Raw genomic sequence first — 55,980 nt, forward strand, 5'->3', positions numbered from 1 at the left:
TGTCCTGAGCCTGGAGCGAACCGAAGGAAATCAGTCCGGCAGCTAACAGGATTTGGTAAGTAGCTTTTTTCATGTGGTTTTTTTTGATCAGGTTGGAATATAACCAATCCTTTCAAAAGTGAATAAGGTGCTTTTGGGACTGGTCAAATGTGGTGTCAAAAAGACAAAAAAAATCCACGATCCTGAAACCGTGGATTTATGAATTGAGGAAATTGAAATTTAACCGATCAAGTTGCCTTCGTCGTCCCATTCGGCGACTTTGCCGCGGTCTTCAGGCTTTAGGAAAATAGACAAATACTTTTCAGGATTGGAAAGTCCATGCTTGTCCAAGACATTCTGGGGAACACCATCCCAGACATTTGGCGTATTTCCTACGTAGCCCATATATTTCCACCCCGCTTCGGTGGAGAAATATCCAGAGCAAGTCATGTTTCTCAGCATGTTGAACCAGCGGACAGCTCCTGAAAATTCCGGAATGGCTTTATCAGGCCAAGCAACCAAGTCCACAATTTTTATCACCTCCTCGTTGGAGAGTTCATTGAAAGGCTTGCCAAATTGCTCGTCAGCTTCAAAATCCAGCCACATCAATCCACCCCGCATCGGAGTCTGCATGCTTGGCTGATCTTTCATCATGAATTCCATGAAATCTGGAACTTTCAATTCAGTAGCGGAAGGGGAATCCGGCCCGGCAGGCATGATGATATCCACCAGAATATTGAGTTTTTTCTTTTCTTCTTCAGTAAAGAAATTCTCGGAAAGCAACTGGGCATCGCGAAGTTTTTCCTCCTCAGTCCGACCTCCTGGCGTACCACCTGTCAGGATCTGGTTTTGCACGGCCACCTGCTCGGGTTCACAACCGGTCAGCAACAAACCTGCCCCTACGGAGCCGGTAAAGAGCAGTTTTAGATTTTCTCTTCTGTTCATGGCTTAGATGTTTTTTTGTTTCAGCTGGTCCACAATGTATTCCGAGGTTCTCCAAGAAAGGGCCAAAATGGTCCAGGTTGGATTTTTGTCTGCTTGAGATACAAACGGTCCGGCATCGACCACAAACAGGTTTTTGCAGTCGTGTGCCTGGCAATTGGAGTTCACAACTGAAGTTTTGGCATTGTTTCCCATACGGGTGGTGCCCACTTCATGGATGATTCGACCCGGCGCATGGAGACCATATTCAGACTCTGGACCGGGCTTATTTCCCAAAAGGGTCGCGCCGGCATTAGTCAAGATTTCCTCAAAAGTCTCATGCATGTGCTTAGCCTGCTTGAGTTCTTCATCAGACCACTTGTAGTGGAATCTCAAAACAGGGATCCCGTATTTATCCACCACGTTCGGGTCAATTTCGCAGTAATTGCTGTGGCGCGGGATACTTTCCCCACGTCCGGACATTCCCAAAGTGGAGCCGTAGATTCTGCGGACGTCCTTTTTCAGACCTTCTCCATAGCCGCCGTTTGGACTTGGGTTGCCAAATTCATCCTTGAGGTATTTTCTCATCGTGTCCATGCTTCCGCCTGCACCATAAGCGGGTTGGCCCATGCCACCCCAATATTCGATGTGGTAGCCACGGGCAAAGCCCAGTTTTTTGTTGTCACCCCACCAAGGTGTGTACATGTGCATGCCCCCAACTCCGTCTTCGTTGTATCGCTCACGGTCCATCAAGTCAGGTAAAATCCCCATTCGGTCAGCACCGGTCGAGTCATGCAAATACCTTCCCAAAGCGTCCGAATCGCCACCTATCCCATTGGGATGGGATTTGGATTTGGAGTTCATCATGATTCGGGAAGATTCACAGGCTGAGGCTCCGAGTACCACCACTCTGGAATTAAGCTTGTATTCTTTCATGTCCACTTTGCTCACAAAAGAAACCCCGGTAGCTTTTCCACTGTCATCGGTGGTTACTTTTCTAACCATGGAATGGGTGTAAAGATCCACCTTCCCTTTTTTCATTGCCGGATGCAACAGGCAGGTTCCAGCAGAGAAATCTGCATAAACTTGGCAAGCCCGGTTACATTGCGCGCAGAAAAAGCAGACGCCCCGCTCATTGTTGATCGGGCGGGTAAGCATGGAAAGACGACCCGGGATCATTGGGATATTGACTTTGTCTGCTCCTTTTTTCAAGAAAAGTTCATGCAGCCTCGGCTTTGGAGGAGGAAGGAAAAACCCATCCGGTTCGTTGTAGATTCCTTCTTTGGAGCCAAAAACTCCAATCAGTTTATCTACTTTGTCATAATAGGGCTTGATGTCGTCATAGCCAATTGGCCAGTCGTCACCCATTCCGTCAATACTTGCTCTTTTGAAGTCATTTGGCCCAAATCGCAGAGAAATTCTTCCCCAGTGATTGGTTCGGCCTCCTACCATTCGGGAACGAAACCAGTCGAATTTGGTGCCATCTTTTCGGGTATAGGGTTCGCCCTCAATATCCCATCCACCTATGGCCTGGTCAAAATCGCCAAATGGCCGGATTCGGGTACCTGAACCTCTTCTTGGGGATTCCCAAGGTGGCCTGAGCTGGGTTCTGTCCTCGTCTTTTGCCGGGTCAAAATCCCCCCCTGCTTCCACTACAGCAACCGATAAACCGGCTTCGGAAAGGATCTTGGAGGCCATGCCACCCCCTGCTCCGGAACCCACGATGATCACATCATAGGCTTCCCCTGATTGTTTGATTTGAAAACTCATTTTCAAAAATTTTTAATGAAGTTGAAAATATAGCGCTAAAAATTTCAGGAGAGAAATGATTTAATTCGGAATATTATGTGAGGTTTTTAGTTATGGAAAATTGAAAAAAAGCATTAAAAAACCTGAGCTTTTGGGACTCAGGTTTAGGGTTTTTAAATAAGTTTTTTGATGAAAGGCCATACCGTTTCCATGACGATTTTGTGCCCTTCTTCAGTCGGGTGGATCCCGTCAGGAAGATTCAATTCAGGATTTCCAGCCACCCCTTCCAGAAGAAAAGGAATCAAGGTAACATTCTTCTCAGCTGCGACATCAGGGTAGATCGCCTTAAACTCATCGGTATATTCAAGTCCCATATTTGGGGGAATCTGCATTCCGGCCAGAATGATTTTTGTGTCAGGATATTTTGAGCGGACCTTGTCAATGATTGCTAATAAGTTGCTTTTAGTCTCACTCAATTGAATGCCTCTCAAGCCGTCATTTCCTCCCAGTTCCAGAATGAAAATGTAAGGCTCATCCTCCAGAAACCAATCCAACCGGCTCAATCCTCCTGCAGTAGTTTCACCACTCAGTCCTCCGTTGATTACGCGAAAATCCATTCCCAAACTGTCAATTCTATCCTGAGTCAATCCGGCAAAAGCATCATCCTGATCTATTCCATAGCCAGCGGTAAGGCTGTTTCCAAAGAAAAGAATGGTTTTCTCGTTGGAAGCAACCTGTACAGTATCGCTTCCGGCGACTTCAGTTTGTTTTTGATCAGATGAAGATCCGCAGGAACTAACTAGGACTAGGAAGGTGAACAAACTTAGTATCAGACTTAAGGAAATTCTTTGGAAATACATTTTTTAACGTTTTTCTTACTAATGGATAATTGGCAAAAAGGTTCGGAATTAACTGCAAATCTGTCAAGTTTCAACGCAAAAATAGCTTTTTCTGCGTTGGTCGAGCAAATATGCCCGTCTGTCGATCCCTCTTGGCATCCAAAGTTTAAATTTCTTTTATTTACTTGAATTACCTGAGGTCCAATTTCATTGCCCAACAAAGGAATGACTTATGCGTTTGACCTTTCAACTCTAAAATCAAGGCTTTTCATGAGCATTTTATCCATTAGGAACCTAAGTAAAACATACCAAAGCGGTAGCCGAAAGCTGACTGTTTTAGACGAAGTAAATTTTGATATTCAGGCAGGTGAAACCCTTGCAATCGTAGGCCCATCCGGAAGCGGGAAGACCACGCTTTTGGGACTTTGTGCCGGACTCGATTCCGGTTCTACAGGCAGTGTGGTGCTAAACGGCCAAGCTCTCGAGAAAATGAACGAAGACCAACGCGCCTCTGTCCGAAATAAGGACGTGGGATTCATTTTTCAAAATTTCCAATTGCTACCGACTTTGACTGCTTTGGAAAATGTGATGGTTCCTCTAGAGCTGAAAAAGCGAAAAGATGCCCGCCAAAAAGCGCAAGAATTGCTTGAAAAAGTAGGTTTGGGAGACCGCTTTACACACTATCCTACCCAGCTTTCAGGTGGAGAGCAGCAGCGGGTTTCCATTGCCAGAGCTTTTGCCAATGAACCTAAAATACTTTTTGCGGACGAACCTACCGGAAACCTGGACACAGAAACCGGTGAAATGATCGAGAAACTCATTTTTGACTTGAATAAAGAACAGGGTACAACTTTGGTCCTGGTCACTCACGATCTGGAGCTTGCTGCCAAAACCCAGCGCATCATTCATATCAAAGGCGGAAAAATACAGGAGGATGCAGATGCCTGATTTTGGTTGGATTTTAAAAATGGCGCTCCGGGATTTCCGGAAGAACCTCTCGCGGCTGTTGCTTTTTGTTTCCTCTATCGTGGTCGGGATTGCCGCTTTGGTGGCGATCAGCAGTTTTGGAGAAAACCTGACCAAGGATATCGACAACCAGGCTAAGGAGCTTTTGGGGGCTGATTTGGTATTGGAAAACAACAAACCGATCGGCGATCAGAAAGTCGATTCACTTGCCACGGAGATGGCATCCGAGGTGAATTTTGCCTCCATGGTGGCTTTTCCAAGTACTGGAGCAAGTAGGCTGACTCAGGTCAGAGCTTTGGAAGGAAATTTTCCTTTTTACGGAAAACTGGAAACAATTCCTGCGGAAGGTGATGCAGATTTCAGAAATGGAGGCAAAAAGGCTTTGGTTGAAAAGACCTTGATGGCGCAGTTCAATGCAAAAGTAGGGGATTTGATCAAAGTCGGGGCAGTCACTTTTCAGATAGCCGGAGAGCTTCAAAAAGTGCCTGGACAGACCGGGATCACAGCCACGGTGGCACCGGCAGTTTACATCCCTATGGCATTCCTTCAGGAAACCGGCCTAGTCCAATACGGTAGCCGGGTGGAGTACAACCGCTATTTGCAGTTTGCAACCGGCACGAATGTCGATGAACTTATCAAACCCTATGAAGAACAATGGGAGCTGGATCGGGTAGACGCGGATACGGTCGAAGACAGAAAGGAATCCACAGGCCGTTCCTTTGCCAATCTTTCCAATTTTCTTAGTCTTGTTGCCTTCATTGCATTGCTCCTCGGATGTGTGGGAGTAGCTTCTGCGGTCAATGTTTTTGTGAAAGAAAAGCTGGCTTCGGTGGCCGTATTGAGATGCCTTGGGGTTTCATCCCGAGATGTTTTGTTGATTTATTTGGCAGAGATTATGGTTATGGGCCTTGTCGGAGCATTTTTAGGTTCAGGATTGGGGACAGCATTGCAATATGTTTTGCCGGCGGTTTTTTCGGATTTTCTACCTGTTGAGGTCAATGTCGGGGTTTCATGGATTTCAGTAGGATTTGGAATCATCACCGGATTGTTTGTTTCAATTCTTTTTGCGCTTCTGCCTTTGCTCAAAGTGCGGAATGTATCGCCGATGGCCACACTTCGACCCGAAACAGCCGATACCACTTTGATGAAGGATCCTCTTCGATGGTTGGTTATTTTGGGGATTTTGTTGTTCATCTGGGGTTTTAGCTTTTTCCTGCTGAAGGACTGGAAGCTTGCTTTAGGCTTTACAGGATTTGTACTTGTAGCATTCGGAGCACTTTGGGGTGTCGGCCAATTCATAATGTGGGCAGTGAGAAAATTCCTGCCGATTTCTCTGGAATACACTTGGAGACAGGCTTTGGCCAATTTGTATCGGCCAAATAACCAGACGATCTCCTTGATTGCGACCATCGGATTGGGTACAGCTATGATTGCCACGCTTTTTTTTCTGCAAAATCAACTGCTTGAGGAAGCCAAGTTTGCTGACAAAGAAGATCAACCCAATATGTTGATGTTTGATATCCAAAGCGCCCAATTGGATGAGGTAAGGTCAAAAGTGCAAAACCGAAACCTGCCGATTATGCAGGAAGTGGCGATTGTGACCATGCAGCTGAATGAAATCAACGGTGTGGACAAAAAGGAAAATGAGGATTTGCCGGATGATAAAGATTACTCCCGCTGGCTTTACAACCGAGAATTTCGGGTAACCTACCGCGATACTTTGATTTCTTCCGAGACGATTACGGCTGGGGAATTGGTTCCTTTGGGAGCAAGAGGTGACAGTATTTTTGTCTCTTTGGAAAAAGGATTCGGAGAAGGTAACGGGCTGAAAATCGGTGATGAAATCGAATTCAATGTTCAGGGTAGACCAATCAAAACTTACATCGGAAGTTTCAGAGATGTGAAATTCAATCAGGTTTCGACCAATTTTCTGGTGTTGTTTCCAAGCGGGGTTTTAGAACAGGCACCGAAATTTCACGTGCTGATTACCAAAACAAAAACCGACCGGGAAGCAGCCGATGTGCAGGCAGAGATAGTGCGAGCCTATCCCAATATCTCGATTATCAATCTGGGTACAATCGTCGCAACGCTGGAGGAGATTTTAGGTAAAATCAGCTTTGTGATTCAGTTTATGGCCTTTTTCTCCATTGCAACAGGGATTTTGGTGCTGATCAGTTCCTTGATTATCAGTAAATATCAGCGAATGCGGGAAAGCATATTGCTAAGGACACTAGGCGCAAGTTCTGCTATCGTAACCAAGATCAATACCCTGGAGTATTTCTTCTTAGGGAGTTTGGCTTCGCTTTCGGGGATTCTTTTATCTTTTCTGGCGACGTTTATGCTGGGTGAATTTGTCTTTGAGATGAACTTCAGTGTGGCTTGGAAAGAGGGTTTGGTGATGTATTTGGCAATTACCGGACTGACGATTGTTTTGGGATGGCTGAATGGCCGAAAAATCATCAATCAACCTCCGATGGAGATTTTGAGGGGGAATGGCTGATGTAATGTAGAATTAGAAATGAAGAATTAGCCTCCGGAGACGGGGGCTTTTCTCGTTTATTAATAATGATGCCTGCACTGAGCGATTTCCAAAGAACCATCTTTGACCCTATAGACGAGCCGATGCTCTCGATCGATTCTGCGAGACCAAGTTCCGGCTAATTCGTGTTTTAGTGGCTCAGGCTTTCCTGTTCCAGAAAAAGGAGTGCGTTGACATTCCTTGATTAAGGCATTAATCTTTTTGAAAATCTTCCTATCAGTAGCGTTCCAATAAAGGTAATCTTCCCAGGCTTGAGTTGAAAAAGTAATATCCATCAGTTCAAAAATTATTCTTCGATCAGGTCTCTTTTGACTCCTTTTCCTTCATCCAATTCTTTGAGAGCTTCCAACAATCGCTCCGCATTTTTTGGGCTGCTCATCAAATAGTAGGTCTCCTGTAGGCCTTCGTAGTCAGATTTGGACAGGACAACGACATCTTCTCCATTTGTTCGGGTGACATATAATGGTCTTGAATCATTGACCACACCATCCAAATAGGATTTCATATTCTCGCGGAATTTTGAGTAGGTAGTGACTTCCATGGTGCTTGAATTTTCCTGAATTTGAAAATTTCTTTTTACTTGTACAAAATCCTGTACGAATTTGTTCCAAGAGATTTTGATTCTTCCAAAAATTGAGAAATGGATTTTTCATTTTTGTCTTTATATTTCATTTCTGTTCAACTCCAAGCCCATGAAAACCAAGCTCTCAGAATCTGAAATCGCTCCGCTTCATTCCATCGAAGATTGGGAAGATGATCTCCTGACCCGCTATCCCGAACCTAAGGACAAACAAGCCAAAGCAAAGGATGACTACCGTAATTACCATGATTCCGAGCGAGTGGATACGGTCAGGGAGTTTTACAAGCTGAATCATACCTACCAGACCTACGACTTTGTGGTGGATAAGGAAAAGGAGTTTTTGAAGTTTGAAAAGAAGGAAATGCCTTTTTGGGATGCGGTAAGTTTTCTCAACACCCTGATCGATGACTCCGACCCGGACACCAATCTCGACCAATTACAGCATTTGCTTCAGACCTCAGAGGCTATCCGGGCAGATGGACATCCTGATTGGTTTGTGTTGACCGGATTTATCCATGATCTGGGAAAGGTACTTTGCCTCTTTGGGGAACCTCAATGGGCCGTGGTGGGTGATACATTTCCGGTAGGGTGCGGGCATTCTGACAAGATCGTATATCCGGAGTTTTTTGACCGAAACCCAGACTCCAAGGACGAGCGATTCAATACAAAATATGGCGTTTACTCTCATCAGTGCGGTTTGGATCAGGTGAAAATGTCCTGGGGACATGACGAATACCTGTATCAGATGGTGAAAAATCATATGCCTGAGCCTGCGCTTTACATGATTCGTTACCACTCTTTTTATGCACAGCATAGAGAAAATGCCTACGATCATTTATTGAATGACCATGACCGGGAGATGTTCAAGTGGGTGGATAAATTCAACCCCTACGATCTATATTCGAAAGTGCCTGTGCCACCGGATTCCAAGGCATTGAGGCCGTATTATGAAGATTTGGTTGCCAAATATCTTCCTGCGACTTTGAAATTTTAAAAGAAGATTTGACTGAGGAAGGGGATTTGAAGGTCCCCTTTCTTTTTTTCATTTTCCGAAACAATTAACCCAAAATCCATTTCATGCTTACCGCCATTTCCTTTGTAGGATTCACGCTGTTTGTTGCTTTTTTTTCCTGGTACAAATTGAGAAAGGAGAATCTCAGCTCTAGGGATGGTTACTTTTTGGGAGGCCGGAGTCTCACAGGAGGCGTGATTGCTGGGTCAATGCTTTTGACCAATATCTCCACAGAGCACTTGATCGGGATGAACGGATCGGCCTACAAAAACGGCATGATCATCATCGCATGGGAAGTGACCTCAGCCATAGCTTTGGTGATCGCAGCTTTGTATTTTTTACCCATTTATCTGAGAATGGGTTTGGCTACGATTCCGCAATATCTGGCGGTTCGATTTGACGACACGACCAAGACCATTGTTTCGGTGCTGCTGATGCTTTCATTTGTTTTCACACTTTTGCCGATTGTGCTTTATACGGGAGCGATTAATCTGGAGAGTATTTTCAATGTCTCCGAGGTTTTTCAGATCAGCAAGTCAGAAGGAATCTGGCTGACAGTGATTACCATCGGAGTAATCGGATCTGTATATGCCATTTTTGGAGGATTGAAGGCTGTGGCCTATTCGGATATGATCAATGCCATCGGACTGATGATCGGGGGATTAATGGTTCCGGTTTTTGCGCTTTGGGATATCGGAGGCGGAAATGTTGCCGCAGGACTCAGCAAGGTGTACGAGACTATTCCGGAGAAATTCAAAGTGATCGGAGCAGAGGATTCTGTCATGCCGTTCAGTACGCTTTTCACAGGATTGATGATCAATCAGCTGTACTTCTGGGGAATGAACCAGACCATCATTCAGCGGGCTTTGGGGGCCAAAAACATGGCAGAAGCCCAGAAAGGCCTGCTATACACCGGGATTTTCAAGATCCTGATTCCCTTAATCATTGTGTTGCCGGGAGTGATTGCCTTTTATTATTACGGGGAACAATACTATGGCGATCAGGATTTTATTTATCCAGTTTTGGTTAAAAAAGTCCTTCCACTAAGTCTAATTGGCTTTTTTGCTGCAGTGGTTTTGGGCGCTGTGCTTAGTACTTTCAATTCGGTGTTAAACTCAGCAGCCACGATTTTCAGCCTTGATATTTATAAAAAAATCATCCAACCGGGAGCTTCAGACTCTAAGTTGGTTAAAGTCGGGAAGCTTAGTTCACTGATTCTGGCGGTGATTTCCATCCTGATTGCACCAATGGTAGCCAATGCACCCGAAGGCTTGTATCAATTGATGCAGCAGCTGAATGGGATCTTCTTTATCCCTATAGCTTCGATTCTTTTGGCCGGATTCTTTATTCCCAAAATCTCAGCTATGGGTGCCAAAGTGGGTTTGGTGACTGGATTGTCATTTTATCTGCTGACCACTTTTGCGATGGATGTTAAGCTCCATTTCATCCACATCTGGGGGATCGAATTTTTGCTCAATCTGGGGGTGATGTATCTGGTGAGCTTAAAATTCCCAGCCAAGACTCATATCGAGAGTCCCCGAGGACCGCTAAATCTTCAGGAATGGAAATACGCAAAACCACTTTCAATAGTGCTTTGTCTGGTGACTTTGCTGATTTATTGGTTTTTGGGGAGGTAGGAAAGTGTAAAATGAGGAATTAAGAGTTAGAAATTAGTTTATAGTTGAGTAACTTAATGTCTGCAACTGAAAAACTTTATAATAATGCACCCTTACACAATCCACCTTTTAGAGGACATTGAAAAGGCATTTAGGCCAAAAGATTTTTTTTTAAACCAAAAGAAGGTTTCCTCAGGTGATGAATTAGAGGATCATTTTGCAGAAATCGAAAGATGGCTCAATAAGGATAAGGAACCTACTTTTGGGAACTATTGTGGATTGAAATCAGGAGATTTTCCTCCGGTTGATTTCTATTCTTCGAGGGAGCTAAAAGCATTGGTTAAACTTTTCGAAAGAATGATGTTTTCATGGAATCTCAGTATGGATGTCCCGAAAACATTGCCAATAGACAGAAAATATAAGCTAATGATTGCAACTCTTGACGAACCCACTTTAATCGTTGAGGGTGGTTTTGTCGGGTTTGACTATTGTACTGGTAATCCTGAAGGCTGCGAATTAGAGGAATATTGTCCCTGCCTAAAATACTGGGAGGAAAAGTGAGATTTCTAATGAAGTAGATTTTACAGCTATTCTGTACTTCTTACCATCTTCAGAAATTCCACCAACCCTATCACCTCAACTTCCCCTTTCATGGGAAAGCGATCCTTTCCCGAGTAAACGACAATTTTTTTCGTTGCTCCAATGTCTTCACAAGCGCTGTGAAATCCAGCTGAGAGCGAAGGGGCAATTGATCTTTTAACCTCCACAGCCCAGACTTCCTGATTGCTTTTTTCCAGCACCAAATCAATTTCGGCCTGATTGCTGGATCGATAATAGCTCGCTGTCCATGAAGAAGGAAGACTGTTTAGGATATTTTCAACCAAAAAACCTTCCCAACTTGCTCCCACCACTGGGTGTCCGAGCAAATGGTCAAACGTGTGGATATTCATCAGATTATGAAGCAATCCTGAATCTCTCAAGTAGATTTTCGGGGTTTTTACTAGTCGCTTTTTTGTGTTTCCTGACCAAGGTTGAACCTGCCTCACCATAAAGAAATCCTGGAGAATATCCAGATACGTTTTGATCGTGGTGTGACTTACATCCAGGCTTTTGGCAATGTTGCTCAAGTTGGCCTGCTGTCCGTGGAAATGTGCTAGCATTGTCCAAAACCGCTTCATGCGGGTAGCAGGGACTTGGGGGCCAAATAAAGGAATGTCCTTTTCCACATAAGTAGAAATAAAATCATGCCTCCAATTCCAACTTTCTTCTTCCGAATCAGCCAAATAACTGTCCGGAAATCCCCCTCTAAACCAGAGTTTTTCGACACTGAATCCGAGTGGATCATTTTGATGCAGTTCTGTGACTGAAAAGGGTGGCAATTCCAGATAGCGTATTCTTCCCGCCAAAGTTTCGGAAGACTGTTGAAGCAGTTCTTTGGAAGCAGAGCCCAAAAGCAAGAAATGACCTACCCTTTCTCCGGCTCTTTTTCGGATATCCACCAATCCCCTAATGATCGGAAACAAATCAGGCTTTCGCTGCACTTCATCAATCACCAAGAGCTGATTTTCAAATCTTCGGAGGTAGCTTTCTGCATCATCCAACTTGGCCAAATCGGAATCCAGCTCCAAATCCAGGTAGTGGACAGGCTTATCCAAAAGGGGCTTGGCAATCTCCAATGCCAAGGTCGTCTTTCCTACTTGGCGTGGACCTAAAATAACCACCACTGGCATGGACTTCAGACCTTGGATTAGCTTGTCTTCAAGTGCTCGGTGAATCATAACAGTCTAAATTAACTTTCAATTTGCATGAAAATTAATTAAAAACCATGTAATTTGAAAGTTTAACTTTCAAATTACATGGTTTTATGGGTATATATCATGTAATCTGAAAGTAGAAGGGTGAACATTTCTAAAGTTTCAAACTTTGGAAAAGTCAAAATCTGAATTCCTCGAAACAAAAAAAGCCCGCATTGCTGCGAGCTTTTAAGCGTACCCAGAGCCGGAGTCGAACCGGCACGAGTGTAACCTCATTGGTGTTTGAGACCAACGCGTCTACCAATTCCGCCATCTGGGCATGGTACGCACCTGCCTACCGCAGGCAGGTCTGATCAAATCAGACTTGTGTTTTCCCGTTCCTTGCTGAACGGGCTGCAAATATGAAAACAAAAAAGATTTCCTACAAACTCATTTCCCGACTTCCTGCAATTTTTTTGAACTGAATGCTATCGGTTTTTCCGAAAAAAGGGCCTTGGTAAAGCTCCAGACAGATTTAAACAGCTCAGAATCACGGTACTGATTTAGCGCCTCTTCGTTTTCCCAATGGCTGTAGGTTGTGAAAATATTTTTCTCAGAATGATCCTGCCAGAGTTCCAAATGGCTGCATCCCGGAAAATTTCGGATCAAATTCTTGTTGGCTTCGAAGTTTTCCAGAAAAGCTTCCACTTCATCCGGCCTAAAAGTCATGCGTACGATCCGGACCAACATCAGCCTCCAAAGTGAATATAGACCACACTATCCTGCTTCAGACCTAGGAGTTTTCCCGCATCCCCGTGGTTAATCCCGATCTCCAGGATGTCGAGACTGTTGAAGAATGCAAATGGGTCACCTGCCTCTACCTGGTCATAACCCATCTGAATCTTGTTAACCGATTCCCTTCCAAACTGAATGGTGAATTTCCCGGGATTCAATTTTTCAAAAACATCTCTCCTAATATTAGTCAGCATATTGCCATACCGGTCGATTCGGATCACATGGCCAATGATATGTTCCCGAGTCGCTTTTGCCTGTCGGGACATCAACTTGCGGAAATTGGTCAATGGTCCGCCAAAATCATGGATTGCCGCTCCGCTTGCAACCTTTGCGGCTATGGGAGCCAAAATATCTCGGGTCGGAAAAGTGGAGTCCTTCAAGTGAATATCCGCAAACTGAACCAAAATTCCGGGGTCGCTATCAGCCAAAAGGCTCAAAATTCCGTTGTTTGGTCCGACAAAAATATGCTCCTCCAATTTCACTCCGATGTAGCCTTGGGTCATTGGGCCGGTGGTGTTGATTCCGACCAGATGTACGGTGCCTTTGGGAAATTCCCTAAAAGTGGATCGAAGCACAAAAGCCGCATGCTCAATATCATAAGGCTCAATGCTGTGAGTAATATCGATGATATTCAGCTGTGGATTGATCGAAAGTATTTTGGCCTTTACGGCCGGAACGTAGTAGTCTTTATCCCCAAAATCTGAGAGGAATGTCACCAATGCCATACAAGCAAGTCTATTAAAATTGTGTAATTTTGTTTGAGGGGGAGTGAACAAAAATAGAAATTTTATTCTTTAGCCTTCAAGGTAAACCTAAATCAAAAAACAAGTTTGGTCGAAAAAGTAATCACCTTAGAAAACGTACCCTTGGCTGAGTTTTTGGGCACAGCCAATGAAAATATACGGCAAATTGCCCAGGCTTTCCCACAGAGCAAAATCGTTTCCCGAGGCAACGAAATCCGGATCCAGGGTGGCGCTCCCGAGATTTTGCGTATCAATGACCTGATCAATCTCCTGCTGGAGCACTTCGATCGCTTTGGTCACCTTACTCCCGAAAACGTCAAAGATTACCTCGATATCGAAGGGATTCCTTTTGAGGAAGCCAACAGAGATCAGGTGATTGTCTTTGGTAACAAAGGTTTGGTCATCAAACCCAAATCTGCAAACCAACGCAAACTGGTCGAGGCAGCCATGAGCAATGACCTGGTTTTTGCTCTTGGTCCCGCCGGCACAGGGAAAACCTACATTGCAGTCGCTTTGGCAGTCCGAGCTTTGAAAAACCGGGAGGTTAAGCGGATTATCATTACCCGACCGGCGGTAGAAGCCGGAGAAAATCTGGGCTTTCTTCCAGGAGATCTTCAGGAAAAGCTGGATCCTTATTTGAGGCCGATCTACGATGCACTTCAGGATATGGTGCCACCGGAAAAGCTGAAATACTATCAGGAAACGCGAGTAATCGAAATCGCACCTTTAGCTTACATGAGAGGTCGAACGCTTCATGATGCTTTTGTGCTTTTGGATGAAGCTCAAAATACCACTAGTGAGCAGATTAAGATGTTTTTGACCCGAATGGGGCCCAACTCCAAAGTCATTATCACCGGTGACCAAACCCAGGTCGACTTACCCGTAAGGCAAAAATCAGGATTGGCAGAGGCACTCAGAATTCTAAAGGATGTCAAAGGAATTGGGGTGGTGAGTCTAAGCGGAAAAGATGTCATCCGTCACAAACTCGTAAAGGCAATCATTGAAGCCTACGAGATCAATCAGGAGAATGAAGAACAAAGACGCCATGATGCCAACAGTCGAAAAAATAACTGATAAAAAATCTCTGGACGAAGCATTCAAAATCCGTGAACTCGTCTTTGTCATCGAGCAGGAGGTAGATCCGGCAGAGGAATACGATGAGTTTGAGGATTCTTCCACCCATTTTTTGGCAAAATTGGAAGGGAAACCTGTAGGTACGGCACGTTGGAGATTTACCAAAAACGGTGTGAAAATGGAGCGGTTTGCTGTCTTGGAGGTAGCCAGGGGAAAAGGAGTGGGACAAGCACTGGTTGCAGCTGTTTTGGCCGACGTGGATTCCACTTCGGAAGCCACAGGAAAAACCAAATATCTTCATGCGCAGCTCACCGCAGTCCCGCTTTACGCCAAATTCGGCTTTGAAAAGGTCGGAGATATGTTTGAAGAATGTAATATCCAACACTTCAAAATGGAGTTGGCCTAATCCTTGTCCTCAATCCGAAAACCAACTAATAAAGTCAATGAGAAAGCTCATCTTCCTTTCCCTATTTGCAATAGGAATCTCAGTTTCTGCTTTTTCCCAGCAAGTCATTTCCTCCTCGGGGACTTCCAATCCAAACGTGGGAACCTTTGATAATGAGATCAAGCTCAACTTTCTTAATCTAATCCTTCTGGGATCTTTTGAAGTAGGATACGAGCGATTCCTGAGTGAAAGCCATTCTTTGGATTTGCAGCTTCACATCAATGACCGCTTTGGCTACAATTCCCAAAACGACGGAAAAACTTACAAAACCAATTCCATTCAGTCCGGAATGAATTTCTATTTCGGCAACAAACCGAACGGAAGATTTCATGTCTATCCTTTTCTGAAGTTTAGATTTGGTGATTATGAAGAACCCGGCGATGGGGGAGTGACCACCACTGACATGACTGCTTTCATCATCGGCGCAGGATTCGGCTACAAATGGGAGGTTTCCGAGCATTTTGCTTTCGGACCTTATGCCAGCATTGCCCGAAACTTTAGCGAAGCAGTTTCGGATAAATTCGCCTCGGTAGAACCCAATGCAGGTTTTAGCCTGGGCTACCGATTTTAAATTGTATTCTCAAAAAAAGGGCCTTTCGGGGCTCTTTTTTTTGCCCTGTTTTTTTTAACTTAAGTCTTTAATTTTTTCATCAATGAGATTTGCCGACTTCCCATTTTTGAGGTATTTGCCTATTTTAATTTCCGGAGTCCTGCTTTCGCAAAAAGGATGGGAGATTCACTTTTTAATTCCAGTTGTTTTGATTATTGTTTTCTGGACATTGTATGGATATTTCATTTTTCAGCGAAAGAGTTTCACCAAGTTGATTCCAGCCTTTTTTGCTTTTGGGATTCTCCTTTGCCTTGGTTTTTTGCTTTCTGAATTCCAAAAAAAGAGAGCTCTGGAATTGGTGGATGAAAACCTTGGAAGTGCCGATTTTTACTTGGCTAGGGTGGAAAAACACGATGTCGGAAAACCAAATTCCTCCGAGAATCTCCTCAATGTCATCGCAATTCGGGACAGTGTGGACTGGAAAGCTTCACAGGGAAAAATCTTGATTTATCATAAGAAAAGAGAACCTCTCATTCCTGGTCAGTTGATTTTGGTAAACGGCTCACCTGAGAAAATACCTCCTCCGATTTTTCCCGATGAGTTTGATTACCGCGGTTATTTAGCAAGAAAAGACATCCATTTTCGTCAGTTTATCGGAGAGAAATTCAGGATTATCGATTCCTCGGCTGTGGAATCTTCCAAGTATTGGCTGGAGAATTTCCGGAGAAAATTGGTGTCAATTATTGAGGAGAAAGTTCCCAATTATGAATCCCAGCAAATTGCAGCAGCTTTGCTTTTGGGTGAAAAGGGAAACCTGGATAAAGAAATTCAAAACGCTTACGCGGAAACGGGGACTATGCATATTCTGGCTGTCTCAGGACTTCATGTCGGGATCATCTACGCCATTTTGGTTTTTCCGCTCAAGGGAATTCGACTTCGGTCGAGTCAAAGGAAAATTTACCTGCTCATAGTGATTTTTTTGATCTGGATTTATGCTGTTCTGACAGGTTTTTCACCGTCGGTGATTAGAGCGGCAACGATGTTTTCACTTTTCACATTGGGCCAATTGAGAGAAAGGAAACCATCTTCCTTTAATATTTTGGCCTTTTCGGCAATGCTCATGATTGTATTGGATCCCGGTGTCATCTTCGAAGTTGGGTTTCAGCTTTCTTATTTGGCAGTCGCAGGAATCCTACTTTTACAACCCTTGATACTTCGATGGTGGTTGCCACCAAATCAGCTTTTTGAGTACTTCTGGCAAATGACAGCGGTAAGCTTGGCCGCTCAATTGGCCACATTTCCACTGTCGATTCTCTATTTTCATATTTTTCCGACTTACTTCCTGATAGCCAACCTGATCATTATTCCGCTTTCTTTTTTGGTCATGCAAGTGGGGATTCCGCTTTTAGCCTTGAGCTGGGTTCCGATTTTGGGAGACGGACTTGGGTGGCTGGTGAGCGGGTTGATTTGGCTTCAAAACTGGATCACACTTGCTATACAGCTTTTTCCGGGAGGAAATCTGGAACGACTTACGATCAGCTTTTCGGGGATGCTGTTGATTTGGGGCCTGTTGATTATCTGGGCAAATTGGGAATGGGGTGACAGGAGGAAGCTAACTTACTTTTCCCTATGCCTTTTATTGATCTGGTCAGCTGATCATTTGATTAGAGAGATCCGACGTCCAGCTGCGGGGCTAATGATTTATTCTGGGGAGAAAGGAATTTTGATGGACTTTCAGGTTGGGGGAAAGTCCTTTTCCTGGAATGAAAATTTCCCATCAGAGCAGATCAGCTTTTCCATAGATCCAAATCGGATTGCTCAAAATCGTCCTCAGCTTCCTATTTCTGCCAAAGCCAAGGAAAATGGCTCAATGCTTTGGTTTCCAGCTTGGGACTTTAAGTTTGATCCCAGCACAAAATTGTTTCTTTGGGGAGCGGGAAAGCCAGTCCGAATTGACCAACTTTCCAGATATGATTCAAAGGAATTGCCGGTTTCCGATTCCCTTTTTGCAAATAATGGTGCATTTCGGGTAGTTTTCTGAGCTCCCGCTTGGCAGTCGGATTTGCAGCCTGTAATTTATCCTTTCAAAGCCCAAATGAATTCCATGAATCCAGTACTGACCCATATTGAAAATCGGATTGGTTTTATCACCCTCAATCGTCCGGAGAAAAGAAATGCGCTCAGTGCTGAATTGATCGGTGATTTGGATGCTGCATTTTCGGAAATGGAGCAAAATCCAGAAGTGAAAACCGTAATACTAAGAGCCGAAGGAAAGAGTTTTTGTGCAGGTGCTGACCTGGATTTCATCCAGCAGATGCAACATTTTTCTTTTGAAGAAAACCTGGCCGATAGTCACCGACTCAAATCGATTTTTTCAAAAATCTATGAATTTCCAAAGGTGGTCATTGCACAAGTGCAAGGTCATGCTCTTGCCGGAGGCTGTGGACTGGTAACGGTTTGTGACTTTGCTTTTGCTGCGTCAAATGCACTTTTCGGCTATACCGAAGTGAAGATTGGATTTGTTCCGGCCTTGGTTTCGGTCTTTCTTTCAGAGAAGTTAGGACAGGCATTGACGACTGAACTTCTCCTTTCGGCCGAATTGATTTCTTCTTCCAAAGCCGCAAAATTGAGTCTGATCACAGAGGTAGTGGAGCTTGAGTTTTTGGAAAGAAGGACAATCGAATTTGCCAAAATGCTTGTTTCAGAGAACTCAGCTTTTTCGATGTCAGAAACTAAGCGTTTGCTCAGAAGTCTTGGAGCAAAAGCCCGTCATGAAGCCTTGGATTTGGCGGCAGAAGCCAATGCCAAGGCACGGGGTCACCAGGATTGCGTGAAAGGGATTTCTGCTTTTTTGAGCAAAACCAAACCCAGCTGGTAATTGGAAAATACCTTACATCAGATTCTCAGGCAGGTATTTGGGCTGGAAGATTTTCGTCCTGTCCAAAAGCAAGTCATCGATTCGGTGATGGAGGGAATGGACACGCTTGCGCTTTTGCCGACAGGCGGTGGGAAAAGTCTCTGCTATCAGATTCCAGGATTGGCCAAAGAGGGCATTTGTTTGGTCATTTCACCTTTGATTGCGCTGATGAAAGATCAGGTTGATAACCTGAAGGCAAAAGGAATCAAAGCTGCTGCGATTTATTCCGGAATGAGTTATCGGGAAATCGACACCACGCTGGACAATTGCATTTACGGGGATTTTAAGTTCCTTTATGTCTCTCCGGAACGACTCAAGCAGGAATTGTTCATCGAACGCTTTCGGCAGATGAATGTGAATCTGATCGCTGTGGATGAGGCGCACTCCATTTCCCAATGGGGCTATGATTTCCGGCCTCCCTACCTTGAAATCGCAGCAATTCGGGCATTCCATCCCAAAATCAATGTACTGGCATTGACAGCTTCGGCTACTCCGCAGGTCTGTGCGGACATAATCGAAAAACTGGAAATGAAATCCCACTGGGAATTTCACCAGAGTTTTTCCCGTGAAAATCTCAGCTACAGCGTCCGGTTGGTAGAAAATAAGTTGGAAAAAGGTACCGAAATCCTGAACAGGATACCGGGGACAGCCATTTGGTACGTCAGAAACCGACAGGCTACCCAACAAATAGCCAAAGCACTCAAGCAGCTTGGGATTTCCGCCTCAGCATACCATGCCGGACTTTCCAATTCCGACCGGTCAGACAGGCAAGAAGCCTGGAAAGCTGATAAAATCAGAGTCATGGTCAGTACCAATGCCTTTGGGATGGGGATCGACAAACCGGATGTGCGTGTGGTGATTCACAGCGATCTTCCCGAAAACCTGGAAAATTATTATCAGGAAGCAGGGCGTGCAGGGCGAGATGGGAAGAAAGCTTTTGCGGTTCTTTTGGCAAATGAACAGGATTTTGAGCAGGTATTAACCCGGTCAGCCTTGGTGTATCCTCCCATAGATTTTTTGAAGCGGGTCTACCAGTGTCTCGCCAATTATTTCCAACTGGCTGTGGGAAGCAATATGCTCAGCAGCTTTGATTTTGATCTGTCAGATTTTTGTCACACGTATGAGTTGCCGGTTTTGGAGACCTTTTATGCCCTCAAAGTTTTGGCGGAAGAAGGATTTGTGGAGGTAAACGAGAGTTTTTTCGCGCCATCCAGAGTTCATTTCCGGGTAGATCCTAGTCGTCTTTATGAAGTGCAGATTGCGTATGCAAAGCTTGATCCGATCGTCAAAATGCTGTTGCGGACCTATGGGGGCAATCTTTTTTCAGAATACATCAAAATCCAGGAAAGCAAACTTGCCAAATCGCTTGAGATCAAAGAGTCAGATCTCGTGAAGTTTCTTTTGGATTTGGAAAAACTGGAAGTGATGGATTACGACCAGCGCAAGGACAAACCTCAACTGACTTTTCTTACCCATCGATATGATGCTGGCAAACTTCCTTTTAACCATTCCAGGATTGCAGCCAGAAAGGAACTGACTCTAGACAAAGCCAAAAGTATGGTGGAGTACGCTCGACAGAAGCGGATTTGCCGGACACAGTTTATCCAAGAATATTTTGGGGAAAAGACCGATTCAGAATGTGGGGTTTGTGATGTTTGTATTGAGAATAGAAAAAGCAAAAGTCCCGATGCCCGGGATGAACGACTCAAGCTGAAAATACTTGAAACTTTGGAAGAATGCGGAGGGTTATCAGAGCAGGATTTGTTTGCCAAGCTCCGAAAGCCCAGTTCAAACATGAACCTCCGTTTGCTCCGAGAGTTGATTGACCAAGGGCAGGTGAATAAATCCTCAGATGACAGCCTTTCCCTAAAATCTCATGGGTAGTTTCTTTGATGAGCTTTTCAATAAAGTCTTTAAACCTTCGGAAAAGTCTCCGATGAAGGTAAAGGAGAATTTTGTAATCAGTGAAATCGACCAGTCTGATCTTGATTTATGGGTTGTATCCGAGGAAGCTGAACGATTTTTTGCTTTGGTTTACAAAAACTACCACTTCAAACGGACCGGAATAAATGATCATCCGCAAGTTCATATATTGGATTCACCCTATGCCAATGGGTTTGCGGTGACCTTTGAAGATCCTTTTGATCTGAAATCATTTTCCCGGCTTTTCTTGGCTTTTGGCCAAAGGATTTTAGCTTTGGGTTATGAGCAAGTCAGCCTTGATCGGAAGTTTGAAGAAATCCACGATCAGGTGAAGGTGACCGAGAAATTTTACTTCAAACCTCCTCTTCAAGTTCCAACTGAGGGAGAGTTGATTTCTCAGCTGTATGGAAATGTGGCGTTGGAGAAAGTGAGTATTGACAATAAGCCCAGTTTTATCAAATTACTGGCGACGGTATATTCCGATCGTCTTTATCAAGATGCCAAACCATTCGATCAATTGATGGATCGGATATTCGAAAAACGTTCAGATGGATAGAATTACGCTTAGAAACCAACTCGAAATTTACCGCACTCCTTACGAGGAAGAGTCAGAATTTATTGCAGATTTTGCAGAACTGACCCATGATCCGCTAGCCTACAAACGGGAGCGTTTGGAGGGGCACTTCACCGCTTCGGCCTGGATAGTCAACCAACGACGCACCCATACGCTACTCACGCTGCACCGCAAGTTGGGCCGCTGGCTGCAGCTGGGTGGTCATGCTGATGGCAATGAAGACTTGTTAGAAGTAGCTTTGAACGAAGCCTCCGAAGAAAGCGGACTTACCTCCCTGAAACTAGTGGACCTCACGATTTTTGACCTGGACAAGCATATCATCCCACAACGTCCACACGTGCAGGAGCATTTTCATTACGACGTCCGGTACCTCTTCGAGGCGGACATCAATGAGCCTTTGGTAATGAGCGACGAAAGCATTTCTTTGGCCTGGATTACTTTTGATTCGGTCGTGGATATGATTGGATACAATCCTTCCATCCTGCGAATGCTTGAAAAAACCAGCAAATCAGAAATCGTGCTTTGATGGAAGTGCTAGACGCTGCCGAATTAAAATCCCAAATCTCTTTTTCCACCCCGGTTCAGATCCGTTTTTCGGATATTGATGGCTACCTGCATGTCAACAACGGCGTTTATTTCAGCTATTTTGAGCATGCCAGGGCAGTTTTTTTGTATGAAGTCTGTGGTTGGAATGTGATGACTATCGGAACCGTCGTCGGCAGAATTGAGATAGATTACCTTCGCCCGATTCATTTGGAAGACAAAGTAGAAGCTTTGGTAAAATGTACCCGAATCGGCAACTCCTCCTTTGACTTGGAGCAATATCTCATCGGAACCGACAGCAAGGGTGAATCCCATGTTTTTGCCAAATGCAAATGCATCATGGTCTCCGTCGATATGAAAACGATGCGGCCGGTTTCGGTCCCGGAAGAATACAGATTGAAGTTAGCAAGTTCCTAGTATTGCCACTGTGAGTGCCTGCCTGATGGCAGTCAGGTCCCACTCACAAGAAAGCAAGTTTGGACAATTGAAGGTTTTACCATTCCGGGAAATCACTTTTGAAATTTATATCACCCCTTGCGGGGTTTAAATGAATGCTTAGCCAATCGATCCTATAATAATTCCAGCCATACTGGCTTTTAAATCCCGAAGGGATAACAGGATTATAGCTTTAAATGTGTTTCTTATGTAGGATAACCCCAAAGGGGTGACATCATTTTTATCAAAAATGGTAAAAGCGATTTCCCTGTTTTGCCAATGAACTTGGCAGCCTCCTCAAGTCATTTTCCCTATCTTTGCCGAAAAATTACCCTGTGATGAAACTTTGGATTTTGGGTTTACTCTGCGTAAGCCTTTTCGCCTGCAGCCCAAGTGAGGAAGAATTGCTCAAAGCTGGAATGGAAAAAATGGATGCCCAGTCCTGGCCTGAAGCCGTGGAGGCATTTGATCTGCTTTTGGAAAAAAATCCTACCAACGCCCAGGCTTTGAATGCCAAAGGTGTCGCTCTTTTTCAACAGGGGAAAATTGAAGAAGCAATTCCGGTATTCAATTCTGCCATCCAGGCGGATTCGACCAGTTACAAGGCTTGGTTTAACCGTGGAAATGCCAAAATGGAACTCGAAAATTATAAGGAAGCACTCGCAGATTTTAACATTGCAAGTGCTTTGGACGCATCCCAAACAGACATTTACTTCAATCGGGGAACGGCACTTCTAAATATGGAAGAGTATGAAGACGCCCTTTTGGATTTTCAAACTGTCCTGCAGTCTAACCCGAATCAGGCAGAAGCTCAATTCCGAAAAGCGAAAGCTGAATTGGGTATGAACGATCCCATTCACGGCATGGAATCCCTGACCAATGCAGTGAACCTTGATCCGAAAAATGCCGAAGCCTATTATCTTCTTGGAGTGACGCGAATGAGTGCTTTAGGGCAAAAAAATGAAGGTTGCGCTGATCTGAAAATGGCACTTTCTCTGGGTTATGCAGAAGCAGAAACCTGGATTAAAGATTTTTGCGAGTAATGGCTCAGATCGGCAAAGACATAGCCTTGGCCAAAGCCTTTTTGGAAAAAGGTGAGCTCGTGGGAATTCCCACTGAGACCGTCTATGGATTGGCCGGAAATGCGTTGGATCCGGAGTCTGTTGCCTTGATTTTTGAAACCAAAAATCGGCCGGGATTTGATCCATTGATTTTGCATACTTCCTCTATGGAGCGTGTTGGAGATTTTGTGACGACTTTTCCCGAAAAACTCAAAGTGCTTGCTGAAGCCTTTTGGCCGGGACCATTGACTTTGCTATTGCCGAGAAAGCAGATTGTGCCCGATTTGGTGACTTCAGGTTTGAATCGGGTAGCGGTTAGGGTGCCTAAGCATCCATTGACTTTGGCTTTGTTGGATATTCTGGATTTTCCTTTGGCAGCTCCAAGCGCCAATCCGTTCGGATACATCAGTCCGACTACTCCATCCCATGTGGAGGCTCAGTTGGGACAAAAAATCCCATACATCCTCGATGGCGGATCCTGTGATGTCGGACTGGAGAGTACAATCGTAGGAATGGAAGAGAAGGAAATCGTGGTTTATCGCCTTGGAGGATTGGAGATTTCTGAAATCGAAAAACTCGTTGGTCCGATAAAAATAAAAGACCACAGCAGCAGTAATCCTCAGGCACCGGGACTTTTGGAAAGTCACTATGCACCGAGAAAGCCTTTTATTCTCGGGAATTTGAAGGAGTTAATTGTAAAAAATCGAGAAGAAAAGGTCGATTTCGCCGTGTTGAGTTTTTCGGATTTTTTCCCAGAGATCCAACCTGAAAGCCAAATAGCATTAAGCGCAGACAAAAATCTGCACGAAGCAGCCAAGAACCTTTTTGCTGCCATGCGAACGCTGGATGAAGGAAATGCAGCCGTGATTTTGGCGGAATTAATGCCAGAAACCGGACTGGGAAGAGCGATCAACGACCGATTGAAGCGGGCTGCTGTCAAATAGTTTGCAGTGATCAGTTTGCAGAAAACAGGCGCAGAAGTCTTAAAGGCTAAGATTTTGGTTTTCCAATATTTTTTCAATTTTTCAATCTTGAAATTTTCCAATCCAAACAATCGATTACGGGCCACTGATTTTAGGAATTCACAAATTGATCATGGGATTTGGTCAACAATTGCAGGAATCTTTGATAAATTCAGGCTCTTTTTAAGAAAACCAATCAAAATCTATTAAACCAATCCTATGAGTTCAACTGTAAAAAATGTCGATAGCCTGAATTTTGCAGGCAAAAAGGCCCTAATCCGGGTAGATTTCAACGTGCCTTTGAATGAAGATTTTTCCGTTTCAGACGATACCCGCATCCAAGCTGCAGTCCCAACAATCAAGAAAATCCTGAAAGACGGAGGTTCCGCCATTTTGATGTCGCACTTGGGCCGTCCAAAAGGTGGGCCTGAGGATAAATATTCCTTGAAACATATCCTGACTGCAGTTGAAGCTGCTTTGGGGACTTCGGTTCAGTTTGCTTCGGATTGCATTGGAGCTGAAGCAGAGAGCAAAGCTGCTGCTTTGAAGGCAGGAGAGGTGCTTTTGCTGGAAAATCTCCGTTTTTACAAAGAAGAAGAAAAAGGTGACAAGGACTTCGCCGGCAAACTTGCTAAATTGGGTGATGTCTATGTCAACGATGCCTTTGGTACTGCTCACAGAGCGCATGCTTCTACGGCTGTAATCGCTGAATTTTTCAAGGATAAAGTGGCTGGCTACCTGATGGAATCTGAATTGGTCAATGCGGATAAAGTTTTGGGAAACCCTGAGCGACCTTACACAGCCATCATGGGGGGAGCCAAAATCGCCGATAAAATTCTGATTATCGAGCGTTTGCTGGATGTAGTAGACAACCTCATTATCGGTGGCGGTATGTCTTACACTTTTGCAAAAGCCCAAGGCGGAACAATCGGCACCTCTTTGCTGGAAGCAGATAAACTTGATTTCGTATTGGAATTGATGGAAAAGGCCAAGGCAAAAGGTGTCAACCTAATCCTTCCGGTGGATACCGTCATTGCGGATGCATTTTCCAATACCGCCAACCAAGGAGTAGCCACCAGCGGTGAAATTCCAGACAACTGGATGGGACTTGACATCGGACCAAAAACCCGTGAGCTTTTCGGAAAAACAATTTTGGAATCAAAAACTGTCCTTTGGAATGGCCCAATGGGTGTTTTCGAAATGGAATCATTTGACAAAGGAACCAAAGCAATCGCTGAATATGTAGCTGAAGCAACCCGAAATGGAGCCTTCTCGCTGATCGGTGGAGGGGACTCTGCTGCTGCAGTAAACAAGTTTGGATACACGGATCAGGTATCCTATGTGTCCACTGGTGGAGGAGCCTTGCTGGAGCACATGGAAGGTAAAGTACTTCCAGGAGTTGCTGCTTTGGCGGAATAATTTTAATAAAAAGACCTGCCAGGTTTTCAATACATGGCAGGTCTTTGAAAACTGGCCACCTGAAAAGCTGGCCAGTTTTTTTATGCTCCCCTTGAAAGGGTCAACGCAATTTGTCCTGCATGGTGAGCATTGTGAAAGAGAATATGGGAAAACAGTCGGATTTCTGGGACAGTCCCAAAAAATGGTGTGTCCACCTGTCGATGCCAATCCGATTCGGTTTTTGTCTTTACGAGGTTTTCGAGCATTTCAAATCCTTGAGATACGTATCGCTTGCTTTCCGACAGATCAAAGTTTTGTCCTTGATCTTCCTGACCCATCGTCGTGTTTGGAACTGTCGGCATGACGCCAAAGAAGTACCCAAACAAATTCATAGTTTCTCCGATATGCTGGTAAATAAAACCTATGCTCGCGGTTTTAGAATTCAGCCTCCAGGTTGAATTATCCTGAGAGATACGGTCGAGCGCAAAGGAGCATGTGAGCTTGTTTTGCTCAATCATGTTCAGCAGTAAATCCTGGAATGTACCCATGGCGATTTGAAGAATAAGTTAGAACTCAATTTCTGCCAACACAGGAAAGTGATCCGAAGGATATTTTTTCCCATAGTTGTCAGTCAAAATTCCATGCCGGATTACATTGATTTTACCCTGAACAAAGATGTGATCGATGATTCCGTCAGGCATTCGGTCCCAGTCAAATGCTGAGAAAGTTCCTTTCGGCCCATAAGCAGGGATTTTTGAGATCAGCCGGGAATCCTTCCACCTAGGATCGGCAATGATTGTGGAATAAGCGGCATTGTCCGGTTTGACATTGAAGTCGCCCATCAGGATCGCAGGAAGATTTTGGGTGTTGATTTCTTTCACTTTTGCCATGACCAGTTTGCTGCTCTCTTCTCTAGCTTGCTGCCCAATGTGGTCGTAATGGACATTGAAAACATAGAATTTCTTTCCTTTTTGATCTTTGAATCTTCCCCAAGAGCAAATCCGGTTTAAGGATGCGTCCCAACCTTTGCTTGGTTTTTCGGGAGTTGGAGAAAGCCAGAAGGTTCCTGAAGCTTCCAATTTGTACAGTTTTGGGTCAAAAAGAATGGCAGTATATTCGCCTTTTTCTGCACCGTCATCTCTGCCGACTCCCAGATATTCATAGCCCAATCCTTCGCTCATTTGTTTGACCTGATGGGAAAGCCCTTCCTGAGTTCCAAAAAGGCCGATTTTGTGAAATTGGATCAAACTGACAACATGAGGCAAACGGTCCTTCCAGAGATTGCCTTCATCTCCGGGATTGTCCCAGCGGACATTGAATGTGGCCAGGTTGTGACTTTGTGCCTTCAGATTTTGTGAAAAACAAAAAATAAAGGCAATGGCTAAAAACAGGGTGGAAATTGTTTTTTGGAACATAAATCGTGAACTATTTCGTGGGAAAACGCTTGAGTCACTAAAATTGCATGCTATTTTGATCAGATGAAATGCCCTTAAGAAAAACTTCTCACACAGGGGAATGATTATTTTGGGCATTCCATGTGGTTTTGAAAAAGAAATGAAACATATGAAAACCTTTTATCCCAAAGACTTGAGTACTGTTGAAGTTCAGAATCTGCTCCAGGGTGCTGTGACACCTCGGCCCATTGCCTTTGCAAGTACAGTGGACAAAGCAGGAAATGTGAACCTGAGCCCATTTAGTTTTTTCAACATGTTCAGCGCCAATCCTCCGATCCTGATTTTTTCCCCTTCCCGCAGGGTGAGGGATAAGACGGTCAAACATACTTTGGAAAATGTGCTGGAAGTACCCGAAGTGGTGATTCATATTGTGGGTTACGACCGTGTGGAACAGATGTCTTTGGCCAGCACAGAATATCCCAAAGGCGTCAATGAGTTTGTAAAAGCGGGCCTGACACCTGTCAAGTCGGATTTAATCTCACCTCCCCGGGTGAAAGAAGCTGCTGTGGCCTTGGAGTGCAAGGTCAATGAAGTAAAGGCCTTAGGCACTGAAGGAGGAGCTGGCAATCTGGTCATCTGCGAAGTGGTTGCCATGCATATCAGCGAATCAATTCTCGATGAAAAAGGGGCAATCGATCCTCACAAACTCAGTCCTGTCGCCAGATTGGGAGGAAGTTGGTATTCCAAAATCACCCCGGATTCTCTATTCCAGATTCCAAAGCCGCTCACCAATCTTGGAATCGGTGTGGATCAGATTCCGGATGAAATCAAAAACAGTCCGATTTTATCTGGAAATAATCTGGGAAGACTTGGAAATGTAATGGTATTGCCAACAGTTGAAGAAATATCTGAATTTTCGAATTCTGAAGAAATCCGGGAAATGCGGGTTCGGTTTAAAAACGATCCAGACTCTTGGGTTGACCACCTTCATCTCCGCGCAAAAGAGGAATTGGAGAAAGGAAATGTGGAAACTGCTTGGAAGTTTTTGCTCCAAAAACAATAAAAGCAAAACTCTCCAAGATTTTGAAATCTCTTGGAGAGTTGGAGCTAATTTTAATCAGCTAGTGGGGAGTTTTTAAGTTTACTTAATCACAATATCCTGAGGCATTCTTACCTGGATTCCGTGGTAGTATTGAAGGCTTTTGATTTTCTCGATCAGGAAATAATTTTCACCCAATTGAGCCTGAAGGATTTTGAGCTGAACTTTGTCTCCAAAGGTGCTGAAGATATCCTCAAACCAGGTTTTCTGCTCAGGGTAGTAAACAACGCGGTAATCGTCCCCAGCATCGATTTTGCCAGCGGCGATTTCTATCGCAGTATTCAAGCCTCCAAGAACATCCACCAAACCTCTTTCTTTGGCCTGAGTTCCAGTCCAAACCCTGCCGGAAGCCACTTTTTTCACAGAATCAGGATGCATTCCGCGTCCTTCCGCCACTCTTGAAATAAAGGTTTCATAACCTTCTTCAATGTTTGATTGGATGATGGTTCTTTCTACCTCAGTCAGTTCTCGGGTAGGATTCATAAAGTCAGACAACTGTCCTGTGGAAACGACGTCTGTGGTCACTCCCAGCTTGTCATTCAATAATTCCTGGACATTAAACCACAAACCGAAAATCCCGATGGAACCTGTAATCGTGTTTGGCTGGGCGACAATGGTATCGGCAGGAGCAGAGATGTAATAACCTCCGGAAGCAGCCACTCCACCCATGGACACAATCAGTGGCTTAGCTTTTTTGGCCTCGGTCATTTCTCTCCAAATTACTTCGGATGCGACAATAGAGCCTCCCGGAGAATTCACTCTCAGGACAATGGCTTTGATATTTTCGTCTTTTCTTGCTTTGCGGATTTCTCTGGCAAATTTGTCAGAACTCAACGCCCCATCTACATCACCTCCCACAATATCCCCCTCAGCCACAATGACTGCAATGCGGTTTTTGGAGGTGATATTTTTCGATTTTGCCAAAGAACCTAGATCAGTTGCATTGATAGTAGGGATCTCATCGTCCTCAGTCAGGCCAAGTTTTTCCCGAAGTTTGGAATGAACCTCATCCTCGTAGGCCAAAGCCGTGGCGAGCTTGTAGGTAACCGCGTCTTTTGCCTTCCGAACAAGCATTTCGGAATTGACTTTTTTCAGGCTATCCAATGGAATGCCACGAGATTCGGCAATTTTAGCGACTGCCAGATTGTTGATGTCATCCAGGAAATACTGAGTTTGAAGTCTGTTTTCATCACTCATTTTGTCGAGAATGAACGGCTCTACTGCACTTTTGAATTCACCTACACGGAAAACTTCCGGCTTGATGCCTACTTTTTCGAAAAGTCCCTTGAAGAAAATACCTTCTGAGGAAAATCCGTTGAAATCAATTGCTCCCAATGGATTAAGGTAAATTTCATCGGCAACAGATGCCAGAAAATACCCGCCTTCACTGTACGCTTCGTCATAGGTGATGAGGAATTTTCCCGATTCTTTGAAGTCGATCAGAGCTTCTCTCAGTTCCAATAGATTGGCCTGTCCGGCCATGATCAGTCCGGTATTGAGGTAGATTCCTTTGATGTTTTCGTTGGTTTTCGCTTCCTGGATGGCTTTTTTCAAATTGACCAAGCCGGCGTTCATGTCACCTCCAAAAGGATTTCCGAATGCGCCCAAATCAAGTTCATCTTCCGCGGTTCTTTCCACCAGCATCCTTCCGTTGAGATTCAGATGGAGAATGGAGTTTTCTTTGACCGACACTTCTTTTTCTGAGGAAGCAGCTATCATACCGATGATGCCAAAAAAGATAAGTGTGCTGAGAATCGTAAAAATGAACAAGCCAACAATCACGGCCAGTACATTGCCTAGAAATTTCATCTGTTTATGATTTGATTTTTAATGGTCAGATGGAATCTCGCCTGGTTGATAATCACCCAAATCAGTGATGCTTATCCTCATGCTCGATTTCATAAGATTAGATTTTGAACTCGAAATTACCCTTTTTTGGATGACCTTTACAATCGAAAAGTGACAAGCGATGCAAACTGAGGTTGTATTAAGTTTAGGCGGAAATAAGGGCAATCGGGAAAAATTGCTTTTTCATGCCGTTGAGGCACTGAATGATCAATTTCAATTGCTTAAAGTTTCGAAGATCTACGAAACGGCAGCCTGGGGAGGTGTGGCCAAAGGAGATTTCCTGAATCAAATTGCCGTGATTTCCACGGAAAAGGAGCCGGAGGAAGTGCTGGAAATCATACATGAAATCGAGTCTGATTTGGGGCGAACCCGTGAAGAACCTTGGGGCGACCGGACCATGGATATCGATATCCTTTATTTTGGGGAAAAAGTGATCGACTCAGATCTTTTGAAAATTCCCCATCGTTTTATTCCGGAGCGAAAATTTGTACTTGTTCCATTGAATGAACTTTTTCCTGAAAGGAAACACCCGGTATTAAAAAAGACTTCGACTCAGTTGCTTGAAGAATGTCAGGATCCAAGTGAGGTGAAGGCTTGGATGAAATAATTTTTGGGTTTATTTATAGGTCTAAGCCAATTCGTTTCAGAAGAGTTTGAATCATTTCCATGCTCAAATTTTCTAGTTCACTTTTGTCGTAGATAGATATCAAATAAACTTTTTCATTGACGACTTTCACAAAAGTTATTATTCTTGCTCCACCTGATTTCCCTTTTCCTTTTGAGGAAATCCTGAGGCGGACTTTAAAAATTTGATTCCCAAGCGAAGTTCCTAATTTTGGGTTTTGTGACAATTCTTCCTCTAATAGAAGAAGGTCACTCTTGATAGAGGGGTATTTTTTAAGAAGTTTTTTGGCCTCTTTTTCAAAATTTGGAGTTGCAATTACATCAAAGTTCATTCAAAAAATCATGAAGTGCTCGTCCTTTTATTTTGCCTTCTTCAATATCTTTTACCTCTTTAAGTCCAGCTTCAATTCCTGCTAAAACATCTACTTCTGAGCCTTCAGATACTTCTTTCACTTTTTCCAAACCAAGTTTCTGGATGAGTTCATTGAAAAATGAATACATATTTTCCGGGATATTGAGTGTGATCTGTTTCATGGTTACTTTTTCTTTTTCCAAATACACGGGAAATCAAGATTGTCAGATAAATATAAGGTGGAATTGTTTTGGATGCCAATGATGTTTTTTGAAAATCAATATATCAGAAAAGCATAAATCCCGCCTTATGAGCGGGATTTGAACTTTACAATCCGGAAACCTCGGCTTCTGAATGGATCTTTTTCACCAAGCCCTGAAGGACTTTTCCCGGGCCGCATTCCACAAATTGGATGGCTCCGTCCTTGACCATGTTTTGAACTGATTGCGTCCATTTGACCGGAGCGGTCAGTTGGGCAATCAGATTTTTCTTTATCTCTGCCACATCACTTACCGCTGTGGTGCTTACGTTTTGATAGACAGGGCAAATTGGATTGGAGAAATGTGTGGCTTCGATGGCTTTTTGAAGCTTTTCACGGGCAGGCTCCATCAATGGAGAGTGGAATGCCCCACCCACAGGCAAAGGCAACGCACGTTTCGCACCGGCAGCTTTCATTTTTTCACAGGCAATTTCAATTCCCTTGTTTGAGCCTGAAATCACCAGTTGACCAGGACAGTTGTAATTGGCCGGCACGACGATTTCATCGGTGAATTCGGCGCAGATTTCCTCTACTTTTTCATCGGCCAATCCAAGGATGGCGGCCATTGTGGAGGGATTGATTTCGCAGGCTTCCTGCATGGCCAAGGCGCGTTGGTAGACGAGTTTGAGTCCGTCTTCAAAGGCAAGCGTTCCATTTGCCACCAAAGCCGAAAATTCTCCCAAAGAATGACCTGCCACCATATCTGGGGCAAAATCAGGAGTTGTTTTTGCCAAGACTACTGAGTGAAGAAAAATGGCTGGCTGGGTGACTTTGGTTTGCTTCAACTCCTCTTCTGTTCCATCGAACATGATGTCGGTGATGCGGAATCCAAGGATCTCGTTGGCTTTTTCGAAAAGGGCTTTAGCTTCAGGATTTGACTCATAAAGTGACTTTCCCATTCCGGGGAATTGGGCTCCCTGGCCCGGAAAAACAAATGCTTTCATTCGTTAATTTTTGGTTTGTGTGCAAATATAAGGCTTTTCTAATTGCTCACTTTTAGCAGCGGATGACCTGCAGGGAAATCGCTTTTTTCATTTTCGATAAAAATGATGTCACCCCTTTGGGGTTACCCTACATAAGAAACACATTTAAAGCTATAATCCTGTTATCCCCTCGGGATTTAAAAGCCAGTATGGCTGGAATTATTATAGGAACGATTGGCTAAGCATTCATTTAAACCCCGCAAGGGGTGATATAAATTTCAAAAGCGATATCCCTGGGAGGAGGTGCTTTGAGTCTAAATTTTTTTGGAAGCCGCTAGAGGAATTTGGCCCGCTCCTCAGGAGTGGGAATTCTGCAGGTGTTTTTCTTTCCAAACCAGCGGTATCGGTTTTTGCCGATCCAGTCATATATCCCGTCTCTGAGAAATGGCGGTAAAATGATAAATCCGTAAAAAAGTGGCCAAAGTCCCGGTAGTTTTTTGGCTATTCTCAGTGCCGCTGTGCTCCTGAAATAGATTTTATCTTCCTCAATCAGGACCAGTGAATCGAGGTATTCCGGATTGACTTCAAAATTGGAGAGTAGCTTTTTACCTGCCGCCTCCTGCAATGCTCCCACTCGAAACTGGTCGGTTATATCCCGCTTGATCACGAAATCAACGGAAGCATTGCAGAGGTTACAGACTCCGTCAAAAAGGATGACAGATTTGCCTTGGCTCATCGAAGGAGTTGAATGGTTCCTTTCAGTTCGCGTTCTTTTTGACTTGGATCGAGGACATCGAAGGTGACTTTACCGGAGTAGAAATAGGTACCGGCAGGTAAGTCGTTGCCGTTTTTGTCACGCCCATCCCAACGGATGAAAACATCATTTTCGTTGGATTCAAGACTATTGTATCGGAATACTTCTGCGCCCCAACGGTTGACAATGAAAATTTCCACTCCGTTGACAAACCGAGGACAGGCTGAGAAAGGATTGTCAAATGCGATAAATGTGTCGTTGTTTCCGTCCCCGTTTGGAGTGAAGGCATTTGGAAGGTTGTATACTGGACAGTTGTCCACGCAGACCACATTGCTAGGCTCACTTTCGTTTCCTGATCGGTCTACTGCTGTGATGTAATAGCAGCCACGGTAGTTTGGAAGATTGGTGACAGTTGCAGCCATATCTATGGATGCGTATTCGGCTACCAGATTGAAAACCCCCTCTTCCCCATCAGGGGTGAAGTACAATCGGTATCCACTTAGTTCATCATCGCAATCTCCAGTGAAATTTGGCATCCAGCTTAATTCATGTTCAAATGTATTGCTGTTGCAAGGTTGCTCTGCAACGTAGGCTGAGCATTCCGGACCTTCAAAAGTCAAAACAGGCGGGCAAGGCAGCCGGTTATCATCTGGCTTAGCGCAGGTAATTTGGGATTTGTTTTCCAAGGGATAGACCAGCCCCGCAACATTGTAGGATCCTTTGGTAATGACGTAATAGCAATACTCCAACTCTTTGACCAATGGTTTCCCGTTGAAACTGCCGTCATCTAAATATTTGAAGCCATTTTGGGTGACATCCACTTCCGCGATTTTGACAAATGTCTCTGCATCAGCCGCATTTGCATCTGTTCTGTTTCTATATACTTCGTGTTTGTATTCACCAACCTGATTATTCCAAGGGACATTAAAAGTCCAATTCAATTCGATGGCTTCATTGATAATGGTTGGCTCAAGTCTCACCGAAGAAGCAGAAGAAGAGGTGTCAATTTTTGTGGTGTTGTCCAAGAGGACTACTCGGTAATTGTAAACCAGATTTTCTGTATTCAGTCCAGTATCCGTGAAAAGGGTATCAGTAGTGATTCCCAATGAAGTCCTGTTGGAATTACCTGTGAAGCCCTCACTTCTAAGTAGTTCATAGCTATATGGACCAGGAAACTGAGTCTTATCGATATCATAAGGTGGAGTCCATTTCACAAAGATTTCACCCGTAGCAGGATCAGTTTCTTCAATACTGACATTGGTGATTATCGGCACGTCGACATCAATCGTGATACAGATTTCATCCGAAACTATGCTCTCTCCGAGTCTTGGTTCTGGGAATGCTGCCACCAATCGGTAGCAATAGGTATTTCCTGGCGCTAGACCTTCTCCGCCATTCAGATCATTGAAGGAGAAAGTCTCCATGTTGGTCGTTCCGATCAGTTCAAATCCTGCCCGAATCCCCGTTTCGCAGCTGTCAGGTTGATAAGGATCCGAATTGATCCTTCTCCAAATCTGCATTTCACTGGCCGAGTTGGCACAGACATAAGGGTCCCAGTTGAGTTCGACAGTTCTGCCGGATTGTTGTACCAATTCATCCCAAACCGGAGGCGGACCTACGACTTTGATTTTCCAGGTTTTGATGTCAACTAGTTTTGGTCCGGAGCGAGGTTCATCAGTTATCCGAACCCGAACTTCGTACTCTCTGGCGCGGACATGCTGGCATACCGTCTGCCAGTTGAAATTGACAATGGCCGGCTGCGGCTGGAATTCACTTTTAGGATCATAAGTGGCAGGAGAGGTGGTGATTTCAATTGGTTCACCAAAGACTTCGATTTTGACAGGGTCACCATCCGGGTCAGATCCCTGGATGATTTCTTCGATCAAAGTTCCGGCTTCAACGCAAATATCATCAGGCAAAATCAGTACAGGTCTCCTGTTGTTGGAGTTTTCGATAATGATCTGCATGTCTCGAACCACATAGCCAATCTGTTCAAATTTCCCGTTGATTTTTCGCCATTCAATGATTCGGAAAGCCACGTTAAACTGTCCCGCCGTACCTGGAGCATCCCAGATTAAGTCACCGAAAACAGGATCAATGGACAAAAAAGCCGGTGTTGAACCGTCTTCCTGACTTTGGCTAAATTCAGCATTTGCCGGGCTTCTGTAGTTGTTAACCGGTCTTTCGAATGCTTGCTTTGGGATATCCATCGCATAAGAAAGGCTGTCTCCATCAGGATCAAAAGCACCAGGATTGTGGATGTATCGGACATTGACAGCGCCGTTATCCACAGGGGGAATGGTCAATACCGGGGAATTATTTACCCCGAAAAATGGATCTATGTTAATTTCAGTCTCCACATAAAAAGGCGTGTCCACCGAATTGTCCATGTTGAGAGTCAGGTCATTTCGGTTGAATTCCTGAAAACGGATCTTATATCTGCCGGGACCCTGAAAGGTATGTGTGATGACAAAAGTGTTTTTCTCAATTTGATCTCCCAGATCCTCAACCAAACCGAAGTCACTTTGAGTGTTGAGCTGCTCTTCACGGCCGTCTCCAAAATTTATCGTTCCGGGTCCAAAAATCACGCTGGATCGGGTATCTGTATATCCTACTACCGTGATTCGATAGGTAAGGGTCTGCACTGAAATTCGTTCTGCGATGATTTCTCCAGCCCGGATGTGTGTGGCCCAAGCGGATGAAAGGCCTGCGAATAAGTAAATTAAAAAGATTCCAAGGGAAAGTTTAAGCTTCATGTTTGGTCGACTTTGGTGATTCTCTACCTGAAAACGATCAGGAATTCCAAAAGTTAATTCCATAGACATTTGTTCAGGGTTTTTACCTATTACGAAATAAATGGAAGTAAGTAGAAATTCCCCGGAAATTCAAACAATAAAAATAAACGATCAGTTGGAACTGATTAAAAAACTAAGTCACGAGGATTTAAAAACCTATTTAGAACCTTTTAAAATAAAAAAATGGCTAACTATTGCATTGTTTGCTATTCGATCCCCATGTAAATTTGGCGGAATAATAAACAAAGACTTTCGTTCTAAACTAATCGCAAATTTGTATGAGTTGGGTTACAAAAACCTTGAAAAGCACCCTCGGTAGAAAGTTGATCATGGCCCTTACCGGTCTTTTTCTGATTCTGTTTTTGACCGGCCATCTAGCCGGAAACATTCAGTTGTTTTTCAACGACGGTGGGCAAGCATTTAATATCTATGCCAAGTTCATGACTTCCAATCCTATCGTAAAACTTTTGTCCTATTTGACATACATTTCGGTAATGGGCCACGTGGCTTATTCCATCATGCTAGGCCAGCTTAACAAAGCTGCCCGTCCGATTGGTTATGCGCAATCTGGCGCTTCCACAAACAGCACCTGGGCTTCCAGAAACATGGGCATTTTGGGAACAGTTATTCTGGTGTTTTTGGCTGGTCACATGTATAGTTTTTGGTACCAAATGCACTGGGGAGGTATTCCAACAGTCATGTATGGTACTGAGGAATACAAGGACCTTTACACGGTGGTTCAACTTGCCTTTCAACAAACCTGGATGGTAGCGCTGTACGTGATTGCAATGGGATTTCTTGGCTTTCACCTTTCCCATGGGTTTTCTTCGGCTTTCCAGTCACTGGGATTGAATCACGTAAAATACTCCCCAGCCATCAAAGCAATCGGAAACCTTTATTGCATTGTAGTGCCGGCACTTTTTGCAGCGATGCCACTTTATATCTATTTCACCAGCTAATTAACAGTCCCGTATGATACTAGATTCCAAAATACCCGCTGGTCCTTTGGCAGAAAAATGGACTAAGCACAAGTTTAACAGTAAGCTGGTCAATCCGGCAAATAAGAGAAAGTACGACATCATCGTAGTGGGTACAGGTTTGGCAGGAGCATCGGCAGCTGCCTCATTAGCCGAGTTGGGATACAATGTCAAAGCTTTTACTTTTCACGATAGCCCAAGAAGGGCTCACTCCATCGCGGCTCAAGGCGGGATTAATGCTGCAAAAAACTATCAGAATGACGGTGATTCCGTTTTCAGACTTTTCTACGATACGATCAAAGGTGGTGACTACCGCGCACGTGAAGGAAACGTGTACCGCTTGGCAGAGGTATCTGTAAAAATCATCGATCAATGCGTGGCTCAAGGGGTCCCTTTTGCCCGTGAATATGGAGGATTGCTGGCCAACCGTTCCTTCGGTGGTGCTCAGGTTTCCCGGACTTTCTACGCACGTGGCCAAACCGGACAGCAATTGCTTTTGGGTGCTTATTCGGCTCTTAGCCGTCAGGTTGCCAATGGAAAAGTGAAACTTTATCCTCGATCCGAAATGATGGACGTGGTGATGATCGATGGGCACGCCAGAGGTATTGTGACACGAAATCTGATTACCGGTGCAGTCGAAACTCATGCCGCGCATGCGGTTTTACTTTGCACAGGCGGATATGGTAACGTGTTTTTCCTTTCAACAAATGCAATGGGTTGCAACGTAACGGCAGCTTGGAGAGCTCACAAGCGTGGCGCTTACTTTGCCAACCCTTGCTTTACTCAGATTCACCCGACCTGTATTCCGGTTTCCGGAGATCATCAGTCCAAGCTGACGCTGATGTCCGAGTCCCTCAGAAATGACGGCCGGGTATGGGTGCCTGCTTCGAAGGAAAATTCGGAAAAGCTGAGAAAAGGATTGATCAAAGTCAGTGACCTCAAAGAAGAGGATCGAGATTACTTCCTGGAGAGAAAATATCCATCCTTTGGAAACTTAGTGCCGCGTGACGTGGCTTCAAGAAATGCAAAAGAGGTTTGCGATGATGGCAGAGGGGTAAATGAAACCGGTGAGGCCGTTTTCCTTGACTTCCGCGACGCGATCAAGCGAGACAGCAAAGCGGTCATCGAGTCGAAATACGGAAACCTTTTTGATATGTATAAGCAGATCACCGGAGAAGATCCCTATGAGGGCCCGATGATGATCTATCCTGCGGTTCACTACACAATGGGCGGACTTTGGGTCGATTATAACCTTATGACCACTATCCCTGGCTTGTATTGTCTAGGCGAAGCTAATTTCTCAGACCACGGTGCAAACCGCCTTGGTGCTTCGGCTTTGATGCAAGGATTGGCTGACGGGTATTTTGTGATTCCGTACACTATCGGTGATTATCTGGCTCAGACTCCGCCTAAAAAAGTGGACGAAAACCACCCTGAATTTGCAAAAGTCGCTCAGGAAGTCAAAAACAGAGTTAGCCAGTTGCTCAATATCAACGGTAAAAAAACGGTTGACTTTTTCCATAAAAAGCTGGGCAAAATCATGTGGAATCAGTGTGGAATGGCCCGTACTGCTGAAGGACTGAAACAAGCCAAAGCCGAAATCAAAGCTTTGAAGAAGGACTTTTGGGCGGATGTGAAAGTGCTGGGAACAAATGAAGAACTTAATCTTTCTCTGGAAAAAGCCCACAGAGTCGCAGATTTCATTGAGCTTGGCGAATTGATGATCGATGACGCACTCAACAGAAATGAGTCATGCGGAGGTCACTTCCGAGTGGAATATCAAACTCCGGAAGGCGAAGCACTACGTGATGACGAAAACTACGCCTACGTGGCAGCTTGGAAATATGTGGGTGAAGACCAAGAGGAAGAGCTCTACAAAGAGCCACTGGAATTCGAAAATGTGAAGCTGACCCAGCGTTCTTACAAATAATCCTAAGACAAAAATTCATAGCTATATGCAATTGACTTTAAAAATCTGGAGACAAAAAAACGCATCCGATAAGGGTGGTTTTGCTACCTATCCTGTGAATCATGTTTCCAAAGACATGTCGTTTCTGGAAATGCTCGACGTGTTGAATGAGGAATTGACTGAGAAAGGAGAAGATCCCGTTCACTTTGATCACGATTGTCGTGAAGGAATCTGTGGCACCTGCTCTTTGTATATCAATGGCAAACCTCACGGACCGCTTCAGACGACCACTTGCCAACTGCACATGAGATCATTCAACGATGGTGAAACAATCACTATCGAGCCATGGCGAGCAAAAGCTTTCCCAGTGCTGAAAGACCTTGTGGTGGATCGTGGTGCATTGGATCGCATCATCCAAGCCGGAGGATACGTCAATGTCAATACTGGTGGGGTACCGGATGCCAATGAGATTCCGATTCCCAAAACAATCGCCGAACTTGCCATGGATGCGGCACAGTGTATCGGGTGTGGTGCTTGCGTTGCAGCATGTAAAAATGCCTCAGCAATGCTGTTTACCTCTGCAAAGGTTTCCCAATTAGCATTGCTTCCTCAGGGCCGGGTAGAAAGAAAAACCAGAGCTGAAAAAATGGTCGCTCAAATGGATAGCGAAGGTTTCGGTGCATGTACCAACACAGGTGCCTGCGAAGCCGAATGTCCAAAAGGCATATCCATCACTAATATTGCAAGGATGAACAGGGAATATTTCTCTGCGGTAATCAGCAGTGACAACCTTTAATTCATTCCATTTTGATTGAAAAAGGGCCGGGTTTTCCCGGCTTTTTTCATTTTATTCAAATCCAAAATCATCGACTATGCTAGGTTTCAAGACTTTTTCACCAGCAGATCCACTTTCAGTAAATCAGAAAAACTGGCTTGCAGATTTTTTAGTCATGGAGCTGGGGGAATTTGGTGACCCAAAGCAAGACGTATTAAAATGCTTGGACTATGCCATGCGAAGCAAAACTGGCCCGGGAGGCTTGGTGATTTTGGCAGGGGAATTTCCTGAACTTGAAGCCGCTTTGGTCCTCAATCACACTGGGATGTCGGGGTATATTCCGGAACATATCCTGGTTTATTTTGCGGTTTCAGAAAAACTCAGGGGAAAAGGACTGGGAAAAAATATGCTTGAATTTCTCCTGACAAAAATTGATGGCGGGATTGCGCTTCATGTCGAACCCAGCAATCCCGCCATCAGACTATACGAAAAGCTGGGTTTTTCTAACAAATACCTCGAAATGAGACTTCTCAGGTGAATCACTTTTTAGATTCCAGACTGTTGATCCATTGGCGAATCAATTCCACTCCTTCTTGATGTACAGTGGTTCTCCCGATTTCCGGCATAGCGACGCCCACTTCGGTAGAATTCATCCGATAGGTTAAAATGGACTTATCAGCTTGACCCGGTACCACATCAAATTGAAAACTTCCTGATCCTTTACCGGCTGCAACAGGAGCTTTGTTAATTCCCAGCTTCATCGGATCCCTCTGATCGTAAGTCAAAAATAGCCCCGAGGTGCTAGCCGGCCCTTCTGAACTGTGGCAATGCGAACAGTTAATGTCCAAATAGGCCATGGCCCTATCTTCCAAAGTCTGGGCCATATCTTCGTAATTAATCATAGCAGGATGGGAGGATTCGCCCAGAAAGCCTTCCAGTTTCTCCAATCCAGCCAAATGCGCCAACTGATTTTCCTTTACAGTCCCGTAGTCCAAAACATGGTTTAAATGCTGGATTTTGACTCCGATTGGAGCCAGTTGTTCGGATTTGTTATGACAGCTTTTGCATTGATTTTTGTTGGGTACCAGGTAATTGATGATTTGCTCTTTGCCGGAGAAATCAATGAATTTTACTTCGGTTTCGGCACCGACCACTTTCAAAATTGCATCTGACTGTTCCTCATTCCACAGATAGGGATAGGCTTGCCAGCCTTTTTCTTCGTGGATCAAAAGCCGGGTTTCGATTATCCTTCTTTCACCCTCGGGATTTCTGAAATCTATAGGATAGAAAAAGTTTTTGATCAGAACTGACCCAATCGGTAACTCCAATTCTGCTCCTTTTATTTGCGCTTTTTGACCTTCAGGAATTAAAAGAAATCGGCTTTTTAAAGCATAATCTGTAAAAAGAGAGGAGGCGGGTTTGTAAAATACCAAAGAATCTGACGGTGTCAGGTTTTTTAATTCCCCTTTGAAAAAAGCGTAGGTAGAAAGTCTCCGGTAAGGAAAAATCCCGTTTGCGACTTCCTCAGCCAAAGCCCGGGATTCAGGGATTGCCTTTTCTTCATTCTTTTGGCAAGAGGTAAAAAGTGCCACTATCAAAGCAATTGAACCTACTCCCAGTTTCAAACTCGTCTTTACCATCTCCACTATCTTTTTTTGATTTTGAACCTGATCACAATCCGGCAAGACTCGTGATGTCCGTTGTTACGGCTACTTTACAGTTTTGGAAAAGCTGATAATCCTTAAATGATTCAATGTTTTCCTCCCCATCCATCAGGTAGAATCGGGTGAAGTGCAGGTCTTCAATTCCCTGTTCCTGGATGCAAATCCGCATTGGATTTGAGTCAATTTTTTCACTTATCTCTTTGTCCCAGATTCCGTCGTAGATGATGTCCTGGGTCTTGCCGGGACCATAGGCATTGTGAACACTGACCAGCTGTCCCAATTCCCGACTGAGGTCTGGAGTGGACAGTTTGTTTCTCTCATAGGTATTGTCATGCACATACACACCTACTGTGTAAGGCGACCAATTCGGTGCTTCCGCAGGAAATCCGGTGATTTGGTAGCTTGCGATCGCTACACCTGAAGTTTTGTTCCGGAAAATACGGTTGTTGTAGATCTCAACTTCTTTGGCGGCCAACAGAACAATGCCCGAACCCGGAGGAATCATGGTCACTGTATTTCCATTGGGCCCTTCGCCTAGGGGGGTGGCGAAGTTTTCGTGGTTATTGTCAATGATGTCGTTGTCGTAGATTTTGGTGCCTTTTCCATCGGATTTAGGAAGTCCCGGCAGGTTGAATACCAAAATTCCGCCTGAGTTGTCTCTGGCTGTGTTGCCGTAAACCTCGGCATTATCGGAGTTTTCGATCTCAATTCCGGCCACATTGCCAAAAGCCAGGGAGTTTTTGACCACGATATTTTCCGATTGGCCCACATAGATTCCAGCATCTTTGGAATGAGAGGCGATGCACTCGTCAATCATCACATTTTTGCACTGGACTGGATAAATGGCATAAGTTCCGTTTTTGGATTTGTCTCCGTTGGTCCAGGTGACATTGATCCTTCGAAAGGTAATCCCATCGGTATGCTGGGCTTTAATTCCATCTCCCGGAGCATCCTCAATGCTCAAATCTTCCACGGTGATGTTTTTTCCCACGATTTTGACACCTTCTCCACCTGACTTCAGATTTCGGAAGGAAAGGACTGTTTGATCCATTCCGGCACCCTTGATTTTTATCGCAGTTTTGTTGTCCAAAATCAATTGGGTATTCAATTCGTAGAATCCCGCAGGAATTTCGATGGTACTCGAATCCTCAGCCATAATGAAGGCCTCAATAACTTTTTCCACTTCTTCCTGACCAATACGGGTAAGCTTGGAAGAATCAAATGTCTGCTCGGTGGTGCTCGTGCCACACGAGAATAATCCAAAAAAGGAAACAGGAACCAGCAGAACCTGAAATAATATTCTCATGGCTTTTGGGATTGGGATAAACTATTTCTCCAAAAGTACCTTTTCCCCAAAGAAAAGTTTGTTGAGAAAAGTCAAATAATCAGATTTTGCCCCGGATTCGGCTGAGCGTTTCGATGCTCATATCCAAATAGGATGCGATCTGACCCACCGATGCTTTATGGATGATTTTTGGACGATACTCCATCAGGTCAAGGTATCTGTCACGGGCCGATTTGAATTTTGCGAAAATCAGCTGCTCCTCCAGCGTGATGTAGTATTGCTCCAGGATCATGCGATAGGTTCTCTCAAGATCATGGTGTTTTTCAAAAAGTTTCAAAAGCGCCTCGTAACTGATCCTGGCCACGGTGGTTTTTTCCATGACTTCAATGTTTTCATAAGAAGGCTTTCTGGAAATAAAAGAATGCATCGCAGTCACAAACTCCCCCTCAAGTGAAAATGACACCGTGATATCTTTGCTTTCCCGTGTGTAAAAGCTTCTAGCAGAACCCTCATTTATGAAATAGAGGTAGCTACAAACCTTTCCCTCCTGCTCCAACAATCCCCCTTTTTCGACAAAAAGTAATTCCAGTTCCTTTGAAAATGCATTTTTGGCTTCATCTCCCAAATCAGGGAACTGGTCAAACATCCCTATATTTTTTTCCATTGTAGTAATTTAAAAAGTAGGCATCAATCCGAAAATACCAATCTTGTGCTATTTTTAGGAAAATTATAAATATTTGACCCATGAGAAAAATTTTGTTGTTATTCTTTCTGCTTGGCTTTGTTGCCACAGCTCAGGCGCAATTGGGAGTAAGGGCGGGTTATAATTCTTCCAATTTCTCCAACACAGATTTTGATTCAAAATCAGGAGTCCATGTCGGAGCTTATTACAACATCGGTACAGGATTTATTTCGGTAGAACCTGGAATTCAGTTTTCCCAAAAAGGCTACAATGGTACTGAGGCCGGAACTGGAAATGAGGTAAAAGAACAACTGGGCTACATTGATATTCCGATTCTTGTCCGTTTAACATTGATACCGGCTATCAACATCTTCGCCGGACCACAACCTTCTTTTTTTGTTTCAAGCAATTATGAAAAGGACGGTCAATCCTCAGACAGTTCAGAAGCGATAAAAGGATACGAAGTAGGTGGAGTAGTGGGTGCACAAGTGAGGCTCCCCTTGGGATTAAATTTCCAAGCCAGCTACGATATGGGATTCACTTCGCTGAATTATTTCAATACGGATGTGAAAAATCAGGTCTTCAAATTATCCCTGGGCTTCACATTTGGAGGAAATTGAAATTATTGATTTCAAAAATCATAATCCCGGTCCGACAAGGCCGGGATTTATTTTTTGACCCGATTGGGATTTTCTTCGATAAAGGACTTCCAACCCTCATTTCGGCCTCTGGTCTGGAGCCTTCCATCGTGAAAATGGTGGCAAAGCGCTACTGCCAATGCATCTGTTGCGTCCAGAAGTTTGGGCAATTCGGTAATGCCAAGCAGAGTCTGCAACATGGCAGCAACCTGCTCTTTAGAAGCATTTCCATTTCCTGTCACGGATTGCTTGACTTTTTTCGGAGAATATTCGGTGATCGGAATTTCTTTGGAAAGAGCAGCAGCCATGGCTACCCCCTGTGCCCGGCCAAGCTTTAGCATGGATTGCACATTTTCACCGTAAAATGGGGCTTCCAGCGCCACAGAATCCGGGGCAAATTCATCCAATATTCCTGAAATCCGCTCAAAAATCTTTTTGAGTTTCAATTCGTGGGTCGCATATTTTTTCAAGTGAATGACCCCGTATTGCAGGATTTTGTATTTCTTCCCTTCGGTCAAAATCAATCCGTAGCCCATTACCGTGGTGCCTGGATCGATGCCCAGGATGATTTTTTCCTTTGGATCTTTTTTCTCTTCTTTACTCACCTGCGCAAGATAGCCGAAAAGATGATCTGTTTTTACCTCATTTGGACTCTGTGCTATATTGTTTTGCTGGCTTGGTTTGCTAAAAAGTGGCCAAATCCGGCCCTGAAGACTGATCTTCCGGAGGTCTTTCCGGAAGTTACCCTCCTGATTCCCATTAGAAATGAGATCAAAATCCTTAGTCGGCTGATTGACCAAATCCACCAAATCGATTATCCCAAGCTTCGGGTAATTCTCATTGATGATCAAAGTGAGGATGGCTCTTTAGACTTTTTGAGAGATAATCTGGCCGGAGACCCCCGGGTGAAAGTAATTCAAAGTCCGGGATCCGGTAAAAAAAGCGCGCTGCAATTCGGAGTAGAAAAAGCAGATAGCGACTTGATTCTTTGTACGGATGCAGATTGCCGATTTTCCCGAAATTGGGTACAACAGATGGTTTTGCCTTTTGCAAATCCCAAAACACAGCTGGTAGCCGGCCCGGTGCTCAGTACCGGTCAGAACACTTTTTTCCAGCGATTTCAGCAGATCGAGTGGTCGAGTATTCTCCTGGTGACTCAGTTTTTTTTTACCCAAAAGAAGCCTCTGATGTGCAGTGGGGCCAATCTGGCCTATCGAAAATCAGCTTTTGTCCAAGTCAATGGATATCAGCAAAACCTAAAGCATTTGTCCGGTGATGATGAATTTTTGCTGAAGGCTATTTCGGCTAGGTTTGGTGAGAAAAGTTGTGTTTACTTGCCTTTTTCCAAAAACTTGGTATTTACCGATCCACAGCCCGATTTGGCGAATCTGATCAATCAGCGGGTGAGGTGGGCAGGAAAATGGAAAGTGCATCGGGATTTTTCCCATTCGGCTTCTGCTGTTTTTTCAGTAATTGTTCAACTGGTATGGTTGGGCAGCTTGGTGCTGGTAAGTTTTGGGTTGCCCGGTTTATTAGTGTTTTTCCTGGTTTGGGCAGGGAAGATTTTGACAGAAAAAAAAGCACTTGGGAAAGTATTGGAGTGCCTCGGGAACCGCCATTTCTTGATTGATTTTATCAAAACAGGCCTTTTTCATCCCGTATTTGTGGTTTGGGTGGCGGCTGCTACCGCAAAAGGAAATTTTGTCTGGAAGGGCCGCACCAATTGAAGAATGTTTAATTTAGCCATTGAATTGTAAATCATGAGTGACCCTGAATTTGAACTGCTCGATGAGCTTTATTTTGTCCAATCTTACCATTACGTCAAGGAATCTCTTGGATGGGAGGACCAGTTGATCCTGGAAACGCTGAATTCGCTATACCGAAAAGGGTTGATCAAATGCCTGGACACCCCAGATGAGGAGCGATTTGATGAGGTGGACGTGATGGAGGAGGGAAAGAACCTCTTTTTCCTCGCCACAAAAAAAGGGCTGATGGCCCATAATGCCCTATAATCCTTGCTCGACGAAACCTACAAATACCAACGCAAAGAACTGGAGCTAAAGGCGCTTCTGGAGATCACTCAGGCGATCAACGAAAATCAATCTGAGGTGGTCTTAGCCAATATATTCAAATTTACCTGTCTGATTCACCTCGACATCAAGTCGCTTATCCTGTACGTATCTAAGGATGAGATTTTTGAAAGGAAAATCTCGCACGGGGTCAAAGGAAAAGTACCTATGACCCTTAGTGCTGACAATGTAAAGGATCAAAAAGAAGCAGGACAGCTTCAGATCCAACTCAGTGAAGAGTACACGTTTGATGAGTTGGAAACTTACCTTCCTGTCTACCATAAGGATAAAATGCTGGCAATTCTTTTTCTGAAAAGGAAATCTCAGGACAGGGAATTGGATTTGGATTTCACTCAAGCCCTGACCAACATTTTGGTAGTGGCTTTGGAAAACAAGCGTTTCGCCAGAAAGCAACTGCAACAGGAAGTATTGAACAGAGAAGTAGCCATCGCCTCACAGGTGCAGCAGATGTTGTTTCCATCATCGCTGCCGGATACGGATGAATTGAAAGCCAAAGTGACCTATTTTCCCCACAGCATGGTGGGTGGGGATTATTACGATTTGATCCGCAAGTCCAAGGACAAAGTTTATTTCTGCATCGCTGATGTTTCTGGAAAAGGCATCGCAGCGGCACTTTTGATGTCCAATTTCCAGGCGGCCCTCAGGACTTTGCTGCGAAGCGATGCGGAATTCAAGGGGATCATTCATCAGCTTAACACCACTTTGATCGAAAACACCAAAGGTGAGCGCTTCATTACTTTTTTCCTCGGCGAGTATGACTTTAAGACTAAAAAGCTTCGGTTTGTGAATGCTGGTCACAACCCACCGATTCTTTGTTGGGAAAAGACCAATAAAAGCGAACTTTTGGAGGCTGGAACCACGGTTTTGGGTGCTTTTGATAAGCTTCCTTTTTTGGAAGTGGGTGAAAGGGAAAACCTGGAAAATTTTACCATTCACCTCTATACGGATGGGCTGACCGAAGCCATAAACCCTGAGGAGGAAGAATACGGAGAGGATCGTTTTCGCAAGTTTGTGGATTCACACCTTTGTATGAATCCTGCGGATTTTCACCGGGAGTTTTTTGGTCAAATGCAGGTGTTTTCCCAGGAAGTTCCTTTGCGGGACGATTTGACTTTACTCAGCCTTAGATTTAGGTAAAGGATGGTCTGGCATACGGTACCAGCCCTTATCCAATCGCTTTTCCCAAAGAGAATTTGGGAGGGAGATGCCACCGGGAATCGAGTTTACCTCACTTTCGATGATGGTCCGGTGCCTGGTGTAACGGATTATGTATTGGAAGAACTTGCCTGTAGAGGCCAAAAAGCGACTTTTTTTATGGTGGGAGATAATATCCAAAAGCATCCCGCACTGGCAAGGGAGGTTTTGGAGGCTGGGAACGGCATCGGAAATCACACCTTTCACCACCTCAATGGATGGAAAACTTCGCTCACTGAATACCTGGAAAATATCCGGGACTTTGACCGGATAGCCGCCGATCGGCTTGGAATCCAAACTCAACTCTTCCGGCCGCCTTATGGAATGATTTCCCGATCCCAAGCGAAAGTTGTATTGGAAACGAAGAAAATCGTGATGTGGAATGTCCTCACAGGAGACTATGAAAGAGGGATTGATCCAGAGGTAATTTTGGCAAAAAGTATCCAATTAATCCAGTCTGGAAGCATTGTGGTCCTTCATGACCAACAAAAAACGCAAGAGATTTTACCCAAATTCCTTCCGGATTTCCTTGATTTTTTGAGCGAAAGAGAATTTGAAACAGCACTTTTATGAGCATTTATATTCTCGGGCTTGGTGCGGGATTGCTTGTGATACAGTACGTCCTTTTGCTGTTTTTATTGAAAGGCAACTGGAAAAATCATTTCAAAAATTCTAGTCAATTTCCTATGGTTTCAGTCCTGATTGCGGCCAGAAATGAGGAAAAGCATCTTCCAGACTTGCTCAAAAGCCTAAGCGAGCTGGATTATCCAATCGAGCATCTGGAAATCCTGATAGCCGATGATCAAAGCAGCGATTTGACTCCCGGCTTAATTTCAGAATGGGCAGGTAGCAATCAAAATCGAAAATTGATTTCCATCATTCCGGATCAAGTCGGACTTTACCAACAAAACGGGAAAGCAAATGCCTTGGCTATTTTGGCGAAGGAGGCCCAAGGAGAGTTTTTGTTTTTTACTGACGCAGATTGTGAGGTTCCTTCGAACTGGATTAGGGAAGGGCTCGGAAGCTTAAGGGAAAAGGTTGGTATGGTGATTGGAATTACTCAGGTAAAAGCCACCGGTTTTTTTCAAAAAATGCAGGGAATTGACTGGTGGAATACTCTGGGAATCGTCAAAGCGGTGACCGATTTGAATTTTCCTACCACTGGCCTGGGAAACAACATGGCGATCAGAAAAGAGGCATATTTCAAATGCGGAGGATTTGAAGGGATTCCCCATTCCTTAACAGAAGATCTGGAGATTTCCAAAGCCATCAGAAATTCAGGTTACCGGATTTGCCATCAGGTATCGGAAGGAATTCTGGTGAAAACCAAAGCTGAAAAAGACTGGAAATCTTTGCTCATTCAGCGAAAACGATGGATGGCAGGAGCCATGACTCTATCTTTTCCTTGGAAAATTGTACTCGCCTTTCAGTTCTTGTTTTTCCCTCTGGTTTTGGCTATGATTTATTTGGATTGGAAACTTGGTATGGGGATTTGGACTTTAAAGGTCGTTTTTCAGTCTCTTTTTCTTTGTGCTTTTGCAAAAAAAACGGGGCAAAATATTGGGATTCTAGAGTTGATTTTCTTTGATATTTACCAGATTCAGAGCCTTAGCCTGACGATTCTTTATTACTTTTGGCCCGGCAAAGTGCACTGGAAAGCCCGCAATTACCCATGAACCTGATCGATACCCACGCGCATATTTATTCTTCAAAGTTTGATTCTGACCGGGATCAGGTCATCGATGAAATCAGGGAAGCGGGGATCGAAAGGATTTTTATGCCCAATGTGGATGTGGACACGATCGACCGGATGCTGGATTGCGAGACCCGATATGGAGACCTGTGTGTTCCCATGATGGGGCTGCATCCCTGCGATGTCAAAGATGGATTTGAGCAGCAACTTTATGTCATGGAAGATTGGCTCAACAAGCGTTCATTTGCCGCTGTGGGAGAGATCGGGACTGATTTGTACTGGGACAAAACTACCTTTGAAATACAAAAGGAGGCGCTGAACATCCAGATTGGCTGGGCAAAAGAAAAAAACCTTCCGATCGTCCTGCATTGCCGGGAATCCATCGATGAAACGATAGATCTGATCGGAAATGCTCAGGATGGATCACTTTCAGGTATTTTTCATTGCTTCACCGGAACTTTGGATCAGGCCAAACAGATTACCAAACTCGGGTTTTTGCTTGGAATTGGAGGAGTCTCTACCTATAAAAATGGAGGATTGGATGCTGTGATTCCCTTTATTGGAATTGAAAACCTGGTTTTGGAAACTGATGCTCCGTATTTGGCGCCTGTTCCATTTCGGGGAAAAAGGAACACTCCAGCCTACCTTCCTTTTATTGCCCAAAGGGTAGGAGACTTACTTCAAATTTCGGTAGCAGAAGTGGCCCAGATTACCAAAACCAATGCATTGAATTTATTCAGGGAAATAACCGTATGAATTATAAAATCGTCCGTCTGAATACGGGTCTCAAAACCGCAAAAACCGCATCGGTTTTGATTATATATACCGGAGGAACCCTCGGGATGGCCTATGATGAATCCGGGGCTTTGGTTCCCTTTAATTTTGGACAGATTCTGGAAAAGATTCCGATACTATCCAATATGGACATTGCTATTACGGTGATTTCATTTCCGGAGCCGATTGATTCCTCTAATGTCACGATGCGGCACTGGATCGATATGTCCTATATAATATATGAAAACTACGACAGCTATGATGGCTTTGTGGTTCTTCATGGGACGGATACAATGGCCTATTCTGCATCTATGCTGAGCTATATGCTTCATGGATTGAATAAGCCGGTGATTTTCACTGGAGCCCAGCTGCCTATTTCGGCCATGCGCTCCGATGCAAGAGAAAATTTGATGACTGCCTTGGAAATTGCCACCGCCAAAATCGGGGGACGTCCGATTGTGCCTGAGGTTTGCATTTTTTTCAACCACATGCTGCTACGGGGCAACCGATCAAAGAAAGTCCAAAGCATCCATTTTGATGCTTTTGAGTCGGAAAATTATCCCAATCTGGCCGAGGCAGGGATAGTGATAGATTACAATACCAACGCGATCCGGCCGTATGAGCCTTCCAAAAAACTTGTGAAAATGAATCACCTGGACAACCGTGTGATGGTTTTAAAACTTTTCCCCGGAATCACAGACAAGATTATGGACGCCTGTTTTAATATTGACGGTTTGCGGGGTGTGGTCTTGGAAACTTACGGTTCTGGCAACAGCCCTTCGGAAATGTGGTTTATGAAATCCCTTGATCGGGCTATTAAAAAAGGGCTGATTATATTAAATGTGTCCCAGTGTAATGGAGGAAGGGTGATCCAGGGTAGATATGAAACGAGTAAGGAGTTGTTGGCTGTGGGAGTAGTCAGTGGAGCAGACATGACTACCGAGGCGGCGGTGACCAAGTTAATGTTCCTTTTGGGCCAGAATTTTTCCCGAGAGGAAATCTGTCTCAAGCTCACACAGTCCTTAGCAGGAGAGATTACGGCCTGATTTTTTCAGGAAAGTTGTAGAAGGGTTTGGAATCGGGGGGAATAATAATTTTCTTTGCACTCCGATTCAGAAAAAGGGTCAGGAAATCAACCTAGAGAGGTGTCCGAGTGGTTGAAGGAGCACGCCTGGAAAGTGTGTATACTCCAAAAGGGTATCGAGAGTTCGAATCTCTTCCTCTCTGCGAAAGCCAGCTTTAGAAATAAGGCTGGCTTTTTCTTTTTAAAAAACAGTCAAAGCGTTGGGTTATTCAGTAAAAAATGGATAAGCTTGGAGATACAAAGAGAATGTTTAAAGTGATTGGTTGAAAAGAGTTCAAAAACTATTTTAAGCATGATTTCAAGAGCGGATAGAAAGAAGTTTTGTTGTTCCATTCATGTAAAAATTGGCCTAAATTCGGTCTAAACAGCGGATTCTTTCAAAAAAGTTAAAAGACCCCATTGTTTTTTGAATTTAAAAAATCATAACTTTAAAACTCGATTTTAATTTGGAAACCATTTAACCTTTATCAAAAGTCTAATTAAAAACACATTATGAGAAAGTTAATCGCTTTGTTCATGCTTGCAGGTATCATGTATGTTCCTGTTTTCGCTAACGCACAAGAAGCCTCTGCTGATACAGCAGCCGCAACCCAAGCAGTAGAAACACCTGCTGCATCTCCAACAGTTGTAGACGATGAGATCGTCGCTGAGGAGCAAAGCTTCCACCAAGTCATCAAAGACAAGTTCATCGAAGGTGATCCTTTGTACATGACCCCGGTATTGCTTTGTTTGATCTTCGGTCTTGCCATCGCTCTTGAGAGAATTGTCACTTTGAACATGGCGACAACCAATACCAAGAAATTGTTGCTTAAGGTAGAAAATGCCTTGGCTTCAGGTGGTATTGAGGCTGCAAAAGATGTGACCAGAAACACCAAAGGTCCAGTTGCATCTATCTTTACCCAAGGCTTGATGAGATATTCAGAAGGCTTGGACATGGTTGAAAAGTCAATTATTTCTTACGGTTCTGTAGAAATGGGTAGATTGGAAAAAGGTCTGATTTGGATCTCTCTTTTCATTGCACTTGCTCCGATGTTGGGTTTCTTCGGTACTGTAGTCGGTATGATTTTCGCCTTCGATACTATTGAGGCTGCTGGTGATATCTCCCCTTCAATCGTAGCAGGTGGTATTAAAATTGCCCTTTTGACAACAGTTGCCGGTTTGATTGCTGCAATGATTCTTCAGTTGTTCTACAATTACTTGGTATCCAAAATTGACTCATTGGTAATCGATATGGAGGATTCTTCCATCTCTTTGGTTGATATCTTGGTTAAGCATAAATTGACTGGAAAGTAATTTCCGTCTCCTTGGATTGCTTAACTAACTAAGACTATAAACCTTAAAAAATATGGATACGTACGATATCATGCTTTATGCCACTTATGCACTTGCCATAATTGGTACCGTTTTGTCGATTGTAATGCCTCTGATTAAGTCTTTGGATGATCCAAAGGGGTTAATGAAGTCTGGAGTAGGGATACTTGGACTTGTGGTGTTGTTTTTCATTTGCTATTCGATTTCCGGGAATGAAGTATCACCTAAGTTTGAAGGCGATCCTTTCAACTTGACACCTTTTATGTCCCAATCAATTGGCGGAATGTTGGTGCTGACTTATGTATTGTCAGTTATTACCCTTTTGTCAATTGTTGTATCAGAACTCTTTAAAGCTGCTAAATAAGATGGCAAAAGGCAAAAATAGAATGAGTAATGAGATTAATGCAGGTTCGATGGCAGATATCGCCTTCCTGTTGTTGATCTTCTTTCTCGTTACCACTACGATTGCTTCAGATAAGGGTATTCTAAATATCCTTCCTCCGAAGCAGGATCCTAACGTGCCCCCGCCAGACATTAAAGTTAACGAAAGAAATATTTTCAATATTTTGATCAATGCTAACGATGATCTGTTGGTAGAAGGGGAGTATAGAAGGACGCCTGAAGGCTTGGATCAGGATATCAAAGATTTTATTTTGAACTTTGGTGCTCCTGATGAAGAAGCTGTAGCCTTGTTTAATTCTCTTCCTGCATCAATTCAGGCCAAAGCATTAAGAAGGCCTGAATCTTCAGATAATCCAGGGGAAGCTGTAATTTCCATTAAAACTAACCGAGGTACCAGTTATGAGTTGTATCTTGAAGTTTTCGATATGGCAAAAAAGGCTTACTTTGAAATTTATGCAGAGCGAGTAGGATTGTCGGCTGATGAATATCGAGCCCTTACCGATGATGATGAAGCTTCAAAAATGCTTCAGGATAAAGGTAAGGCTGGAATCCCAATGGCAATCTCAATTGCTGAACCAGATAAAATAGGAGGAAATTAATATGGCAAAGTTCGTTAAAAAACCAAAACCTTTACCGGCTGTATCTACGGCTTCTCTTCCTGATATCGTTTTCATGCTGTTGTTCTTTTTCATGGTGACAACAGTATTGAGAGAGCAGGATCTTTTGGTAGAGCAGAAAATCCCACAGGCATCTCAGCTTCAAAAGCTTCAGAATAAAACACTGATCTCCTACCTCTTTGTCGGCAAACCCAAAAACACCGGTTTGTACGGTTCTGAACCTAGAATTCAGGCAAACGATGTATTGATCACTGCCCCTGATATAGTTCAATGGGTAAACCAAGAAAGAGATTTACTAGCTGAATCGGATAGAGGCCTTATCACTATTTCTATGAAAGTCGATAAGGATGTGAAGATGGGGCCAGTTTCTGATGTTCAAACTGAACTGAGAAATGCAGATGCCAGACGCGTGCTCTACGCTTCAACCACAAAAGTTAACAGATAAGATTTCAATCTTTATATTTAAAGCCATTCGCACCGCGAATGGCTTTTTTGTTTGATCAAATATGAAACTGAAACTCTCCAATAAAAGTAAAGTCCAGGGTGCTTGGGCCATGTATGACTGGGCAAACTCTGTCTACAGTTTAGTCATCACATCAACCATTTTCCCGGTTTATTATAACAGCGTCACCAAAGGGATCGATGGATCTGACAAAGTTGACTTTTTTGGATGGCAGGTTGTGAATACAGTTTTGTATTCTTATTCCATATCTTTTTCATTTTTGGTAATTGCCATTTTTTCGCCATTGTTATCTGGTATAGCTGACGCCTCCGGCAAAAAGCTTTTCTTCATGAAACTCTTCGCATACTTGGGTTCAATTTCCTGTATTGGATTGTTTTTTTTCGAAGGGGACAATCTTGAATTTGGGATTATATGTAGTGTGATGGCAAGTATAGGGTATGCGGGAAGTATAGTTTTTTACAATGCCTACCTTCCTGAAATCGCGGAAGAACATGAATATGATTTTTTAAGCGCAAGGGGTTTTGCTTTGGGCTATATAGGAAGTGTGATTTTGTTGGTTTTCAATCTCCTGATGATTCAGTTTCCAGAATGGTTTGGAGTTTCTGATGGAAGTTTTGCCGCTCGTTTCTCTTTTTTGATCACTGGTTTATGGTGGGCAGGCTTTTCTCAAATTCCATTTAGAAATCTTCCAAAAAACCCCTACAAAAAAGAGTTTGAAAGAAAATTCCTGCTCAAAGGCTATAAAGAAATCAGGAAGGTTTTTGCTCAGGTTAGAGAAATTCCTGTAATGAAGCGATTTTTGGCTTCTTTTTTCTTCTATTCCATGGGTGTGCAGACTGTCATGTATCTTGCTGCTTCATTTGGAGACAAGGAGCTCGGACTACCCGGAGATCAATTGATTCTGACTGTCCTGATTATTCAATTTGTGGCGATAGGCGGCAGTTATCTCTTTGCCTATGTTTCCAAGATATTCGGGAACAAAAGCAGCTTGATGATCATGGTTCTGATTTGGATAGGGATATGTGGTGCGGCCTATTATGTCTATACGGTTTATGATTTTTATGCACTTGCATTTGTCGTAGGGTTGGTAATGGGGGGAATTCAATCCCTTTCCCGTTCTACTTTTTCCAAGCTAATTCCGGTGGAAACAACCGATCACGCCTCTTTTTTCAGTTTTTATGATGTGACTGAAAAGATGGCTATAGTCATCGGAACCTTCAGCTATGGGGCAATCGAGCAGCTTACCGGTAGCATGCGAAACAGTGCCTTGTCCTTGGGTGTGTTCTTCTTGGTTGGATTGGGATTCTTGCTTTTGGTTACCATTCCCAAAAAGTCAATTTCTCCTCAAATGGTTTGACCATGCTTAAAATTCTGTCAGGCAATCAAGTCAAAGAACTGGACAAAGCCCATATTTTACGGAAAGGAATATCCAGTTGGGATCTGATGGAAAGAGCAGCTTTGTCATTTGTGGCTTGGTGGATGGAAATGGGATTTAATACGGATAGGGCGGTTTTAATTTTTTGTGGTGCAGGAAACAATGGTGGGGATGGATTTGCCATTGCCAGAATATTGCATCATACTGGATTTAGGATTACCGTTTTCAAATGTTTTGATGAATCTGACAGGATCAGTCCGGAATCATTGAAGAATCTTAATCTTTTGCCGGAAAGCATCGAGGTCAAAATGTGGACTGAATTTGATCCTAAATCAGATGGGATCCTGATTGATTCATTTCTTGGAGTTGGTTTCCAAGGTGACTTGAGAGCCAATGCAAAAGCAATAATTCATCAAATCAATTCCTTTAAAGGGCTGGTGGTTTCAGTCGATATCCCTAGTGGATTACCCTCGGATGAGCTTCTAAAAGGTCCTTGTGTCGAAGCGGATTATACCATCACCTTTGCATTTCCGAAACTCTCTCTTCTCTTTCCCGAGCACGCCAATGTGACGGGGGAAATGATTCTTAGGGATATTGGAATTGAGGATGAAGAGTATGATTCTTTCTACAGTCCTTATTTTTTTCTTAGGGAAAAGGATCTAGCGGCATTTCAAAGGAAGTTTCACCGGTTTTCCCATAAGGGGGACTTTGGAAAAATTTTGATCTTGGCCGGGAGTAAGGGTAGGATGGGAGCAGCAATTCTTTCCTGTCGGGCAGCTCTTCGGACTGGCACAGGCTTAGTAACAGCTTTGATCCCGGAAGAGGAGAGGCAGATTCTTCAGGTGGCTGTGCCTGAAGCGATGTGCAGATTTTCCTTGCAAGAAGATTTGTCAGAATTTGACGGGATTGGCGTAGGACCCGGATTTGGACTGGAGGGAAAGGTTGAGGATTTGAAAATTCTCTTTCAAAATTATTCCAAGCCGATAGTCCTCGATGCCGATGCCATAACACTTTTAGGGCAAAATCCTGATTTGATTCCCTTGGTTCCAAAAGGGAGCATTCTGACTCCTCATTTAAAGGAGTTTGACAGACTAATGGGAGAAACTGCCAACCATCTAGAACGCTTGGAAAAGGCCTCTGATTTTTGTCAACAGTGGAAGCTCAACCTTCTGATCAAAGGAGCCAATTCTGTAATTTGTTTAGCTGACGGACGCCAAATTTTCAACTCTTCGGGTACCCAGGATATGGCCACAGCAGGATCCGGGGATGTGTTGACTGGAATGCTTACTTCCTTTCTTGGGCAGGGATATAGTTCCGCACAAGCTATGATTTGCGGTGTTTATCAGCATGGGTTAGCAGGGGAGATTGCGGGGAAGGCAAAGCGGAGAGGAACCATTGCATCAGATATTATTGAAGCGGTCCCTCAGACTTTTGTGAGGCTTGATATTTCCTGAAAAATTGTGGTGATTCAAAACTTAATTTTTACAATGACGGTTTCCTAACCATAGATTTTTCCCATGCAAAAAGAAAAAGCGCTACTCTGGACGCTAGCTGCCATAAATTTCATCCATATCGTCGATTTTATGATCCTCATGCCGCTTGGACCGCAGCTGATGAGAATTTTTGATATCGGTCCGAGCGAATT

The 55,980-nt window shown here is 44.0% G+C and carries 59 protein-coding genes and 2 tRNA genes (2 of these 61 running past the window's edge); 39 read left to right on the top strand and 22 right to left on the bottom strand.

Annotated features, from left to right (window positions below; genetic code table 11):
• The 4 genes from B0E43_RS29395 to B0E43_RS29410 form a co-directional block, all read right to left on the bottom strand.
• Positions 1 to 73 carry the 5' portion of a glycosyl hydrolase gene (locus tag B0E43_RS29395; RefSeq protein ID WP_077349027.1) on the bottom strand. Its footprint begins 2,438 nt before the window's first position, so only the first 73 of its 2,511 coding nucleotides appear in the window; it begins with the start codon at positions 71 to 73; the stop codon falls past the left edge of the window.
• A 146-nt stretch (positions 74 to 219) separates the two neighbouring features.
• Positions 220 to 924: a gluconate 2-dehydrogenase subunit 3 family protein gene (locus tag B0E43_RS29400; protein WP_077349029.1), complete on the bottom strand. Its 705-nt coding sequence runs from the start codon at positions 922 to 924 to the stop codon at positions 220 to 222.
• A 3-nt stretch (positions 925 to 927) separates the two neighbouring features.
• Positions 928 to 2,670: a GMC oxidoreductase gene (locus B0E43_RS29405; protein WP_077349031.1), complete on the bottom strand. Its 1,743-nt coding sequence runs from the start codon at positions 2,668 to 2,670 to the stop codon at positions 928 to 930.
• Between the two features lie 152 nt (positions 2,671 to 2,822).
• Complete coding sequence (locus tag B0E43_RS29410; RefSeq protein WP_077349033.1) at positions 2,823 to 3,509, bottom strand: arylesterase; 687 nt, start codon at positions 3,507 to 3,509, stop codon at positions 2,823 to 2,825.
• 249 nt (positions 3,510 to 3,758) lie between these two features.
• On the opposite strand from B0E43_RS29410, the gene B0E43_RS29415 reads away from it, so the two are divergent.
• Positions 3,759 to 4,436, top strand: a complete 678-nt coding sequence (locus tag B0E43_RS29415) for an ABC transporter ATP-binding protein (RefSeq protein WP_077349038.1) — start codon at positions 3,759 to 3,761, stop codon at positions 4,434 to 4,436.
• Positions 4,429 to 6,954 (top strand): ABC transporter permease, encoded by a 2,526-nt coding sequence (locus B0E43_RS29420; RefSeq protein ID WP_077349040.1) that lies wholly within the window; start codon positions 4,429 to 4,431, stop codon positions 6,952 to 6,954. The genes B0E43_RS29415 and B0E43_RS29420 overlap by 8 nt, the downstream gene beginning before the upstream one ends.
• 59 nt (positions 6,955 to 7,013) lie before the next feature.
• On the opposite strand, the gene B0E43_RS29425 is transcribed toward B0E43_RS29420, so the two are convergent.
• Positions 7,014 to 7,268 carry a Txe/YoeB family addiction module toxin gene (locus tag B0E43_RS29425; protein ID WP_077349042.1) on the bottom strand — a complete coding sequence of 85 codons (255 nt, stop codon included), beginning with the start codon at positions 7,266 to 7,268 and terminating at the stop codon, positions 7,014 to 7,016.
• A gap of 11 nt (positions 7,269 to 7,279) precedes the next feature.
• Positions 7,280 to 7,534, bottom strand: coding sequence for a type II toxin-antitoxin system Phd/YefM family antitoxin (locus B0E43_RS29430; protein ID WP_077349044.1), 255 nt, complete (start codon positions 7,532 to 7,534; stop codon positions 7,280 to 7,282).
• 151 nt (positions 7,535 to 7,685) lie between these two features.
• On the opposite strand from B0E43_RS29430, the gene B0E43_RS29435 reads away from it, so the two are divergent.
• The 3 genes from B0E43_RS29435 to B0E43_RS29445 all read left to right on the top strand — a co-directional run bounded on the left by B0E43_RS29435 (position 7,686) and on the right by B0E43_RS29445 (position 10,762).
• On the top strand, positions 7,686 to 8,567 hold the full coding sequence (locus tag B0E43_RS29435; protein ID WP_077349366.1) for an inositol oxygenase family protein: 882 nt from the start codon (positions 7,686 to 7,688) through the stop codon (positions 8,565 to 8,567).
• A gap of 83 nt (positions 8,568 to 8,650) precedes the next feature.
• Complete coding sequence (locus B0E43_RS29440; protein WP_077349046.1) at positions 8,651 to 10,222, top strand: solute:sodium symporter family transporter; 1,572 nt, start codon at positions 8,651 to 8,653, stop codon at positions 10,220 to 10,222.
• An 84-nt stretch (positions 10,223 to 10,306) separates the two neighbouring features.
• Positions 10,307 to 10,762, top strand: coding sequence for a hypothetical protein (locus tag B0E43_RS29445; protein ID WP_077349048.1), 456 nt, complete (start codon positions 10,307 to 10,309; stop codon positions 10,760 to 10,762).
• 26 nt (positions 10,763 to 10,788) lie between these two features.
• On the opposite strand, the gene B0E43_RS29450 is transcribed toward B0E43_RS29445, so the two are convergent.
• The 4 genes from B0E43_RS29450 to B0E43_RS29465 form a co-directional block, all read right to left on the bottom strand.
• On the bottom strand, positions 10,789 to 11,979 hold the full coding sequence (locus tag B0E43_RS29450) for an ATP-binding protein (protein ID WP_077349050.1): 1,191 nt from the start codon (positions 11,977 to 11,979) through the stop codon (positions 10,789 to 10,791).
• A gap of 211 nt (positions 11,980 to 12,190) precedes the next feature.
• Positions 12,191 to 12,274: transfer RNA gene (locus tag B0E43_RS29455), tRNA-Leu, on the bottom strand.
• Between the two features lie 110 nt (positions 12,275 to 12,384).
• Positions 12,385 to 12,684: a putative quinol monooxygenase gene (locus tag B0E43_RS29460; RefSeq protein ID WP_077349052.1), complete on the bottom strand. Its 300-nt coding sequence runs from the start codon at positions 12,682 to 12,684 to the stop codon at positions 12,385 to 12,387.
• The gene (locus B0E43_RS29465) at positions 12,684 to 13,454 is read right to left on the bottom strand and encodes an S-adenosyl-l-methionine hydroxide adenosyltransferase family protein (RefSeq protein WP_077349054.1); all 771 of its coding nucleotides are present in this window, start codon (positions 13,452 to 13,454) and stop codon (positions 12,684 to 12,686) included. Before B0E43_RS29465 ends, B0E43_RS29460 begins: the two co-directional genes overlap by 1 nt.
• A gap of 105 nt (positions 13,455 to 13,559) precedes the next feature.
• Here B0E43_RS29465 and B0E43_RS29470 point away from each other — a divergent pair, with 105 nt between their 5' ends.
• The 12 genes from B0E43_RS29470 to pgk all read left to right on the top strand — a co-directional run bounded on the left by B0E43_RS29470 (position 13,560) and on the right by pgk (position 25,375).
• The gene (locus tag B0E43_RS29470) at positions 13,560 to 14,546 is read left to right on the top strand and encodes a PhoH family protein (RefSeq protein WP_077349056.1); all 987 of its coding nucleotides are present in this window, start codon (positions 13,560 to 13,562) and stop codon (positions 14,544 to 14,546) included.
• Positions 14,518 to 14,952, top strand: coding sequence for a GNAT family N-acetyltransferase (locus B0E43_RS29475; protein WP_077349368.1), 435 nt, complete (start codon positions 14,518 to 14,520; stop codon positions 14,950 to 14,952). The genes B0E43_RS29470 and B0E43_RS29475 overlap by 29 nt, the downstream gene beginning before the upstream one ends.
• 37 nt (positions 14,953 to 14,989) lie before the next feature.
• Positions 14,990 to 15,562, top strand: coding sequence for a DUF3575 domain-containing protein (locus B0E43_RS29480; RefSeq protein ID WP_077349058.1), 573 nt, complete (start codon positions 14,990 to 14,992; stop codon positions 15,560 to 15,562).
• Between the two features lie 82 nt (positions 15,563 to 15,644).
• Positions 15,645 to 17,582 (top strand): ComEC/Rec2 family competence protein, encoded by a 1,938-nt coding sequence (locus B0E43_RS29485; RefSeq protein WP_077349060.1) that lies wholly within the window; start codon positions 15,645 to 15,647, stop codon positions 17,580 to 17,582.
• A gap of 63 nt (positions 17,583 to 17,645) precedes the next feature.
• A complete protein-coding gene (locus B0E43_RS29490; RefSeq protein ID WP_371454681.1) occupies positions 17,646 to 18,419 on the top strand; it encodes an enoyl-CoA hydratase/isomerase family protein in 774 nt (257 codons plus the stop codon).
• On the top strand, positions 18,420 to 20,342 hold the full coding sequence (locus B0E43_RS29495) for an ATP-dependent DNA helicase RecQ (protein ID WP_077349062.1): 1,923 nt from the start codon (positions 18,420 to 18,422) through the stop codon (positions 20,340 to 20,342).
• Entirely contained in the window at positions 20,335 to 20,937 is a 603-nt protein-coding gene (locus tag B0E43_RS29500) for a hypothetical protein (protein WP_077349064.1), read from the top strand. The genes B0E43_RS29495 and B0E43_RS29500 overlap by 8 nt, the downstream gene beginning before the upstream one ends.
• A complete protein-coding gene (locus tag B0E43_RS29505) occupies positions 20,930 to 21,481 on the top strand; it encodes an NUDIX hydrolase (RefSeq protein WP_077349066.1) in 552 nt (183 codons plus the stop codon). Before B0E43_RS29500 ends, B0E43_RS29505 begins: the two co-directional genes overlap by 8 nt.
• On the top strand, positions 21,481 to 21,915 hold the full coding sequence (locus B0E43_RS29510; protein ID WP_077349069.1) for a thioesterase family protein: 435 nt from the start codon (positions 21,481 to 21,483) through the stop codon (positions 21,913 to 21,915). The genes B0E43_RS29505 and B0E43_RS29510 overlap by 1 nt, the downstream gene beginning before the upstream one ends.
• 356 nt (positions 21,916 to 22,271) lie before the next feature.
• Complete coding sequence (locus B0E43_RS29515) at positions 22,272 to 22,976, top strand: tetratricopeptide repeat protein (RefSeq protein ID WP_077349071.1); 705 nt, start codon at positions 22,272 to 22,274, stop codon at positions 22,974 to 22,976.
• A complete protein-coding gene (locus B0E43_RS29520; RefSeq protein ID WP_077349073.1) occupies positions 22,976 to 23,938 on the top strand; it encodes an L-threonylcarbamoyladenylate synthase in 963 nt (320 codons plus the stop codon). Before B0E43_RS29515 ends, B0E43_RS29520 begins: the two co-directional genes overlap by 1 nt.
• A gap of 237 nt (positions 23,939 to 24,175) precedes the next feature.
• Positions 24,176 to 25,375 (top strand): phosphoglycerate kinase, encoded by a 1,200-nt coding sequence (pgk, locus tag B0E43_RS29525; RefSeq protein ID WP_077349077.1) that lies wholly within the window; start codon positions 24,176 to 24,178, stop codon positions 25,373 to 25,375.
• Between the two features lie 80 nt (positions 25,376 to 25,455).
• Here pgk and B0E43_RS29530 read toward each other — a convergent pair whose 3' ends face one another.
• Complete coding sequence (locus B0E43_RS29530; RefSeq protein ID WP_077349080.1) at positions 25,456 to 25,902, bottom strand: DinB family protein; 447 nt, start codon at positions 25,900 to 25,902, stop codon at positions 25,456 to 25,458.
• Between the two features lie 18 nt (positions 25,903 to 25,920).
• A complete protein-coding gene (locus B0E43_RS29535) occupies positions 25,921 to 26,769 on the bottom strand; it encodes an endonuclease/exonuclease/phosphatase family protein (RefSeq protein ID WP_077349082.1) in 849 nt (282 codons plus the stop codon).
• A 148-nt stretch (positions 26,770 to 26,917) separates the two neighbouring features.
• Here B0E43_RS29535 and B0E43_RS29540 point away from each other — a divergent pair, with 148 nt between their 5' ends.
• Complete coding sequence (locus tag B0E43_RS29540; RefSeq protein WP_077349372.1) at positions 26,918 to 27,811, top strand: flavin reductase family protein; 894 nt, start codon at positions 26,918 to 26,920, stop codon at positions 27,809 to 27,811.
• 78 nt (positions 27,812 to 27,889) lie between these two features.
• On the opposite strand, the gene sppA is transcribed toward B0E43_RS29540, so the two are convergent.
• Entirely contained in the window at positions 27,890 to 29,656 is a 1,767-nt protein-coding gene (gene sppA / locus B0E43_RS29545; RefSeq protein ID WP_077349084.1) for a signal peptide peptidase SppA, read from the bottom strand.
• Positions 29,657 to 29,816: 160 nt separating this feature from the next.
• On the opposite strand from sppA, the gene folK reads away from it, so the two are divergent.
• Positions 29,817 to 30,302 (top strand): 2-amino-4-hydroxy-6-hydroxymethyldihydropteridine diphosphokinase, encoded by a 486-nt coding sequence (gene folK / locus B0E43_RS29550; protein WP_077349086.1) that lies wholly within the window; start codon positions 29,817 to 29,819, stop codon positions 30,300 to 30,302.
• Positions 30,303 to 30,315: 13 nt separating this feature from the next.
• Here folK and B0E43_RS29555 read toward each other — a convergent pair whose 3' ends face one another.
• The 5 genes from B0E43_RS29555 to B0E43_RS29575 form a co-directional block, all read right to left on the bottom strand.
• Positions 30,316 to 30,651: a type II toxin-antitoxin system RelE/ParE family toxin gene (locus tag B0E43_RS29555; protein WP_077349088.1), complete on the bottom strand. Its 336-nt coding sequence runs from the start codon at positions 30,649 to 30,651 to the stop codon at positions 30,316 to 30,318.
• Positions 30,641 to 30,880: a hypothetical protein gene (locus tag B0E43_RS29560; RefSeq protein ID WP_077349090.1), complete on the bottom strand. Its 240-nt coding sequence runs from the start codon at positions 30,878 to 30,880 to the stop codon at positions 30,641 to 30,643. Before B0E43_RS29560 ends, B0E43_RS29555 begins: the two co-directional genes overlap by 11 nt.
• Before the next feature lie 118 nt (positions 30,881 to 30,998).
• Complete coding sequence (gene fabD / locus B0E43_RS29565) at positions 30,999 to 31,874, bottom strand: ACP S-malonyltransferase (protein WP_077349092.1); 876 nt, start codon at positions 31,872 to 31,874, stop codon at positions 30,999 to 31,001.
• A 313-nt stretch (positions 31,875 to 32,187) separates the two neighbouring features.
• Complete coding sequence (locus B0E43_RS29570) at positions 32,188 to 32,589, bottom strand: thiol-disulfide oxidoreductase DCC family protein (protein WP_077349094.1); 402 nt, start codon at positions 32,587 to 32,589, stop codon at positions 32,188 to 32,190.
• Positions 32,586 to 35,363 (bottom strand): gliding motility-associated C-terminal domain-containing protein, encoded by a 2,778-nt coding sequence (locus tag B0E43_RS29575; RefSeq protein ID WP_077349374.1) that lies wholly within the window; start codon positions 35,361 to 35,363, stop codon positions 32,586 to 32,588. Before B0E43_RS29575 ends, B0E43_RS29570 begins: the two co-directional genes overlap by 4 nt.
• Before the next feature lie 317 nt (positions 35,364 to 35,680).
• On the opposite strand from B0E43_RS29575, the gene B0E43_RS29580 reads away from it, so the two are divergent.
• The 4 genes from B0E43_RS29580 to B0E43_RS29595 all read left to right on the top strand — a co-directional run bounded on the left by B0E43_RS29580 (position 35,681) and on the right by B0E43_RS29595 (position 39,601).
• The gene (locus B0E43_RS29580) at positions 35,681 to 36,361 is read left to right on the top strand and encodes a succinate dehydrogenase cytochrome b subunit (protein ID WP_077349098.1); all 681 of its coding nucleotides are present in this window, start codon (positions 35,681 to 35,683) and stop codon (positions 36,359 to 36,361) included.
• Positions 36,362 to 36,374: 13 nt separating this feature from the next.
• On the top strand, positions 36,375 to 38,309 hold the full coding sequence (locus tag B0E43_RS29585) for a fumarate reductase/succinate dehydrogenase flavoprotein subunit (protein ID WP_077349100.1): 1,935 nt from the start codon (positions 36,375 to 36,377) through the stop codon (positions 38,307 to 38,309).
• 25 nt (positions 38,310 to 38,334) lie between these two features.
• Complete coding sequence (locus B0E43_RS29590) at positions 38,335 to 39,084, top strand: succinate dehydrogenase/fumarate reductase iron-sulfur subunit (protein WP_077349102.1); 750 nt, start codon at positions 38,335 to 38,337, stop codon at positions 39,082 to 39,084.
• A 76-nt stretch (positions 39,085 to 39,160) separates the two neighbouring features.
• Positions 39,161 to 39,601, top strand: a complete 441-nt coding sequence (locus B0E43_RS29595) for an N-acetyltransferase (protein WP_077349104.1) — start codon at positions 39,161 to 39,163, stop codon at positions 39,599 to 39,601.
• A gap of 1 nt (position 39,602) precedes the next feature.
• Here B0E43_RS29595 and B0E43_RS29600 read toward each other — a convergent pair whose 3' ends face one another.
• The 3 genes from B0E43_RS29600 to B0E43_RS29610 all read right to left on the bottom strand — a co-directional run bounded on the left by B0E43_RS29600 (position 39,603) and on the right by B0E43_RS29610 (position 42,676).
• On the bottom strand, positions 39,603 to 40,703 hold the full coding sequence (locus B0E43_RS29600) for an SO2930 family diheme c-type cytochrome (protein WP_077349106.1): 1,101 nt from the start codon (positions 40,701 to 40,703) through the stop codon (positions 39,603 to 39,605).
• A gap of 31 nt (positions 40,704 to 40,734) precedes the next feature.
• Complete coding sequence (locus tag B0E43_RS29605) at positions 40,735 to 42,033, bottom strand: parallel beta-helix domain-containing protein (RefSeq protein WP_077349108.1); 1,299 nt, start codon at positions 42,031 to 42,033, stop codon at positions 40,735 to 40,737.
• 79 nt (positions 42,034 to 42,112) lie between these two features.
• A complete protein-coding gene (locus B0E43_RS29610; RefSeq protein ID WP_077349110.1) occupies positions 42,113 to 42,676 on the bottom strand; it encodes a Crp/Fnr family transcriptional regulator in 564 nt (187 codons plus the stop codon).
• Positions 42,677 to 42,756: 80 nt separating this feature from the next.
• Between B0E43_RS29610 and B0E43_RS29615 the strand changes: the two genes are divergently transcribed.
• Positions 42,757 to 43,314 carry a porin family protein gene (locus B0E43_RS29615; protein WP_077349112.1) on the top strand — a complete coding sequence of 186 codons (558 nt, stop codon included), beginning with the start codon at positions 42,757 to 42,759 and terminating at the stop codon, positions 43,312 to 43,314.
• 47 nt (positions 43,315 to 43,361) lie between these two features.
• On the opposite strand, the gene ruvC is transcribed toward B0E43_RS29615, so the two are convergent.
• Entirely contained in the window at positions 43,362 to 43,937 is a 576-nt protein-coding gene (gene ruvC / locus B0E43_RS29620; RefSeq protein WP_077349114.1) for a crossover junction endodeoxyribonuclease RuvC, read from the bottom strand.
• Between the two features lie 21 nt (positions 43,938 to 43,958).
• Here ruvC and B0E43_RS29625 point away from each other — a divergent pair, with 21 nt between their 5' ends.
• The 15 genes from B0E43_RS29625 to B0E43_RS29695 all read left to right on the top strand — a co-directional run.
• Complete coding sequence (locus tag B0E43_RS29625; RefSeq protein WP_077349116.1) at positions 43,959 to 45,059, top strand: glycosyltransferase; 1,101 nt, start codon at positions 43,959 to 43,961, stop codon at positions 45,057 to 45,059.
• 33 nt (positions 45,060 to 45,092) lie between these two features.
• Positions 45,093 to 45,344 (top strand): hypothetical protein, encoded by a 252-nt coding sequence (locus B0E43_RS29630; RefSeq protein WP_077349118.1) that lies wholly within the window; start codon positions 45,093 to 45,095, stop codon positions 45,342 to 45,344.
• 3 nt (positions 45,345 to 45,347) lie between these two features.
• Entirely contained in the window at positions 45,348 to 46,559 is a 1,212-nt protein-coding gene (locus B0E43_RS29635) for a PP2C family protein-serine/threonine phosphatase (protein WP_077349120.1), read from the top strand.
• A 3-nt stretch (positions 46,560 to 46,562) separates the two neighbouring features.
• Positions 46,563 to 47,189 carry a polysaccharide deacetylase family protein gene (locus B0E43_RS29640; protein ID WP_077349122.1) on the top strand — a complete coding sequence of 209 codons (627 nt, stop codon included), beginning with the start codon at positions 46,563 to 46,565 and terminating at the stop codon, positions 47,187 to 47,189.
• Positions 47,186 to 48,292 carry a glycosyltransferase gene (locus B0E43_RS29645; RefSeq protein WP_077349124.1) on the top strand — a complete coding sequence of 369 codons (1,107 nt, stop codon included), beginning with the start codon at positions 47,186 to 47,188 and terminating at the stop codon, positions 48,290 to 48,292. Before B0E43_RS29640 ends, B0E43_RS29645 begins: the two co-directional genes overlap by 4 nt.
• On the top strand, positions 48,289 to 49,065 hold the full coding sequence (locus B0E43_RS29650) for a TatD family hydrolase (RefSeq protein ID WP_077349126.1): 777 nt from the start codon (positions 48,289 to 48,291) through the stop codon (positions 49,063 to 49,065). The genes B0E43_RS29645 and B0E43_RS29650 overlap by 4 nt, the downstream gene beginning before the upstream one ends.
• Positions 49,062 to 50,129, top strand: coding sequence for an asparaginase (locus B0E43_RS29655; protein ID WP_077349128.1), 1,068 nt, complete (start codon positions 49,062 to 49,064; stop codon positions 50,127 to 50,129). Before B0E43_RS29650 ends, B0E43_RS29655 begins: the two co-directional genes overlap by 4 nt.
• A gap of 93 nt (positions 50,130 to 50,222) precedes the next feature.
• Positions 50,223 to 50,310 (top strand) — tRNA-Ser (locus B0E43_RS29660).
• A 349-nt stretch (positions 50,311 to 50,659) separates the two neighbouring features.
• Positions 50,660 to 51,460 (top strand): MotA/TolQ/ExbB proton channel family protein, encoded by an 801-nt coding sequence (locus B0E43_RS29665; protein ID WP_077349130.1) that lies wholly within the window; start codon positions 50,660 to 50,662, stop codon positions 51,458 to 51,460.
• A gap of 52 nt (positions 51,461 to 51,512) precedes the next feature.
• Positions 51,513 to 51,842 (top strand): hypothetical protein, encoded by a 330-nt coding sequence (locus tag B0E43_RS29670; RefSeq protein ID WP_077349133.1) that lies wholly within the window; start codon positions 51,513 to 51,515, stop codon positions 51,840 to 51,842.
• Between the two features lies 1 nt (position 51,843).
• A complete protein-coding gene (locus B0E43_RS29675; RefSeq protein WP_077349135.1) occupies positions 51,844 to 52,479 on the top strand; it encodes a biopolymer transporter ExbD in 636 nt (211 codons plus the stop codon).
• 1 nt (position 52,480) lies between these two features.
• On the top strand, positions 52,481 to 52,942 hold the full coding sequence (locus tag B0E43_RS29680; protein ID WP_077349137.1) for a biopolymer transporter ExbD: 462 nt from the start codon (positions 52,481 to 52,483) through the stop codon (positions 52,940 to 52,942).
• A 61-nt stretch (positions 52,943 to 53,003) separates the two neighbouring features.
• Entirely contained in the window at positions 53,004 to 54,317 is a 1,314-nt protein-coding gene (locus B0E43_RS29685) for an MFS transporter (RefSeq protein ID WP_077349139.1), read from the top strand.
• Positions 54,318 to 54,319: 2 nt separating this feature from the next.
• Positions 54,320 to 55,789, top strand: coding sequence for a bifunctional ADP-dependent NAD(P)H-hydrate dehydratase/NAD(P)H-hydrate epimerase (locus B0E43_RS29690; protein ID WP_077349141.1), 1,470 nt, complete (start codon positions 54,320 to 54,322; stop codon positions 55,787 to 55,789).
• Positions 55,790 to 55,852: 63 nt separating this feature from the next.
• Positions 55,853 to 55,980, top strand: the 5' end (the start) of a protein-coding gene (locus B0E43_RS29695; RefSeq protein ID WP_077349143.1) for an MFS transporter. It continues 1,060 nt past the right edge of the window; the window shows 128 of its 1,188 coding nt (coding positions 1–128); the start codon lies at positions 55,853 to 55,855; the stop codon falls past the right edge of the window.

The organism is Algoriphagus sp. A40, assembly GCF_002002735.1.
Classification (GTDB): domain Bacteria; phylum Bacteroidota; class Bacteroidia; order Cytophagales; family Cyclobacteriaceae; genus Algoriphagus.

Excerpts from the sequence above, each read along its gene's own strand:
- B0E43_RS29400 (WP_077349029.1), bottom strand. The coding sequence starts at position 924 with ATGAACAGAAGAGAAAATCTAAAACTGCTCTTTACCGGCTCCGTAGGG.
- B0E43_RS29405 (WP_077349031.1), bottom strand. The coding sequence starts at position 2,670 with ATGAGTTTTCAAATCAAACAATCAGGGGAAGCCTATGATGTGATCATC.
- B0E43_RS29410 (WP_077349033.1), bottom strand. The coding sequence starts at position 3,509 with ATGTATTTCCAAAGAATTTCCTTAAGTCTGATACTAAGTTTGTTCACC.
- B0E43_RS29415 (WP_077349038.1), top strand. The coding sequence starts at position 3,759 with ATGAGCATTTTATCCATTAGGAACCTAAGTAAAACATACCAAAGCGGT.
- B0E43_RS29420 (WP_077349040.1), top strand. The coding sequence starts at position 4,429 with ATGCCTGATTTTGGTTGGATTTTAAAAATGGCGCTCCGGGATTTCCGG.
- B0E43_RS29425 (WP_077349042.1), bottom strand. The coding sequence starts at position 7,268 with ATGGATATTACTTTTTCAACTCAAGCCTGGGAAGATTACCTTTATTGG.
- B0E43_RS29430 (WP_077349044.1), bottom strand. The coding sequence starts at position 7,534 with ATGGAAGTCACTACCTACTCAAAATTCCGCGAGAATATGAAATCCTAT.
- B0E43_RS29435 (WP_077349366.1), top strand. The coding sequence starts at position 7,686 with ATGAAAACCAAGCTCTCAGAATCTGAAATCGCTCCGCTTCATTCCATC.
- B0E43_RS29440 (WP_077349046.1), top strand. The coding sequence starts at position 8,651 with ATGCTTACCGCCATTTCCTTTGTAGGATTCACGCTGTTTGTTGCTTTT.
- B0E43_RS29445 (WP_077349048.1), top strand. The coding sequence starts at position 10,307 with ATGCACCCTTACACAATCCACCTTTTAGAGGACATTGAAAAGGCATTT.
- B0E43_RS29450 (WP_077349050.1), bottom strand. The coding sequence starts at position 11,979 with ATGATTCACCGAGCACTTGAAGACAAGCTAATCCAAGGTCTGAAGTCC.
- B0E43_RS29460 (WP_077349052.1), bottom strand. The coding sequence starts at position 12,684 with ATGTTGGTCCGGATCGTACGCATGACTTTTAGGCCGGATGAAGTGGAA.
- B0E43_RS29465 (WP_077349054.1), bottom strand. The coding sequence starts at position 13,454 with ATGGCATTGGTGACATTCCTCTCAGATTTTGGGGATAAAGACTACTAC.
- B0E43_RS29475 (WP_077349368.1), top strand. The coding sequence starts at position 14,518 with ATGATGCCAACAGTCGAAAAAATAACTGATAAAAAATCTCTGGACGAA.
- B0E43_RS29480 (WP_077349058.1), top strand. The coding sequence starts at position 14,990 with ATGAGAAAGCTCATCTTCCTTTCCCTATTTGCAATAGGAATCTCAGTT.
- B0E43_RS29485 (WP_077349060.1), top strand. The coding sequence starts at position 15,645 with ATGAGATTTGCCGACTTCCCATTTTTGAGGTATTTGCCTATTTTAATT.
- B0E43_RS29490 (WP_371454681.1), top strand. The coding sequence starts at position 17,646 with ATGAATCCAGTACTGACCCATATTGAAAATCGGATTGGTTTTATCACC.
- B0E43_RS29500 (WP_077349064.1), top strand. The coding sequence starts at position 20,335 with ATGGGTAGTTTCTTTGATGAGCTTTTCAATAAAGTCTTTAAACCTTCG.
- B0E43_RS29505 (WP_077349066.1), top strand. The coding sequence starts at position 20,930 with ATGGATAGAATTACGCTTAGAAACCAACTCGAAATTTACCGCACTCCT.
- B0E43_RS29510 (WP_077349069.1), top strand. The coding sequence starts at position 21,481 with ATGGAAGTGCTAGACGCTGCCGAATTAAAATCCCAAATCTCTTTTTCC.
- B0E43_RS29515 (WP_077349071.1), top strand. The coding sequence starts at position 22,272 with ATGAAACTTTGGATTTTGGGTTTACTCTGCGTAAGCCTTTTCGCCTGC.
- B0E43_RS29520 (WP_077349073.1), top strand. The coding sequence starts at position 22,976 with ATGGCTCAGATCGGCAAAGACATAGCCTTGGCCAAAGCCTTTTTGGAA.
- pgk (WP_077349077.1), top strand. The coding sequence starts at position 24,176 with ATGAGTTCAACTGTAAAAAATGTCGATAGCCTGAATTTTGCAGGCAAA.
- B0E43_RS29530 (WP_077349080.1), bottom strand. The coding sequence starts at position 25,902 with ATGGGTACATTCCAGGATTTACTGCTGAACATGATTGAGCAAAACAAG.
- B0E43_RS29535 (WP_077349082.1), bottom strand. The coding sequence starts at position 26,769 with ATGTTCCAAAAAACAATTTCCACCCTGTTTTTAGCCATTGCCTTTATT.
- B0E43_RS29540 (WP_077349372.1), top strand. The coding sequence starts at position 26,918 with ATGAAAACCTTTTATCCCAAAGACTTGAGTACTGTTGAAGTTCAGAAT.
- sppA (WP_077349084.1), bottom strand. The coding sequence starts at position 29,656 with ATGAAATTTCTAGGCAATGTACTGGCCGTGATTGTTGGCTTGTTCATT.
- folK (WP_077349086.1), top strand. The coding sequence starts at position 29,817 with ATGCAAACTGAGGTTGTATTAAGTTTAGGCGGAAATAAGGGCAATCGG.
- B0E43_RS29555 (WP_077349088.1), bottom strand. The coding sequence starts at position 30,651 with ATGAACTTTGATGTAATTGCAACTCCAAATTTTGAAAAAGAGGCCAAA.
- fabD (WP_077349092.1), bottom strand. The coding sequence starts at position 31,874 with ATGAAAGCATTTGTTTTTCCGGGCCAGGGAGCCCAATTCCCCGGAATG.
- B0E43_RS29570 (WP_077349094.1), bottom strand. The coding sequence starts at position 32,589 with ATGAGCCAAGGCAAATCTGTCATCCTTTTTGACGGAGTCTGTAACCTC.
- B0E43_RS29575 (WP_077349374.1), bottom strand. The coding sequence starts at position 35,363 with ATGAAGCTTAAACTTTCCCTTGGAATCTTTTTAATTTACTTATTCGCA.
- B0E43_RS29580 (WP_077349098.1), top strand. The coding sequence starts at position 35,681 with ATGAGTTGGGTTACAAAAACCTTGAAAAGCACCCTCGGTAGAAAGTTG.
- B0E43_RS29585 (WP_077349100.1), top strand. The coding sequence starts at position 36,375 with ATGATACTAGATTCCAAAATACCCGCTGGTCCTTTGGCAGAAAAATGG.
- B0E43_RS29590 (WP_077349102.1), top strand. The coding sequence starts at position 38,335 with ATGCAATTGACTTTAAAAATCTGGAGACAAAAAAACGCATCCGATAAG.
- B0E43_RS29595 (WP_077349104.1), top strand. The coding sequence starts at position 39,161 with ATGCTAGGTTTCAAGACTTTTTCACCAGCAGATCCACTTTCAGTAAAT.
- B0E43_RS29600 (WP_077349106.1), bottom strand. The coding sequence starts at position 40,703 with ATGGTAAAGACGAGTTTGAAACTGGGAGTAGGTTCAATTGCTTTGATA.
- B0E43_RS29605 (WP_077349108.1), bottom strand. The coding sequence starts at position 42,033 with ATGAGAATATTATTTCAGGTTCTGCTGGTTCCTGTTTCCTTTTTTGGA.
- B0E43_RS29610 (WP_077349110.1), bottom strand. The coding sequence starts at position 42,676 with ATGGAAAAAAATATAGGGATGTTTGACCAGTTCCCTGATTTGGGAGAT.
- B0E43_RS29615 (WP_077349112.1), top strand. The coding sequence starts at position 42,757 with ATGAGAAAAATTTTGTTGTTATTCTTTCTGCTTGGCTTTGTTGCCACA.
- B0E43_RS29625 (WP_077349116.1), top strand. The coding sequence starts at position 43,959 with ATGATCTGTTTTTACCTCATTTGGACTCTGTGCTATATTGTTTTGCTG.
- B0E43_RS29630 (WP_077349118.1), top strand. The coding sequence starts at position 45,093 with ATGAGTGACCCTGAATTTGAACTGCTCGATGAGCTTTATTTTGTCCAA.
- B0E43_RS29640 (WP_077349122.1), top strand. The coding sequence starts at position 46,563 with ATGGTCTGGCATACGGTACCAGCCCTTATCCAATCGCTTTTCCCAAAG.
- B0E43_RS29645 (WP_077349124.1), top strand. The coding sequence starts at position 47,186 with ATGAGCATTTATATTCTCGGGCTTGGTGCGGGATTGCTTGTGATACAG.
- B0E43_RS29650 (WP_077349126.1), top strand. The coding sequence starts at position 48,289 with ATGAACCTGATCGATACCCACGCGCATATTTATTCTTCAAAGTTTGAT.
- B0E43_RS29655 (WP_077349128.1), top strand. The coding sequence starts at position 49,062 with ATGAATTATAAAATCGTCCGTCTGAATACGGGTCTCAAAACCGCAAAA.
- B0E43_RS29665 (WP_077349130.1), top strand. The coding sequence starts at position 50,660 with ATGAGAAAGTTAATCGCTTTGTTCATGCTTGCAGGTATCATGTATGTT.
- B0E43_RS29670 (WP_077349133.1), top strand. The coding sequence starts at position 51,513 with ATGGATACGTACGATATCATGCTTTATGCCACTTATGCACTTGCCATA.
- B0E43_RS29675 (WP_077349135.1), top strand. The coding sequence starts at position 51,844 with ATGGCAAAAGGCAAAAATAGAATGAGTAATGAGATTAATGCAGGTTCG.
- B0E43_RS29680 (WP_077349137.1), top strand. The coding sequence starts at position 52,481 with ATGGCAAAGTTCGTTAAAAAACCAAAACCTTTACCGGCTGTATCTACG.
- B0E43_RS29685 (WP_077349139.1), top strand. The coding sequence starts at position 53,004 with ATGAAACTGAAACTCTCCAATAAAAGTAAAGTCCAGGGTGCTTGGGCC.
- B0E43_RS29690 (WP_077349141.1), top strand. The coding sequence starts at position 54,320 with ATGCTTAAAATTCTGTCAGGCAATCAAGTCAAAGAACTGGACAAAGCC.